The organism is Enterobacter sp. BNK-16 (assembly GCF_048684955.1).
GTDB lineage: Bacteria > Pseudomonadota > Gammaproteobacteria > Enterobacterales > Enterobacteriaceae > Enterobacter > Enterobacter bugandensis.
In genome coordinates, this window is the sequence record NZ_JBLQTQ010000001.1 from 4,447,023 (window position 1) to 4,503,474 (window position 56,452).

Annotated in this window: 56 protein-coding genes (2 of these 56 only partly in view); 11 read left to right on the forward strand and 45 right to left on the reverse strand. The window is 56.3% G+C overall.

Annotated features, from left to right (window positions below; all coding sequences use genetic code 11):
- The 4 genes from menD to ACMGGH_RS21370 form a co-directional block, all read right to left on the reverse strand.
- Nucleotides 1-1,443 carry the 5' portion of a 2-succinyl-5-enolpyruvyl-6-hydroxy-3-cyclohexene-1-carboxylic-acid synthase gene (gene menD / locus ACMGGH_RS21355; protein WP_232948405.1) on the reverse strand. 228 nt of this gene lie to the left of the window's left edge, so 1,443 of the gene's 1,671 nt are visible here — the first part of the coding sequence; its start codon is at nt 1,441-1,443; its stop codon lies beyond the left edge, outside the window.
- An 88-nt stretch (nt 1,444-1,531) separates the two neighbouring features.
- Nucleotides 1,532-2,827 (reverse strand): isochorismate synthase MenF, encoded by a 1,296-nt coding sequence (gene menF, locus ACMGGH_RS21360; RefSeq protein ID WP_232948404.1) that lies wholly within the window; start codon nt 2,825-2,827, stop codon nt 1,532-1,534.
- Between the two features lie 85 nt (nt 2,828-2,912).
- The gene (elaB, locus tag ACMGGH_RS21365) at nt 2,913-3,218 is read right to left on the reverse strand and encodes a stress response protein ElaB (protein WP_028013924.1); all 306 of its coding nucleotides are present in this window, start codon (nt 3,216-3,218) and stop codon (nt 2,913-2,915) included.
- A gap of 53 nt (nt 3,219-3,271) precedes the next feature.
- A complete protein-coding gene (locus ACMGGH_RS21370; protein ID WP_232948403.1) occupies nt 3,272-3,733 on the reverse strand; it encodes a GNAT family N-acetyltransferase in 462 nt (153 codons plus the stop codon).
- Between the two features lie 71 nt (nt 3,734-3,804).
- On the opposite strand from ACMGGH_RS21370, the gene rbn reads away from it, so the two are divergent.
- Together rbn and ACMGGH_RS21380 are read left to right on the forward strand one after the other, a co-directional pair.
- Nucleotides 3,805-4,722 (forward strand): ribonuclease BN, encoded by a 918-nt coding sequence (gene rbn / locus ACMGGH_RS21375; protein ID WP_232948402.1) that lies wholly within the window; start codon nt 3,805-3,807, stop codon nt 4,720-4,722.
- 64 nt (nt 4,723-4,786) lie between these two features.
- Nucleotides 4,787-5,791: a chemotaxis protein gene (locus ACMGGH_RS21380; protein WP_028013927.1), complete on the forward strand. Its 1,005-nt coding sequence runs from the start codon at nt 4,787-4,789 to the stop codon at nt 5,789-5,791.
- Between the two features lie 91 nt (nt 5,792-5,882).
- Here the strand turns inward: ACMGGH_RS21380 and nuoN are convergent, their stop codons facing one another.
- The 14 genes from nuoN to lrhA all read right to left on the reverse strand — a co-directional run bounded on the left by nuoN (nt 5,883) and on the right by lrhA (nt 22,392).
- Nucleotides 5,883-7,340 carry an NADH-quinone oxidoreductase subunit NuoN gene (gene nuoN, locus ACMGGH_RS21385; RefSeq protein WP_028013929.1) on the reverse strand — a complete coding sequence of 486 codons (1,458 nt, stop codon included), beginning with the start codon at nt 7,338-7,340 and terminating at the stop codon, nt 5,883-5,885.
- Between the two features lie 6 nt (nt 7,341-7,346).
- The gene (gene nuoM, locus ACMGGH_RS21390) at nt 7,347-8,876 is read right to left on the reverse strand and encodes an NADH-quinone oxidoreductase subunit M (protein WP_008500214.1); all 1,530 of its coding nucleotides are present in this window, start codon (nt 8,874-8,876) and stop codon (nt 7,347-7,349) included.
- Nucleotides 8,877-8,952: 76 nt separating this feature from the next.
- Complete coding sequence (gene nuoL / locus ACMGGH_RS21395; RefSeq protein WP_232948401.1) at nt 8,953-10,794, reverse strand: NADH-quinone oxidoreductase subunit L; 1,842 nt, start codon at nt 10,792-10,794, stop codon at nt 8,953-8,955.
- Nucleotides 10,791-11,093: an NADH-quinone oxidoreductase subunit NuoK gene (nuoK, locus tag ACMGGH_RS21400; protein ID WP_003861496.1), complete on the reverse strand. Its 303-nt coding sequence runs from the start codon at nt 11,091-11,093 to the stop codon at nt 10,791-10,793. The genes nuoL and nuoK overlap by 4 nt, the downstream gene beginning before the upstream one ends.
- Nucleotides 11,090-11,644: an NADH-quinone oxidoreductase subunit J gene (gene nuoJ, locus ACMGGH_RS21405; protein WP_008500212.1), complete on the reverse strand. Its 555-nt coding sequence runs from the start codon at nt 11,642-11,644 to the stop codon at nt 11,090-11,092. The genes nuoK and nuoJ overlap by 4 nt, the downstream gene beginning before the upstream one ends.
- Before the next feature lie 10 nt (nt 11,645-11,654).
- Nucleotides 11,655-12,197, reverse strand: coding sequence for an NADH-quinone oxidoreductase subunit NuoI (nuoI, locus tag ACMGGH_RS21410; protein WP_003861491.1), 543 nt, complete (start codon nt 12,195-12,197; stop codon nt 11,655-11,657).
- A 13-nt stretch (nt 12,198-12,210) separates the two neighbouring features.
- Nucleotides 12,211-13,188: an NADH-quinone oxidoreductase subunit NuoH gene (gene nuoH / locus ACMGGH_RS21415; protein WP_008500211.1), complete on the reverse strand. Its 978-nt coding sequence runs from the start codon at nt 13,186-13,188 to the stop codon at nt 12,211-12,213.
- Nucleotides 13,185-15,908 (reverse strand): NADH-quinone oxidoreductase subunit NuoG, encoded by a 2,724-nt coding sequence (gene nuoG / locus ACMGGH_RS21420; RefSeq protein ID WP_232948400.1) that lies wholly within the window; start codon nt 15,906-15,908, stop codon nt 13,185-13,187. Before nuoG ends, nuoH begins: the two co-directional genes overlap by 4 nt.
- A 55-nt stretch (nt 15,909-15,963) precedes the next feature.
- Nucleotides 15,964-17,301 (reverse strand): NADH-quinone oxidoreductase subunit NuoF, encoded by a 1,338-nt coding sequence (nuoF, locus tag ACMGGH_RS21425; protein WP_003861487.1) that lies wholly within the window; start codon nt 17,299-17,301, stop codon nt 15,964-15,966.
- Nucleotides 17,298-17,798, reverse strand: a complete 501-nt coding sequence (gene nuoE / locus ACMGGH_RS21430; RefSeq protein WP_006176513.1) for an NADH-quinone oxidoreductase subunit NuoE — start codon at nt 17,796-17,798, stop codon at nt 17,298-17,300. Before nuoE ends, nuoF begins: the two co-directional genes overlap by 4 nt.
- 2 nt (nt 17,799-17,800) lie before the next feature.
- On the reverse strand, nt 17,801-19,603 hold the full coding sequence (nuoC, locus tag ACMGGH_RS21435) for an NADH-quinone oxidoreductase subunit C/D (RefSeq protein WP_028013933.1): 1,803 nt from the start codon (nt 19,601-19,603) through the stop codon (nt 17,801-17,803).
- An 89-nt stretch (nt 19,604-19,692) separates the two neighbouring features.
- The gene (nuoB, locus tag ACMGGH_RS21440) at nt 19,693-20,367 is read right to left on the reverse strand and encodes an NADH-quinone oxidoreductase subunit NuoB (protein ID WP_003861482.1); all 675 of its coding nucleotides are present in this window, start codon (nt 20,365-20,367) and stop codon (nt 19,693-19,695) included.
- 15 nt (nt 20,368-20,382) lie between these two features.
- Complete coding sequence (nuoA, locus tag ACMGGH_RS21445) at nt 20,383-20,823, reverse strand: NADH-quinone oxidoreductase subunit NuoA (protein WP_014171000.1); 441 nt, start codon at nt 20,821-20,823, stop codon at nt 20,383-20,385.
- A 630-nt stretch (nt 20,824-21,453) separates the two neighbouring features.
- Entirely contained in the window at nt 21,454-22,392 is a 939-nt protein-coding gene (lrhA, locus tag ACMGGH_RS21450; RefSeq protein WP_028013934.1) for a transcriptional regulator LrhA, read from the reverse strand.
- Between the two features lie 938 nt (nt 22,393-23,330).
- On the opposite strand from lrhA, the gene alaA reads away from it, so the two are divergent.
- Entirely contained in the window at nt 23,331-24,545 is a 1,215-nt protein-coding gene (alaA, locus tag ACMGGH_RS21455) for an alanine transaminase AlaA (RefSeq protein ID WP_003861471.1), read from the forward strand.
- 94 nt (nt 24,546-24,639) lie between these two features.
- Nucleotides 24,640-25,239: a 5'-deoxynucleotidase gene (yfbR, locus tag ACMGGH_RS21460; RefSeq protein ID WP_032663158.1), complete on the forward strand. Its 600-nt coding sequence runs from the start codon at nt 24,640-24,642 to the stop codon at nt 25,237-25,239.
- Between the two features lie 52 nt (nt 25,240-25,291).
- Here yfbR and ACMGGH_RS21465 read toward each other — a convergent pair whose 3' ends face one another.
- The 4 genes from ACMGGH_RS21465 to yfbV all read right to left on the reverse strand — a co-directional run bounded on the left by ACMGGH_RS21465 (nt 25,292) and on the right by yfbV (nt 28,913).
- Complete coding sequence (locus tag ACMGGH_RS21465; protein WP_028013936.1) at nt 25,292-27,124, reverse strand: SLC13 family permease; 1,833 nt, start codon at nt 27,122-27,124, stop codon at nt 25,292-25,294.
- Between the two features lie 75 nt (nt 27,125-27,199).
- A complete protein-coding gene (locus tag ACMGGH_RS21470; RefSeq protein WP_232948399.1) occupies nt 27,200-27,859 on the reverse strand; it encodes a sugar phosphatase in 660 nt (219 codons plus the stop codon).
- 11 nt (nt 27,860-27,870) lie between these two features.
- Complete coding sequence (locus ACMGGH_RS21475) at nt 27,871-28,365, reverse strand: YfbU family protein (RefSeq protein ID WP_003861461.1); 495 nt, start codon at nt 28,363-28,365, stop codon at nt 27,871-27,873.
- 92 nt (nt 28,366-28,457) lie between these two features.
- Complete coding sequence (gene yfbV / locus ACMGGH_RS21480; protein WP_028013938.1) at nt 28,458-28,913, reverse strand: terminus macrodomain insulation protein YfbV; 456 nt, start codon at nt 28,911-28,913, stop codon at nt 28,458-28,460.
- Nucleotides 28,914-29,250: 337 nt separating this feature from the next.
- Between yfbV and ackA the strand changes: the two genes are divergently transcribed.
- Together ackA and pta are read left to right on the forward strand one after the other, a co-directional pair.
- Nucleotides 29,251-30,453: an acetate kinase gene (ackA, locus tag ACMGGH_RS21485; protein WP_028013939.1), complete on the forward strand. Its 1,203-nt coding sequence runs from the start codon at nt 29,251-29,253 to the stop codon at nt 30,451-30,453.
- Between the two features lie 75 nt (nt 30,454-30,528).
- Nucleotides 30,529-32,670, forward strand: coding sequence for a phosphate acetyltransferase (gene pta / locus ACMGGH_RS21490; RefSeq protein WP_041908921.1), 2,142 nt, complete (start codon nt 30,529-30,531; stop codon nt 32,668-32,670).
- A 107-nt stretch (nt 32,671-32,777) separates the two neighbouring features.
- Here the strand turns inward: pta and ACMGGH_RS21495 are convergent, their stop codons facing one another.
- The 5 genes from ACMGGH_RS21495 to ACMGGH_RS21515 all read right to left on the reverse strand — a co-directional run bounded on the left by ACMGGH_RS21495 (nt 32,778) and on the right by ACMGGH_RS21515 (nt 36,760).
- On the reverse strand, nt 32,778-33,731 hold the full coding sequence (locus ACMGGH_RS21495) for a transketolase family protein (RefSeq protein ID WP_045259691.1): 954 nt from the start codon (nt 33,729-33,731) through the stop codon (nt 32,778-32,780).
- Nucleotides 33,724-34,554, reverse strand: coding sequence for a transketolase (locus ACMGGH_RS21500; protein ID WP_232948398.1), 831 nt, complete (start codon nt 34,552-34,554; stop codon nt 33,724-33,726). The genes ACMGGH_RS21495 and ACMGGH_RS21500 overlap by 8 nt, the downstream gene beginning before the upstream one ends.
- Complete coding sequence (locus tag ACMGGH_RS21505; protein ID WP_045631476.1) at nt 34,551-35,942, reverse strand: PTS ascorbate transporter subunit IIC; 1,392 nt, start codon at nt 35,940-35,942, stop codon at nt 34,551-34,553. Before ACMGGH_RS21505 ends, ACMGGH_RS21500 begins: the two co-directional genes overlap by 4 nt.
- A 21-nt stretch (nt 35,943-35,963) precedes the next feature.
- Nucleotides 35,964-36,236, reverse strand: coding sequence for a PTS sugar transporter subunit IIB (locus ACMGGH_RS21510; RefSeq protein ID WP_100169933.1), 273 nt, complete (start codon nt 36,234-36,236; stop codon nt 35,964-35,966).
- Between the two features lie 80 nt (nt 36,237-36,316).
- Nucleotides 36,317-36,760, reverse strand: a complete 444-nt coding sequence (locus ACMGGH_RS21515; protein ID WP_232948397.1) for a PTS sugar transporter subunit IIA — start codon at nt 36,758-36,760, stop codon at nt 36,317-36,319.
- Nucleotides 36,761-36,991: 231 nt separating this feature from the next.
- Between ACMGGH_RS21515 and ACMGGH_RS21520 the strand changes: the two genes are divergently transcribed.
- The gene (locus ACMGGH_RS21520) at nt 36,992-38,011 is read left to right on the forward strand and encodes a LacI family DNA-binding transcriptional regulator (RefSeq protein WP_041908911.1); all 1,020 of its coding nucleotides are present in this window, start codon (nt 36,992-36,994) and stop codon (nt 38,009-38,011) included.
- A 3-nt stretch (nt 38,012-38,014) separates the two neighbouring features.
- On the opposite strand, the gene yfcD is transcribed toward ACMGGH_RS21520, so the two are convergent.
- Genes yfcD through yfcF form a run of 3 tightly spaced genes read right to left on the reverse strand, consistent with a single transcriptional unit; the run spans nt 38,015 to nt 39,888 of the window.
- Nucleotides 38,015-38,581: an NUDIX hydrolase YfcD gene (yfcD, locus tag ACMGGH_RS21525; protein WP_006811396.1), complete on the reverse strand. Its 567-nt coding sequence runs from the start codon at nt 38,579-38,581 to the stop codon at nt 38,015-38,017.
- Nucleotides 38,582-38,636: 55 nt separating this feature from the next.
- Nucleotides 38,637-39,188 (reverse strand): phosphodiesterase, encoded by a 552-nt coding sequence (gene yfcE, locus ACMGGH_RS21530; protein ID WP_232948396.1) that lies wholly within the window; start codon nt 39,186-39,188, stop codon nt 38,637-38,639.
- Between the two features lie 55 nt (nt 39,189-39,243).
- Nucleotides 39,244-39,888 (reverse strand): glutathione transferase, encoded by a 645-nt coding sequence (gene yfcF / locus ACMGGH_RS21535; RefSeq protein ID WP_047367994.1) that lies wholly within the window; start codon nt 39,886-39,888, stop codon nt 39,244-39,246.
- Nucleotides 39,889-40,028: 140 nt separating this feature from the next.
- On the opposite strand from yfcF, the gene yfcG reads away from it, so the two are divergent.
- The 4 genes from yfcG to ACMGGH_RS21555 all read left to right on the forward strand — a co-directional run bounded on the left by yfcG (nt 40,029) and on the right by ACMGGH_RS21555 (nt 42,563).
- On the forward strand, nt 40,029-40,658 hold the full coding sequence (gene yfcG, locus ACMGGH_RS21540; RefSeq protein WP_028013949.1) for a GSH-dependent disulfide bond oxidoreductase: 630 nt from the start codon (nt 40,029-40,031) through the stop codon (nt 40,656-40,658).
- 75 nt (nt 40,659-40,733) lie between these two features.
- Complete coding sequence (folX, locus tag ACMGGH_RS21545) at nt 40,734-41,102, forward strand: dihydroneopterin triphosphate 2'-epimerase (RefSeq protein ID WP_028013950.1); 369 nt, start codon at nt 40,734-40,736, stop codon at nt 41,100-41,102.
- A gap of 13 nt (nt 41,103-41,115) precedes the next feature.
- Nucleotides 41,116-42,009, forward strand: a complete 894-nt coding sequence (locus tag ACMGGH_RS21550; RefSeq protein WP_047367995.1) for a TIGR01777 family oxidoreductase — start codon at nt 41,116-41,118, stop codon at nt 42,007-42,009.
- A gap of 44 nt (nt 42,010-42,053) precedes the next feature.
- Nucleotides 42,054-42,563, forward strand: coding sequence for a GNAT family N-acetyltransferase (locus tag ACMGGH_RS21555; RefSeq protein WP_047367996.1), 510 nt, complete (start codon nt 42,054-42,056; stop codon nt 42,561-42,563).
- A gap of 99 nt (nt 42,564-42,662) precedes the next feature.
- On the opposite strand, the gene hisP is transcribed toward ACMGGH_RS21555, so the two are convergent.
- The 15 genes from hisP to pdxB all read right to left on the reverse strand — a co-directional run.
- Complete coding sequence (gene hisP, locus ACMGGH_RS21560) at nt 42,663-43,436, reverse strand: histidine ABC transporter ATP-binding protein HisP (protein ID WP_028016220.1); 774 nt, start codon at nt 43,434-43,436, stop codon at nt 42,663-42,665.
- Nucleotides 43,437-43,444: 8 nt separating this feature from the next.
- The gene (locus tag ACMGGH_RS21565) at nt 43,445-44,161 is read right to left on the reverse strand and encodes an ABC transporter permease (protein ID WP_028013953.1); all 717 of its coding nucleotides are present in this window, start codon (nt 44,159-44,161) and stop codon (nt 43,445-43,447) included.
- Nucleotides 44,158-44,844 carry a histidine ABC transporter permease HisQ gene (locus ACMGGH_RS21570; RefSeq protein ID WP_028013954.1) on the reverse strand — a complete coding sequence of 229 codons (687 nt, stop codon included), beginning with the start codon at nt 44,842-44,844 and terminating at the stop codon, nt 44,158-44,160. The genes ACMGGH_RS21565 and ACMGGH_RS21570 overlap by 4 nt, the downstream gene beginning before the upstream one ends.
- Nucleotides 44,845-44,931: 87 nt before the next feature.
- On the reverse strand, nt 44,932-45,714 hold the full coding sequence (gene hisJ / locus ACMGGH_RS21575) for a histidine ABC transporter substrate-binding protein HisJ (RefSeq protein WP_028013955.1): 783 nt from the start codon (nt 45,712-45,714) through the stop codon (nt 44,932-44,934).
- Nucleotides 45,715-45,927: 213 nt separating this feature from the next.
- The gene (gene argT / locus ACMGGH_RS21580) at nt 45,928-46,710 is read right to left on the reverse strand and encodes a lysine/arginine/ornithine ABC transporter substrate-binding protein ArgT (RefSeq protein ID WP_028013956.1); all 783 of its coding nucleotides are present in this window, start codon (nt 46,708-46,710) and stop codon (nt 45,928-45,930) included.
- 290 nt (nt 46,711-47,000) lie between these two features.
- A complete protein-coding gene (locus ACMGGH_RS21585; RefSeq protein WP_028013957.1) occupies nt 47,001-47,570 on the reverse strand; it encodes a UbiX family flavin prenyltransferase in 570 nt (189 codons plus the stop codon).
- A gap of 88 nt (nt 47,571-47,658) precedes the next feature.
- Nucleotides 47,659-49,176 (reverse strand): amidophosphoribosyltransferase, encoded by a 1,518-nt coding sequence (gene purF, locus ACMGGH_RS21590; RefSeq protein WP_014884664.1) that lies wholly within the window; start codon nt 49,174-49,176, stop codon nt 47,659-47,661.
- A gap of 33 nt (nt 49,177-49,209) precedes the next feature.
- Nucleotides 49,210-49,698 (reverse strand): colicin V production protein, encoded by a 489-nt coding sequence (gene cvpA / locus ACMGGH_RS21595; RefSeq protein WP_000262116.1) that lies wholly within the window; start codon nt 49,696-49,698, stop codon nt 49,210-49,212.
- A 164-nt stretch (nt 49,699-49,862) separates the two neighbouring features.
- On the reverse strand, nt 49,863-50,555 hold the full coding sequence (gene dedD, locus ACMGGH_RS21600; RefSeq protein WP_045259684.1) for a cell division protein DedD: 693 nt from the start codon (nt 50,553-50,555) through the stop codon (nt 49,863-49,865).
- The gene (folC, locus tag ACMGGH_RS21605; protein ID WP_028013959.1) at nt 50,545-51,813 is read right to left on the reverse strand and encodes a bifunctional tetrahydrofolate synthase/dihydrofolate synthase; all 1,269 of its coding nucleotides are present in this window, start codon (nt 51,811-51,813) and stop codon (nt 50,545-50,547) included. The genes dedD and folC overlap by 11 nt, the downstream gene beginning before the upstream one ends.
- 70 nt (nt 51,814-51,883) lie before the next feature.
- Nucleotides 51,884-52,789 carry an acetyl-CoA carboxylase, carboxyltransferase subunit beta gene (gene accD / locus ACMGGH_RS21610; RefSeq protein ID WP_003861408.1) on the reverse strand — a complete coding sequence of 302 codons (906 nt, stop codon included), beginning with the start codon at nt 52,787-52,789 and terminating at the stop codon, nt 51,884-51,886.
- Between the two features lie 154 nt (nt 52,790-52,943).
- Nucleotides 52,944-53,603, reverse strand: coding sequence for a DedA family protein (locus ACMGGH_RS21615; RefSeq protein WP_008502599.1), 660 nt, complete (start codon nt 53,601-53,603; stop codon nt 52,944-52,946).
- Between the two features lie 28 nt (nt 53,604-53,631).
- Nucleotides 53,632-54,444: a tRNA pseudouridine(38-40) synthase TruA gene (truA, locus tag ACMGGH_RS21620; protein ID WP_102750760.1), complete on the reverse strand. Its 813-nt coding sequence runs from the start codon at nt 54,442-54,444 to the stop codon at nt 53,632-53,634.
- The gene (locus ACMGGH_RS21625; protein WP_232948395.1) at nt 54,444-55,457 is read right to left on the reverse strand and encodes an aspartate-semialdehyde dehydrogenase; all 1,014 of its coding nucleotides are present in this window, start codon (nt 55,455-55,457) and stop codon (nt 54,444-54,446) included. Before ACMGGH_RS21625 ends, truA begins: the two co-directional genes overlap by 1 nt.
- Nucleotides 55,458-55,524: 67 nt before the next feature.
- Nucleotides 55,525-56,452, reverse strand: partial view of a 4-phosphoerythronate dehydrogenase PdxB gene (gene pdxB / locus ACMGGH_RS21630; protein WP_232948394.1) — the 3' portion only. 209 nt of this gene lie beyond the right edge of the window; the window shows 928 of its 1,137 coding nt (coding positions 210-1,137); its start codon lies beyond the right edge, outside the window — the gene reads right to left on this strand; the stop codon is at nt 55,525-55,527.

Here is a 56,452-nt window from a genome sequence, read left to right on the forward strand (position 1 = left end):
GGGCGTTGGCAACAGGGAGAAAATCTGCCCGCCGTTGTTGTTGACCACAATCAGCACAAACGGCGCGGACGCCTGACGCAGTAGCGCCAGCGCGTTGAGATCGTAGAGCGCGGAGAGATCGCCCACGATCGCCAGCGTTGATTTCGCGCTGGCGCGCTGCACCCCCGCCGCCGTCGAGATCAGCCCGTCGATGCCGCTGGCACCGCGGTTGCTGTACACCGGGTAGCCCACCGGCAGCTTCGAAAAGGCATCGATCAGCCGCACGACCAGGCTATTGCCGACAAACAGCTGCCCCTGTTCTGGCAGGTATTGGCGAATACGGTGCGCCAGCCCGGCCTCGCTGAATGTCTCACAGCGCGCTTTGGTGATTTCCCACGCCTGACGCGACAGCTCAGGGATCGCTACCGCCCAGGGCTGACGTTTTTCCGCCGGGTGCAGTTCCAGCCAGCTATCAATTTTGCTCACCAGACGACGGCCGCGATGGTGCGCCGGGTCGAGCCGCCCTTCCAGCGCGTCCACCACCCAGTACTCTTCCGGCGTGCAGGTCGCCTGCCACTGCAGCAGACGTTTTCCGGTCAGGCTTGCGCCGATCTGGACCACAATCTGCGCCTGCGAAAGCTCAGTAACCGCTTTCGCGTTACCCAGCCAGAGATCGGCGCACGGCAGCGGCTGGCCGGTCTGGGAAAGCACGTCGCCAATCAGCGGCCAGCCGAGGGTTTGCGCCCATTCAGCGACCAGCCTGCCTTCGGCGGCGCTCATGCGCCCGGCGATGACCACGCCTCGCTTCTGCCGCCAGAAGAACCAGTCGCGCTGTTTCGCGCTCTCAAGATGCGTCTGCTCGCGCAGCCACGGCTTTTCGCTCTGCCACCAGTTGCCGAGCGATCGCTGCCAATCAAGGCCGGTATCGTCCAGCTCGCCGTACAGCGGCTCGGCAAACGGGCAGTTGATATGCAGCGCCCCGCTGCGCAATGTCGCCATGGCGTGATCGACGGTGGAGACCAGCCAGCTTGCAGGAATATCCTGGGTGGGACGCGGTAACGAAACCGTCTGCGAAGGGTGCGTAGAAAAAAGTCCGGGCTGGCGAATGGCCTGATTGGCGCCGCAGTCGATTAGCTCAGGCGGACGGTCGGCCGTCAGCAGGATCAGTTTTTCACCTGTTAACCCGGCTTCAATCAGGGCCGGATAGAGGTTCGCCACGGCGGTACCGGAAGTGACAATCACCGCCACGGGTTCTTTGCTGACCTTCGCCAGCCCGAGCGCGAGATGTCCCAGACCTCGCTCGTCAAAGTGGGTGTGGTGAACAAACGCCCGGTTTTCAGCCGCCGCCAGCGTCAGCGGCGTTGAGCGAGAACCCGGTGCAATACACACGTGCCTGACGCCATGGCGCGTCAGGGCTTCAAGGATCACCGCCGCCCAGCGTCGGTTAAAAGAACTTACTGACATGAGATTGTCCGGTATCAAGAATGCGACACAGTATAAATAATAGAAAAAATTGGAATTTTGATATGAATCGGGATTGCGCGAATCAGTATTAATCCCTTAGGAGCAGAGAGCGCAATCCGGCGGCTTTGTTTTCGATCTCCTGCCACTCCTGCTCCGGGTCAGAGCCGCTGACAATGCCCGCTCCGGCGTAAAGCCGCAGAGCGTCTTCCTGTACGCGCGCCGAGCGCAGCGCCACGCAGAATTCGCTTTGTTCGGGGGATAAATACCCGGCCGAACCGGCGTACCACTCGCGGTTAAAGGGTTCAACGTGCTGAATAAACTCGCGCGCTGGCTGTCGCGGAAGCCCGGCAACCGCCGCCGTCGGCTGTAGCACGTGCAGGCACAGCTCATCGTCGGCCTGCTTGAGCTCGGTCCAGATACAGCGGCGTAAGTGCTGCACTTTGCGCAGGCGGACGACCTGAGCCGGCAACACCTCCAGCGTCTGCGTATGGTGTTGAAGACGCTGGCAGATATCTTCCACCACCAGCATATTTTCGCGCTGGTTTTTATCGTCATTCAGCAGCCACTCGCCCAGACGCTGCGCCTGTTTATCGTCAGTATGGCTGGCGACGGTGCCCGCCAGCGCTTCGGTGCGCAGCAGCTTGCCGCGCCGCCGCCAGAGACGCTCGGGCGTGGAGCCGAGAAACGCGTTGCTGGCGTCGAATATCATGCAGAAATGATAGCAGTTTAAATTCAGGGCGCGGCTGGCGGCCATCAGCGCGACGGGGTTAACGCGCTGTTTACACTGCAGGTCGGTGGCTCGGGCGAGAACGACCTTTTCGAAATCACCGCGTGCAATCGTCTCTGTCGCTTTGCCGATAAGGCTAAGCCATTGCGGTTTTTCCGGGTGATGGGTTTCGCGCTCAACCTGCACGGAGAGCGGACGGATCGGTCTGGCGGGAAGCAGTTGCTGTAAGAACGCCCGCGCGGTGTCGGCATCGTCCTCAAGCGAGCTGTCGCTCCACAGCTGCAGACGCAACGTGGCGTTGCCAGCGGTACGTCGCCACAGCAGACGCGGTAAAAAGAGGCTGCCCTGCTCCGGGTTAAACGCGTTAAGGCCGCAGATTCGGGTATCATCAGGGGCGTGTTGCGCACTTAAAAACTGCGATGCTAACGCCAGAGAGGAGAATTGGACCACCGCTCCCAGCGCGGCCAGCTCTTCATCGCCGTTACGCTGTTGCCAGTAAAACTGGGGATAGCACTGCTGCTCGCCCAGCCAGGCGAGGGGATCGAAGGCATCGTTTAACGGGAAAGAGACGTCGAAATGACGCAGGCCGGATGTGGCAGGTAACGCTTGCGAAAGATGGCTACGCAATTGTTCCAGCGCGAGGAAAATCGAATTCACGCGAACCTCTCCCTGTTAAAACCTCATATTATACGGGGTACCATAAGAAATATCAGTACCCACGTATAGGGAGTGGTTAAACGGCTTAACGACGGGCCAGCAGCAGACCCAGCACCAGCCCTACGGCTGCGCCCACCCCAATGCCCTGCCACGGTTTTTCATGGACGTAATCATCGGCACGATAAACCGCTTTTTTGGCGCGGTAGTAGTATGTATCAGACGCATGGCTGACGCGGTTTTTAACGTCGTGGAGCGCCTGCTCGGCACGGGCTTTCAGCTCGATATATTTCTGATCGGCAGGGTCGCCCGAGGAACGTAACACCTCTTCCAGCGTTTCGCTCAGTAAGGTCAGGTCGTCGTCGATACGGGTATCCCAGGATTGAAATGACATATTTTTCTCCATGTTAGTACACCAGTCCGCTAACTATAGACAACGACGCGCCATTACGCCTGTTTCGCTTCCCGCGCCATGCCGATGTGCGGAATACCGTCTTCGTCGTACACCTCGGTGACCGGCATAAAACCGAAATGACCATAGAAGGATTGCAGGTGCGCCTGCGCTCCCAGGTATAACGCCTTGTCCGGCCATTGTTTCTGGCATGACTCCAGCGTTTTTTCCATCAGCTGATAGCCCAGTTTCTCACCCCGCGCGTGACCGCTGATAATGACCCGGCCTATCACCACGGGCTCGACATCGTCCTCGCTTTTCAGAATCCTCGCATACGCCACCAGCTCGTTATCCTTCCAGCCGAGGATATGGCGGTTTTGGCCAACGAGGTCATCGCCGTCGATGTCCTGATACGGGCACGTCTGTTCAACCACAAACACTTCGCAGCGCAGTTTAAGCAGCGCGTAGAGCGAATGAACGGTGAGCTCACTATGATGTAAATCTTGCCACTGGATCATCTCTTTCTCCTTCCTGGGGTTCACCACGTTATACTAAACCCCTCCCCGTTCGGCAAAGGGCTGATTGCGTTATGGAACTGATTTTTCTGGGTACGTCCGCTGGCGTGCCAACCCGCTCACGAAACGTGACGGCAATTCTGCTGGATCTTAAGCACCCCACCCGCGGCGGGCTGTGGCTGTTTGACTGCGGTGAAGGGACGCAGCATCAGTTGCTGCACACCGCGTATCACCCCGGCAAGCTGGATAAAATTTTTATTACTCACCTGCACGGCGACCATCTGTTTGGCCTGCCGGGCCTGCTGTGCAGCCGCTCCATGGCCGGCAACGCCAATCCGCTGACGATTTACGGGCCTGCGGGTGTGCGTGAATTTGTTGAAACCGCGCTGCGCCTGAGCGGGTCATGGACGGATTATCCGCTGGAGATCGTTGAGATTAGCGAAGGACTGGTTTTCGATGACGGTGATTATAAGGTGAGCGCTCAGCCGCTGAATCATCCCGTTGAGTGCTATGGCTATCGCATTGAAGCGCATGACAAACCCGGCGCGCTGGACGCCGCCGCGCTGATGGCCGCTGGCGTAAAACCCGGACCGCTGTTCCAGCGCCTGAAGCACGGCGAGACCGTCACGCTGGAGGACGGTCGCGTCATCAACGGTCAGGATTATCTCGCCGCGCCCGAGCCGGGCAAGAAGCTGGCTATCTTTGGCGACACGGCCCCGTGCCCTGCCGCCCTTCAGCTTGCCCAGGGCGTGGACGTGATGGTGCACGAAGCGACGCTTGAAACGGCGATGGAAGAGAAAGCCAACAGCCGGGGGCATAGCTCCACGCGTCAGGCGGCACAGCTTGCCCGTGACGCGGGCGTCGGGAGGCTCATCGTTACCCACGTCAGCTCGCGCTACGACGCGCGGGGCTGTGCAAGCCTGCTGGCAGAGTGCCTGGCGGTGTTCCCGGCGTGCGAGCTGGCCGAAGATTTCGCTAAGGTCAGCGTTTAGCCCTTCATTTTTCTCTCAGAATGCCGATAACGATTAAAAGGTCAGCATTTCTCTCGAGGGTAGAATGGATAATTTCCAGAAAGATATTGATGACAGGGCGAATCTCACCCTGTCGAACCGTTTTGAACTGTTGCTGTTCCGTCTTGGCACCTCTCTGAACGAAAATAAATCCGAGCTGTTTGGCATTAACGTCTTTAAGCTGCGTGAGATTGTGCCGATGCCGGAATTCACAAAACCCGCCGGGATGAAATCACCGCTGATGGGGATGGTGAATATTCGCGATCAGGTGATCCCGGTGATCGATCTGGCCGCCGTGGCGGGCTGTAAGCCTACCACCGGGCTGAACATCCTGCTTATCACCGAATATGCCCGCAGCGTACAGGCCTTTGCCGTGGAGTCGGTTGAAAACATCATGCGTCTGGACTGGAAGCAGGTGCACGCCGCGGAGACCGCCGTCAGCGGCCGCTATATCACCAGCATTGCCTGCCTGGATGAGAAAACGGATACCAACGATCTGGCGATGGTGCTGGACGTTGAGCAGATCCTCTATGACATCACCCCGGCCAACCACGATCTGCACGCCACCAATCTGAAAACCACCAAGTTCAACATCAAGCCAGGCGCAGTCGCGATTGTGGCGGAAGATTCCAAAGTGGCGCGTTCGATGCTGGAGAAAGGTCTGCAGGCGATGGAGATCCCGGCGCAGCTGCACATCACCGGCAAAGACGCGTGGGAAAAAATTGGCGTGCTGGCCGCACAGGCACAGGCTGAGGGCGTGCCGATCACCGATAAGATCGCTCTGGTGCTGACCGACCTCGAAATGCCGGAGATGGACGGATTTACGCTGACGCGCAAAATCAAAACCGACCCGGTACTGAAGGATATTCCGGTAGTGATCCACTCCTCCCTTTCCGGCAACGCCAACGAAGATCATATTCGCAAGGTGAAGGCGGACGGGTACGTGGCGAAGTTTGAGCTGAACGAGCTGTCGTCGGTGATTGAGGAAGTGCTGGATCGTTCGATGAAGAAGATTGGCGGGCCGCTTATAAGCAGGAAGCAGCTGGCTTAAGTCCTGTGCGGGCTGGTGCCCTCACCCCATCCCTCTCCCACAGGGAGAGGGCGCAAACCATAAAAAACCCGCCGAGGCGGGTTTTTTGTTTTTACATTAATGGCATCGCTCGCTGCACGATATCAATCAGCGGCTGCGGATAAATACCGAAGATCAGCACCAGCAGCGCGGAGATAAGCACCACGATACCACCGGCGCTGTACTGCCAGTTGCCTGGAGCATCACGGTTGAGCTGCTGAGGCGCGCTCAGGTACAGGCTCACGGCCACACGCAGGTAGTAGTAGAGGCCAATCGCGGAGCCGATAACGACACCGGCAGTCAGCCACCACAGGTGCGCCTGCACACCGACGGCCAGCACGTAGAACTTACCGATAAAGCCCAGCGTCATCGGGATACCCGCCAGAGAGAGCATCATCACGGTCATTACCGCGGACAGAATTGGACGGTGCCAGAACAGACCACGGTAGGAGAACAGTGAATCGGCATCCGGACCACGGTACGGGCTGGACATCAGGCTCACCACGCCGAAGGCGCCGAGGCTGCTGAACAGGTAACCGGCCAGATACACGCCCACGGCTTCCATCGACATCTCACCGCTCTGCAGCGCAATCAGCGCCACCAGCAGGTAGCCCAGATGAGAGATGGACGAGTAGCCCAGCAGACGCTTGATGTTGGTCTGGCTCAGCGCCATCAGGTTACCGAAGATGATGGAGACGAACGCGATGATGCCCAGCACCACGCGAACGGCTTCACTATCACCCACCGGCGCGTACAGGAACAGACGCATGACCACACCGAAGATAGCGATTTTGCTCGCCGTCGCCAGGAAGGTCGACACCGGAGCAGGCGCCCCCTGGTATACGTCTGGCGTCCACAGGTGGAACGGAACCAGAGAGAGCTTGAAGCCGAGGCCAACGATCATCATGCCCAGACCCGCCAGCAGCAGCGGCTCATGGAGCATGCCGTCGCCGAGGCTCTTGCCAAGCGCCATGAAGGAGAGGTTACCGGACTGTGCGTACAGCAGCGCAATACCAAACAGCAGGAAGGACGACGCGGCAGCAGACAGAATGGTGTACTTGATGCTCGCTTCCAGAGAGCGCTTCTGACGGAAGGCGTAACCAATCAGGCCGAACAGCGGCAGAGAGATCAGCTCAATACCGAGGAACAGCGCGGCCAGATGGTTGGCATTCGCCAGCAGAATACCGCCCAGCGCGGCAATCAGAACCAGCAGGTAAAACTCTTCTTTGTTGTCGTTGTAGCCTTCAAGCCACGGGTAAGCAAAGGTACAGGTTGCCAGGCTCGCCAGCAGCACCAGCCCGGTATACAGCATGGCGTAACCGTCAACGCGCATCAGCGGGGTGACGTCCATCGCCCCGCCTTGGCCAACAAACCAGAGTGAGACTAACGCGGCATTCAGGCCGATGACCGACAGCGTGGCATTCAGGAAGTGATTGCGTCGCCACGCAATGGAGAGCATCACAACCACCACCGTCAATCCGACGATCAGCAGCGGTAGCAGCGCGATCAGTTGTTGTGGAGTTATTGTCATGGCGAATTACGGCCTTGTAGTAGAAACAGAATTAACAAACCACTGCTGGATATTGCCCATCGCGCTGTGCGAGGTATCCAGAATCGGCTGCGGGAAGAAGCCCAACAGCACCAGCAGTACGACCAGCAGCAGGATGATGAACAGCTCACGCAGCGACATCCCCGGCAGTTCTTGTGCAGCAATTTCGCTCTTCGCTTTACCGAAGTAAGCGCGGTGCAGCATCGCCAGCGAGTACACGGAAGCGAACACCAGACCAAAGGTGGAGATCACGGTAATCACCGGTACCACTTTGAAGCTGCCGAACAGAATCATGAATTCGCCGACGAAGTTACCGGTACCCGGCATCCCCAGGGTAGCCACCGCGAAGAACATGGAGAGCGCTGGCAGCCATTTAATTTTGCTCCACAGACCACCCATCATACGCATGTCGCGGGTGTGCAGACGTTCGTACAGTTGGCCGCACAGGATGAAGAGACCGGCTGCGGACAGACCGTGCGCAATCATCTGGATCACCGCGCCCTGGTACGCCAGCTGGCTGCCGGTGTAGATAGCAATCAGCACGAAGCCCATGTGGGAAACGGAGGTATAAGCAATCAGACGCTTGATGTCGTATTGCGTGAAGGCCATCCAGGCACCGTAGAAGATACCGATCACACCCAGCCACATGGCAATCGGTGCGAACTCCGCGGAGGCATTCGGGAACAGCGGCAGTGCGAAACGCAGCAGACCGTAGGCCGCCGTTTTCAGCAGGATGCCCGCCAGGTCAACGGAACCCGCCGTTGGTGCCTGGGAGTGCGCGTCTGGCAGCCAGCCGTGCAGAGGAACCACCGGCATTTTCACCGCGAAGGCAATGAAGAAGCCCAGCATCAGCAGGTATTCAACGCCGTGTGACATTGGCGTCTTCAGCAGGTCTTCGTAGTTGAAGGTCCAGGTGCCGGTTGCGTTGTGATGAACGAACACCAGCGCCAGAATGGCAATCAGCATTACCAGACCGCTCGCCTGGGTATAGATGAAGAACTTGGTTGCCGCCGTGATACGCGTTTTACCGTCGGACGCCTTGTGGCCCCACAGCGCGATCAGGAAGTACATCGGCACCAGCATCATCTCCCAGAAGAAGAAGAACAGGAACATGTCGATGGCAAGGAACACGCCGATCACGCCGCCCAGGATCCACATCAGGTTCAGGTGGAAGAAGCCCTGGTATTTTTCGATTTCTCGCCAGGAGCAGAGTACCGCCAGAACGCCAAGCAGACCGGTCAGCACCACCATCAGCAGCGACAGACCGTCAATCGCCAGGTGGATCGTAATGCCGAAACGCGGGATCCACGGCAGGATGAACTCAGACTGCCACTGCGGAATGCCCGCAGACTGGGTCAGTGAGTAACCGCCCTGCAACCACAGTTGCAGGCCAAGCGCGAGCGTCAATCCCATGGTGATCAGCGCGATCCAGCGCGGCATCTTCACGCCAAAGCGTTCGGTCTGCCAGCACAGGAAGCCGCCGATGAAGGGAATTAATATTAGCCAGGGTAGTAACATGGCGATTTACATTCCTTTTTAAGGCCCCCAGCAGGGGCCTGATTTTCAACGAATTCGAATAAAATTCACTTAACGATCAACGCAATACCATCAGCAGCGCCAGCACCACAACCGCACCGATGCTCATGGACGCCACATACCAGCGCAGGTAACCGTTCTCGCTGTACAGCAGGCCTTTACCTGCAAAGCGGGAAAGGATCGCCGGGATGTTCATCAGGCTGTTCAGCGGGTCGCGCTTCAGCAGCCACGCGATGCCCAGGAACGGCTTAACGAAGATCATGTCGTACAGCCAGTCGAAGCCCCACGCGTTGTACCACCAGGTGCCCATCAGGCGGCCCGGCGCACTGTTGGCCACGGCAGTGACCAGCGTACGTTTGCCCAGCCACAGCCATGCCGCAATCAGGATACCCGCGATAGCGACCACACCGGAGGTGATTTCAAGCGTCAGAACACGACCGTGCTCAAGCTCGGTTGTCGCCGGCAGTACGCCCTGCAGCGGAGGCACAATCATCGCGCCAACGAAGGTGGAGAGTACCAGCAGCACAATCAGCGGCAGGTGGTGGGTAATCCCCTTCCCTGCGTGAGCGTGAATTTGTTCTTTACCGTGGAATACGATGAAAATCATACGGAAGGTATACAGGGAGGTCATGAACGCACCGACCAGACCCGCAACCATCAGATTGATATGACCATTCGCCATGGCACCCGCAAGGATTTCGTCCTTACTGAAGAAGCCCGCGGTGATCAGCGGCAGTGCCGCCAGCGCCGCGCCGCCCACCAGGAAGCAGACGTAGACCAGCGGGATGGACTTACGCAGTCCGCCCATCTTGAAGATGTTCTGCTCGTGATGGCAGGCCAGAATCACGGAACCGGATGAGAGGAACAGCAGCGCTTTGAAGAACGCGTGCGTCATCAGGTGGAAAATGGCCGCGTCCCACGCCTGAACGCCCAGCGCCAGGAACATGTAGCCAATCTGGCTCATGGTGGAGTACGCGAGAACGCGCTTGATGTCGGTCTGAACCAGCGCGGCAAAGCCTGCCAGCACCAGCGTGACCGCACCGACGATACCCACCAGATGCAGAATTTCCGGGGTCATCAGGAACAGGCCATGAGTACGCGCAATCAGGTAAACACCGGCGGTGACCATGGTCGCGGCGTGGATCAGCGCGGAGACAGGGGTTGGACCCGCCATCGCGTCGGCCAGCCATGTCTGCAGCGGCAGCTGCGCGGATTTACCCACGGCACCACCCAGCAGCATCAGCGTTGCCCACCACAGCATGTTGTTGCCTGCGGCGAAGTGCGCTGGCGCCAGTTCCACCATTTCGCGGAAGTTCAGCGTGCCCAGTTCGTTGTAAAGAATGAACAGCGCGAAAGCGAGGAAGACGTCACCCACGCGGGTCACGACGAACGCTTTCATGGCCGCTGCGCCATTCTTCGGATCGGTATAGTAGAAACCGATCAGCAGGTAAGAGCACAGGCCCACGCCTTCCCAGCCCAGATACATCAGCAGCAGGTTATCGGCCAGCACCAGAACCACCATGCTGGCGATAAACAGGTTGGTGTAGGCGAAGAAGCGGGAGTAACCCTCTTCACCGCGCATATACCAGGAGGCGAACATGTGGATCAGGAAGCCGACGCCGGTGACCACGGAGAGCATGGTCAGGGAGAGACCGTCCAGCACCAGGTTGAAACCGATGTTGAAATCACCGACCGACATCCAGGTCCACAGCGGCACGCTGAAAGGCTGGCGTCCGTTGTTAAAGAAGTCGATACCCGCATACGCTGTGACCAGCGCGGCCAGGCCGACAGAGCCCATGCCAACGGTCGCGGACAGATTCTCAGACCAGCGGCCGCGAGAAAACGCCAGCAGCACGAAGCCAATCAGCGGAAAAATAATGGTTAAGGCAAGCATGTTCATCCACGCAACTCACTTACTGAATCGATGTTCAGATTCTGGCGGCGACGATGGAGCTGCAGCAACAGCGCCAGGCCAATACTCGCTTCAGCAGCCGCGAGGCTGATGGCGAGAATGTACATCACCTGACCATCGGTCTGGCCCCAGTAGCTTCCGGCGACCACGAAGGCCAGCGCGGAGGCGTTAATCATGATTTCCAGGCCGATCAGCATAAACAGCAGATTACGGCGGATAACCAGACCGGTCAGACCCAGAACGAATAAAATCGCAGCGAGGATCAGTCCATGTGTTAAGGGGATCATGCGCGCTCCTCCGTTTTTCTTTTCGCGCGGTCGTCAGTGCGGTTGCTCAGCACCTCGCCAGCACGCTCTTCGCGGCCAACGTGGAAAGCCACAACCAGGCCTGCCAGCAGCAGCATAGAGGCCAGTTCTACCGCCAGAACGTATGGGCCAAAGAGCGTGATACCCACCTCTTTCGCACCAATTGGCGTGCCGTCGATGCCCTGATCGTTCACGCCCAGAATGGCGTAAACGATCACCACCAGCATGATGGCCGACAAAATTGCCGGGCCAATCCACACCTGCGGTTTTAACCACTGACGTTCCTGCTCAATTTCAGAGCCGCCCAGGTTCAGCATCATCACTACGAACACGAACAGCACCATGATGGCCCCGGCGTAAACGATGATCTCCAGCGCACCGGCGAAGTGCGCGCCCAGCGCGAAAAACACCCCGGAAATAGCCAGCAGCGAAATGATTAAGTACAGCAGCGCATGCACCGGATTGGTGTGCGTAATCACTCGCAGCGTAGCCAGGATGGCGATAAGGCCACAGATATAAAAAGCGAATTCCATTGCCCTCTCCTTACGGTAACAGGCTCTTGACGTCGATAGGCTTAGCTTCGTTCTCTGCTTCGCCCTTATCTTTGCCGTCGATTGCCATACCCGCCATCCGGTAGAAGTTATATTCCGGGTATTTGCCCGGACCGGAAATCAGCAGATCCTCTTTCTCGTACACCAGGTCCTGACGCTTGTACTCACCCAGCTCGAAGTCTGGAGTCAGCTGAATCGCCGTGGTTGGGCACGCTTCTTCACACAGACCGCAGAAGATGCAGCGTGAGAAGTTGATGCGGAAGAACTCAGGGTACCAGCGGCCGTCTACCGTCTCTGCTTTCTGCAGAGAGATACAGCCGACCGGACACGCTACCGCACACAGGTTACAGGCAACGCAGCGCTCGGAACCGTCCGGGTCGCGCGTCAGCACGATACGGCCACGGTAGCGCGGCGGCAGATATACCGGCTCTTCCGGGTACATCCGGGTTTCGCGTTTAGCAAACGCGTGCAGGCCGATCATCCAGATACTGCGTACCTGGGTACCGAAACCTACCAGTAATTCTTTTAAGGTCATGGTCTATAGCCCCTTATGGCTGCTGCCAGAGAATGACAGCTGCCGTTACCAACAAGTTGACGAGCGTCAGCGGCAGGCACACTTTCCAGCCGAAGGACATTACCTGGTCATAACGTGGACGCGGTAACGCTGCGCGAATCAAAATGAACATCATCATGAAGAACGCGGTTTTCAGCGCGAACCAGATGAACGGCGGTAAGAACGGGCCATGCCAGCCACCAAAGAACAGCGTTACCATCAACGCGGAAATGGTGACGATACCGATGTACTCGCCCACAAAGAACAGACCGAACTTCATGCCGGAATATTCAATGTGGTAACCGTCGGCCAGTTCCTGTTCGGCTTCCGGCTGGTCAAACGGGTGACGGTGACACACGGCCACGCCCGCGATAGCAAAGGTAATAAACCCAAAGAACTGCGGGATAACGTTCCAGATGTCGGCCTGATTGTTGACGATGTCGGTCATGTTGAATGAACCGGCCTGCGCCACCACGCCCATCAGGGAGAGCCCCAGGAACACTTCGTAGCTCAGCGTCTGCGCGGAAGCACGCATCGCGCCCAGCAGCGAGTATTTGTTGTTACTGGACCAGCCTGCGAACAGGACCGCGTAAACCGCGAGACCAGCCATCATCAGGAAGAACAGAATGCCGATGTTCAGGTCAGCGACCACCCAGGTCGGGCTGACCGGAACGATAGCAAACGCCAGCAGCAGCGAGGTGAAGGCGATCATCGGTGCCAGAGTAAAGATCACGCGATCCGAGAAGCGCGGGATCCAGTCCTCTTTAAAGAACATCTTGATCATGTCCGCGACCAGCTGGAGTGAACCACCCCAGCCCACGCGGTTCGGTCCGTAACGGTTCTGGAACAGACCGAGCAGACGACGTTCACCAAAGCTCATGAACGCGCCGCAGGTGACCACCACCAGCAGGATAACAATCGCTTTCAGAATGCTCAGCAGGATGTCGATAAGATCCGGCGTTAACCAACTCATGCTTTTGCCTCCTGCAGATTATCAAGACGCGCACCCGCCAGAACCGGCGCGATGCCAGGCATACCCATCGGCAGACCGACCTGCCCTGCTGTCAGATTTTCAGAAATAATCAGCGGCAGGCTGATGGTCTGGCCGTCATAGCTAAAGGCGATGTTCGCGCCCGCGTTAACGCCAAGCTTCGCGGCATCCGCCGGGTTGAGCTTGATGTACGGCTGCGGCATACGGGTCTGGAAGACCGGTGAACGCTGGGACAGCTCGTCGCTACCGAACAGGTGGTAGTACGGGGCAATACGCCAGCTACCGTCCTGCGCCTGGAAGCTCGCCGGTACGGTGGTGAAGAAGTCCAGACCGGTTTCGGAAGCTTCAATCAGACGCACGCCCGGATCGCCGTGGCGCAGGGAGCCGCCCACTTCAGCCTGGAACTTGTTCCACGCCTGCGGGGAGTTCCAGCCCGGAGCCCATGCGAACGGGATTTGCGAACGCGGGGCAGACGGCTGGTTGTTCCCTTCCATGGAGAAGGCGAACATGGTGTCTTTATCCTGCGGCTGGCGCGGTTCGTGTACGCTGATGTTGGCACGCATCGCGGTACGGCCGCTGTAGCGGTGCGGTTCACGCGCCAGCTTCTGGCCGCGGATGCGGAAGCTTGCTTCAGGTGCGGCATCTTTAATGCCTGCCAGCTGAGGCAGTTTTTCCACCACCGCGTCGATAACGTGGTCGAGCTGCGTCCAGTCCACTTCACGGCTCTGCACGGTGCTGTGCAGGGAGTGCAGCCAGCGCCAGCTTTCCAGCATCACGGTGTTGCTGTCGTAGTACGCCGGGTCATAAACCTGGAAGAAACGCTGGGCGCGGCCTTCGTTGTTGATAACGGTACCGTCGCTTTCTGCGAAGCTTGCCGCAGAGAGCACCAGGTGCGCTTTGTCCATGATCGCGGTGCGCTGATGGTCAATCACCATCACCAGCGGCGCTTTGGAGAGCGCGGCGTCAACGCGAGCGGCAGACGCATGACGATGCAGATCGTTTTCCAACACCACCACGGCGTCAGCGGAACCGGATTCCAGTTCGCTTAACGCTTCTTCCAGCGAGCCGCCGCCAATCATGCCGAGACCGATGCTGTTTACCGCACGGGCAATCATGGTCACGCCGACGTCTGCACCGCGGCCTTTCAGGGCTTTGGCAACGTTCGCGGCGGCCTGAATGATTTCAGCGCTACCGGCGTTGGTTCCGGAGATAATCAGCGGTTTCTTCGCACCTGCCAGGGCCTGAACAATCACGTCGACCTTGTTTTGCAGGTCGCGACCCAGCTCAACGGCCGGTGAGCTGTTGTCCAGCGCGTGGGCAATGGCAAAGCCCAGGCGCGCCTGGTCTTCAACCGGCGCGCAGTAGGTCCACGCCGCGATATCGTCCAGACGGGTGTTGTCGACGTTGGTCACAAACAGAGGATGCTTCGCGCGCTGGCCGATGTTGAGGATCGCCGCAATCTGCCAGTCAGCCACTTTCTGCGCCGCTGCCATTTCACGTGCTTTACCCTTCACCGCCTGACGAACCGCCAGAGCCGCGCGGGCGCCGGTCTGCGTCAGGTCTTCACCCAGCACCAGGACCGCATCATAGGATTCAATTTCGCGCAGCGCAGGGGTATGGATACCGCCTTCACGCAGCACTTTCAGTACCAGCTGCAGACGTTCCTGTTCGCCCTGGGCGATACCGGTATAGAAGTTTTCCGCCCCGACCAGCTCGCGCAGCGCGAAGTTGCTTTCGATACTGGCGCGCGGGGAGCCGATGCCGATCACTTTCTTCGACTGGCGCAGAATATCTGCCGCGCCCTGCATCGCCTGTTCAGCGTTCAGGGTAATAACGTCGTCGCCACGGCGCTGAACCGGCTGACGCGGACGGTCTTTCAGGTTCACATAGCCATAGCCGAAACGACCGCGGTCGCACAGGAAGTAGTGGTTAACGGTACCGTTGTAACGGTTTTCGATACGACGCAGTTCGCCGTAGCGCTCACCCGGGCTGGTGTTACAGCCGAGGGAACACTGCTGGCAGATGCTTGGCGCAAACTGCATGTCCCATTTACGGTTGTAGCGCTCGGAGTGGGTTTTATCCGTGAAGACGCCGGTCGGGCAGATTTCTACCAGGTTACCGGAGAATTCGCTCTCCAGCACGCCGTCTTCCGGACGGCCGAAGTAGACGTTATCGTGTGCGCCATACACGCCCAGATCCTGACCGTCCGCGTAGTCTTTGTAGTAACGCACGCAGCGGTAGCAGGCGATGCAGCGGTTCATTTCGTGAGAGATGAACGGCCCCAGATCCTGGTTACGGTGGGTACGCTTGGTAAAGCGATAGCGACGGAAGCTGTGACCGGTCATCACGGTCATATCCTGAAGGTGGCAGTTACCGCCCTCTTCACAAACCGGACAGTCGTGCGGGTGGTTGGTCATCAACCACTCCACCACGCTTTCACGGAACTGTTTGGCTTCTTCGTCATCAATCGAAATAAAGGTGCCTTCGGTGGCTGGCGTCATACAGGACATTACCAGGCGACCACGCGTGTCTTCCGCGTTTTGATATTGCTTCACCGCACACTGGCGGCAAGCACCGACGCTGCCCAGCGCCGGATGCCAGCAAAAGTACGGAATATCGAGGCCAAGAGACAGACAAGCTTCCAGCAGGTTGTCCGCCCCGTTGACTTCGTATTCTTTGCCGTCTACATGAATCGTAGCCATTAGCATGCTTCCAGTTGGCTCAGTCGAAACCGAGCGTTAATCAAAATTCTTGTCGTTACCAGCGCGCTTTCAGCAGGTTCGGCTGAATACCATTGATCGAATGGGTATTGCTGAACGGCTGCTTGATGCCTGCTTCGAATTCGTCGCGGAAATATTTAATCGCGCTCTGCAGCGGCTCGACGGCACCCGGTGCGTGGGCGCAGAAGGTTTTACCTGGCCCTAAGAATCGACACAGTTGCTCAAGCGTCTCGATATCGCCAGGCTGGCCTTCGCCGCGCTCGATGGCGCGCAGGATCTTCACGCTCCACGGCAGACCATCACGGCACGGTGTACACCAGCCGCAGGACTCACGGGCGAAGAACTCTTCCAGGTTACGCACCAGCGATACCATGCCGATCTCGTGGTCGACGGCCATCGCCAGCGCCGTACCCAGACGGCTGCCTGCTTTACCAATGCTTTCGAATTCCATCGGCAGATCAAGGTGGGCTTCGGTCAGGAAGTCTGTCCCTGCCCCACCCGGCTGCCAGGCTTTGAATTTCAGGCCATCGCGCATGCCGCCAGCGTAGTCTTCAAGAATTTCGCGTGCGGTGGTACCGAACGGCAGTTCCCAGACTCCAGGGTTCTTCACGCGACCGGAGAAGCCCATCAGCTTGGTACCGGCATCTTTGCTTGAGGAGATGCCCTGATACCACTCCACGCCGTTGGCGAGGATAGCCGGAACGTTGCAAAGGGTCTCGACGTTGTTTACGCAGGTCGGTTTACCCCACACGCCGGAGCTTGCCGGGAACGGTGGCTTGGAACGCGGGTTCGCACGGCGGCCTTCCAGGGAGTTAATCAGCGCAGTTTCTTCACCGCAGATGTAACGCCCGGCACCGGTGTGCACGAACAGCTCGAAGTCAAACCCGGTGCCCAGAATATTTTTGCCCAGCAGTCCCGCTTCGGTGGCTTCGGCAATCGCACGACGCAGGTTTTCCGCTGCTTCGATGTACTCACCGCGCAGGAAGATGTAGCCACGGTACGCTTTCAGCGCGAACGCGGAGATCAGCATGCCTTCCACCAGCAGGTGCGGCAGCTGTTCCATCAGCAGGCGGTCTTTATAGGTGCCCGGTTCCATTTCATCGGCGTTACACAGCAGGTAACGGATGTTCATGGATTCGTCTTTTGGCATCAGGCTCCACTTCAAACCGGTGGAGAAGCCCGCGCCGCCGCGGCCTTTCAGGCCAGACTCTTTTACCGCGTTAACGATGTCGTCCGGCGCCATGCCGCCAAGGGCTTTACGCGCACCGGCATAGCCGTTTTTGCTCTGGTATTCGTCGAGCCATACCGGCTGTTTGTCATCACGCAGACGCCAGGTCAGCGGATGCGTCTCAGCAGTACGAATTACAGTTTTCATTTGTACTGCTCCAGCAGGTCAGGAATCGCTTCCGGCGTCAGATGGCTGTGAGTATCCTCATCAATCATCATGGTCGGCCCCTTGTCGCAGTTACCCAGGCAGCAGGTTGGCAGCAGAGTAAAGCGTCCATCGAACGTGGTCTGGCCCGGCTTGATATTGAGCTTCTTCTCAATCGCAGCCTGAATGCCCTGGTAACCGGTGATGTGGCAGACCACGCTGTCACAGTAGCGGATCACATGGCGGCCAACCGGCTGACGGAAGATCTGGCTGTAGAACGTGGCCACGCCTTCTACGTCGCTTGCCGGAATACCCAGCACTTTCGCGATCTCATAGATCGCCCCATCCGGCACCCAACCACGCTGTTTCTGTACGATTTTCAGCGCTTCAATGGACGCCGCACGCGGGTCTTCGTAGTGGTGCATCTCGTGCTCAATGGCGGCACGCTCTGCTTCACTCAGCTCAAAAGCCTCGGTTTGTGGTTGTTGATTCTCGTGCATAATTAGCGGTCCACATCTGACATAACAAAATCGATACTACCCAGATACACAATCAGGTCGGAGACCAGACTGCCGCGGATGGCGGACGGGATCTGCTGCAGGTGCGCAAAGCTCGGCGTACGCACGCGGGTACGGTAGCTCATGGTGCTGCCGTCACTGGTCAGGTAGTAACTGTTAATACCCTTGGTCGCTTCAATCATCTGGAAGGATTCTTGCGCCGGCATGACCGGGCCCCAGGAAACCTGCAGGAAGTGGGTGATCAGGGTTTCGATATGCTGCAGCGTGCGCTCTTTCGGCGGCGGCGTGGTCAGCGGGTGATCCGCCTTGAACGGGCCTTCCGGCATGTTGTTGAGGCACTGCTCAAGGATGCGCAGACTCTGGCGCAGCTCTTCCACTTTCAGCATCACGCGGGTGTAGCAGTCGGACACGCCGCCGCCCACCGGGACTTCAAAGTCGAAGTTCTCGTAGCCAGAGTAAGGACGGGCTTTACGCACGTCGAAATCAATACCGGTCGCACGCAGACCTGCACCTGTGGTACCCCACTCCAGCGCTTCTTTCGCGCCGTAGGCAGCAACGCCCTGGGAACGGCCTTTCAGGATGGTGTTGCGCAGCGCGGCTTTCTCGTAAGACGCCAGACGTTTCGGCATCCAGTCGAGGAATTCACGCAGCAGGCGGTCCCAGCCGCGCGGCAGATCGTGTGCCACACCGCCGATACGGAACCAGGCCGGGTGCATACGGAAGCCGGTAATCGCTTCCACCAGATCGTAGATTTTCTGACGATCGGTAAAGGCGAAGAAGACCGGCGTCATCGCGCCCACGTCCTGAATGAACGTGGAGATGTACAGCAGGTGGCTGTTGATGCGGAACAGTTCTGACAGCATAACGCGAATCACGTTAACGCGATCCGGTACGGTAATGCCTGCCAGTTTCTCAACGGCCAGCACGTATGGCATTTCGTTTACGCAGCCGCCGAGGTACTCGATACGGTCGGTATACGGAATGTAGCTGTGCCAGGACTGACGCTCGCCCATCTTCTCAGCACCGCGGTGGTGGTAGCCGATGTCAGGGACGCAGTCGACAATCTCTTCGCCATCAAGCTGAAGAATAATACGGAATGCACCGTGCGCAGACGGGTGGTTCGGACCGAGGTTGAGGAACATGAAGTCCTCGTTTTCAGTACCGCGCTTCATGCCCCAGTCTTCCGGCTTGAAGGTCAGCGCTTCCATCTCCAGATCCTGCTTGGCTTTGGTCAGCTCAAACGGATCGAATTCGGTCGCACGTGCCGGGTAGTCTTTACGCAGCGGGTGGCCGGTCCAGGTCTGCGGCATCATGATGCGCGTCAGGTGCGGGTGGCCGTCGAAGGTCATGCCGAACATTTCCCATGTTTCACGCTCATACCAGTTAGCGTTCGGGAAAAGTTTAGTGATCGTCGGCAGATGCATGTCGTTTTCAGACAATGCCACCTTGAGCATGATATCCGTGTTGCGGTCTATTGAGATCAGGTGGTAGAAAACGGAAAAATCCGCAGCAGGGAGACCCTGGCGGTGCGTTCTCAGACGTTCGTCCATGCCGTGTAAGTCAAACAGCATGACGTAAGGTTTTGGCAATTTCTTGAGGAAATCGACAACTTCCAGCAATTGTTCACGCTTCACCCAAACAACGGGTACCCCGGTGCGGGTCGCCTGAACGGTAAAGGCATCCGGCCCAAAACGGTTGCGCAGTTCGCCAATAACGGGGTCATCAAGATGATCCCTGGTCTGCCAGGCGGCTTCTTGCGCGGTTAAGTCGGTCATATTGTTCACCATTGCAAATGGTCCGTGGTGACTGTTAAGCCTGGCTTCGCGCTATTTGAGTAGTGATATGCGAAGGTTTTCTCCAGGCCTACAGGCGCAAATTAAATTTCGTCAGGCGTACGCAGGTTGGTGACGGCAATACGTTCACCACGTTTACGCTCGCGCTCAGACTGCATGTTCGCGCGATAGACACCCTGATCGCCAACAACCCATGAGAGTGGGCGACGTTCTTTACCGATAGACTCCTGCAGCAGCATCAGCGCCTGCATATAGGCTTCTGGGCGCGGCGGGCAGCCCGGGATGTAAACATCCACCGGAATGAACTTATCAACGCCCTGCACAACGGAATAAATGTCGTACATACCGCCGGAGTTTGCACATGCGCCCATGGAGATAACCCATTTTGGCTCCAGCATCTGGTCATACAGACGCTGAATAACAGGCGCCATTTTGGTAAAGCAGGTACCAGCCACCACCATCAGGTCAGCCTGACGCGGGGAAGCACGCAGTACCTCGGCCCCAAAACGCGCAACGTCATGCACCGCAGTGAATGACGTCACCATTTCAACGTAGCAGCAAGAAAGGCCAAAGTTGTATGGCCAGATGGAGTTCTTACGACCCCAGTTGACCATATCGTGCATGGCATGTTCGAGTTTGCCCATGTACACGCTTTTGTTGACTTCTTGCTCCAGGGGGTCGGTTACGATCTCCTGTTTTTGCAGGGGGTAACGGTCATTCTCACCGTTAGGATCTATGCGGGTGAGCGTATAATCCATCTTATTGCCTCGCTGTTACTGCTGACGATTAGAGATACTGTTTTCCGGGTTGATGTGTTCACGACGTGAACGCGCAGGCGTCCAGTCAAGCGCGCCAATACGCACCAGATAAACCAGACCGGCCAGTAGCACTAAAATGAAAATTGCGGCCTCGACAAAGCCCACCCAACCACTTTCGCGAATGGAGGTCGACCATGCGAACAGGTAGAGCGCTTCTACGTCGAAGATGACGAAGAACATCGCTACCAGATAGAACTTGGCAGACAGGCGTAAGCGAGCGGAACCTACTGAATCAATACCTGATTCGAAAGGTGTGTTTTTGTGCCTTGCACGGGCGCGACCGCCCAGGAACCAGCCGCCGACTAACATCAGGCAGCACAGGCCAATGGCTACAATAAGAAAGATTGCGAATGCCCAGTGATGAGCGATGACTTCTGTGGATGTTGACATACTCATTGCTTACTCATCAAAAGTGATACCGACGACACTGCTCTTGCTGGCAGATGGGCATCACATCGATTCATGGGGAGGAACAAATAACCTTACACTAACTGTCTGAAATGAGACGTAGACAGCAAAATGATGGGGTTTTTTACTCCTTTCTATAACCTATTGTCAACTTTAACAAAGGTTTCTTCACATTAAATTACATCGAGCGATTCTCATTAACATTTGGTGCCCTTTAACCCTGGTGGTTACCTGACTTTTCGTCAAATGCATGTTGTTGAATCGTGTCCGTTTTGGAAGTAAAAAAAATAACCCTCCTATTTTGACAGGATTTGCCAACGATTCCTCCCCCCAAATAGGAGTATTTTCTTGATCTGAGACACGCTTTTGTTAATTCACCCAAAAAACCGGCAACATATTTGCTGCTTTTTTAACATCAAGGGGTTATGGATGAAGTTAGAACGGAAAGCGAACAAAATTTAAGCAGAAGCATTTATTCCCTTGATATGTATGTTTTATTTATGAAAACCCTGTAACGAAAGAGGATAATAATGGCAAAAAAAAGCCACTGCGTGCGAAAACGGCACGAGTGGCTTTTTTTTACACTTACAATTTGTTACCAGAATTTTGAGCTTTTGATCACTCAAAGTCACCTTCAACGATCAGGGAATCATCCCCCCCTTCGGAGGTAACATGCTCGAACTGCCATGGGTTATGGTAATTTTCCATCGCCTCAAACACCACCTTCGCCAGCTCGTTATGACTGGACGCGTTATGGCAAAGCAGATACTCGGTATCCGGCAACGCTGGGAGACCATCAGATTTACCGAGAACGCGCAGATCGGGGCTCATCATCTCTACCGGACGGGCCGTTACGCCAAGACCCGCTTTCACGGCGGCACGCACCGCGGGCAGCGTGGACGCTACATAGGCCAGACGCCACGGAATGTTGGCTTCATTTAACGCCGTAAGCACCATATCCCGGAAAGGACTCGGATCGTCCAGTAATACCAGCGGTACGGGTTCCCCTTTTTGCAACACGTATTCCGCTGCGCAATACCAGTGCGTTGGCGATGTGCGCAAGGTCAGACAATCAAACTGTCCGGGACGATGCGTCGTGACCACCAGATCGACCTTGTTCTCATTTAACATCTCAACCATAAAGGCATTACGTTTTACGCTTACATCCAGCGCAAGCTTCGGATAAACCGAGCTAATTCGGTTGAGAAGAAACGGCAATATTGTATCCGCTGACTCATCAGATGCCCCTAAGGTTAACACCCCCTGAAGGTTGCTAAACATTAATGACATACATGCTTCATCATTAAAGCGAAGAATTTTCCTGGCATAACCCAGTAGCTGAATACCGTGTTCCGTTAAGAGCTTATTACGCCCGTGACGGGCAAAAAGCTCTTTCCCAACCAGTTGCTCCAGCCGCTGCATTTGCTGGCTAACGGCGGACTGAGTTCGGCAGACGGCGGCAGCAGCTGCTGCAAAAGTGTTGAGATCGGCGACCGCAACAAACGTTCTCAGCAGATCGAGGTCGAGATTCATTATCGGACGATTTGCATTTATCATATCTATTCACTTTCAGGTTGCTCGTGCGGAGCTGCCCGGGTTGAAGCTGTGTGTAACAGTTAAGCAATTCCTTCTGAAGGTTTTCCCTCGCATCCCGGCCCGGCAGACTGCCTGACAGATAGTTATTGTGCTGCTTTATATCAACAGTCAGAAAGCACGTTTCATGACGTTATTTTTATTCTCTTAAACGTTCAGGATATTTAGATGTTCGCAGGGTTATGTAAATTACATTAAAGGCGTAACACTTTTTCTGCCATCTTTTTCGCAGCGCTGTCAACGTAGCAGGAGATGTTTGACACATTCCAGCCAGAGATAACTCCAACAATAACAATCAATTAAATCGGAAAATCAGTTTCAAGAATGCAAAACCACTGCATCTTTCTACTGCTTTCCGTATAGACATCTTAACCCAAATCCACTTTATTTATAAGTCTTATTGCAATATTCAGGATTAAAGAGGTTTGTTAAGCTTCTAAACTAATTTTATTAGAATTAACTAAAGTTGCATTTTGTTGGTTAATAATAAATAAATTTTAATTTAGATTATGGTCATTCATTAATAACACTTAACATTAATTTCACATGATTAACTTTTAGCCGCTCCGGGCTATTACTGCAAGGTCCCTTCAACACTCAGGTTTTACGAAATGTCACCCGGCGTAACTTCTGCTTGTTGTCTGCGCGTCTTTTATTTTCCATCAGAACAATGTGCATAATTCACATAAATTCGCAGCATAATCAACCTTTATTTATGGTTTGTACATTACGTTAAGGCAGTGAAAGCGTCAGTCAATAGTTAAAAAGATTCATCACATTTTCGCTATGGGCACAAAATCTTCTTCTGCACACCCTTCAAAACAAAGCGTGGGGGGAGTACATTATTCCGTGCTGACTTCCACGGCAGGGAGTGGCAATAATAGCGAAAAGGTTAAAGGTTCATGTCCCCTATCGAAAAATCCAGCAAGCTAGATAACGTCTGTTATGACATCCGTGGCCCGGTTCTGAAAGAGGCAAAACGCCTTGAAGAAGAAGGCAACAAGGTTCTGAAGCTCAACATCGGCAACCCCGCGCCATTTGGTTTTGAAGCGCCGGATGAAATTCTGGTTGATGTGATCCGCAACCTGCCTACGGCACAAGGCTATTGTGACTCAAAGGGACTTTACTCCGCCCGTAAAGCCATTATGCAGCACTACCAGGCGCGCGGTATGCGTGACGTTACCGTCGAAGATATCTATATCGGCAACGGCGTCTCCGAACTTATCGTTCAGGCCATGCAGGCGCTGCTGAACAGCGGTGACGAAATGCTGGTTCCCGCGCCGGACTATCCGCTGTGGACCGCTGCCGTATCGCTCTCCAGCGGTAAAGCGGTACATTATCTTTGCGACGAATCCTCTGACTGGTTCCCGGATCTGGATGACATTCGTGCGAAAATCACGCCTCGCACGCGTGGGATTGTGATCATCAACCCGAACAACCCGACGGGCGCGGTCTATTCAAAAGAGCTGCTGATGGAGATCGTGGAGATCGCCCGCCAGCACAACCTGATCATCTTCGCTGATGAAATCTACGACAAGATCCTGTACGACGCGGCGCAGCACCACTCTATCGCCGCGCTGGCGCCCGACCTGCTGACCGTCACCTTTAACGGACTGTCTAAAACCTACCGCGTGGCCGGTTTCCGTCAGGGCTGGATGGTGCTGAACGGCCCGAAAAAGCACGCAAAAGGCTATATTGAAGGGCTTGAGATGCTGGCGTCGATGCGTCTTTGCGCCAACGTGCCTGCGCAGCACGCGATCCAGACGGCGCTGGGCGGCTACCAGAGCATCAGCGAGTTTATCGTCCCTGGCGGTCGCCTGTACGAACAGCGTAACCGCGCATGGGAACTGATCAACGATATCCCGGGCGTCTCCTGCGTGAAGCCGAACGGGGCGCTGTATATGTTCCCGAAAATTGACGCGAAGCGCTTCAATATCCACGACGACCAGAAAATGGTGCTCGATTTCCTGTTGCAGGAAAAAGTGCTGCTGGTTCAGGGGACGGCGTTTAACTGGCCGTGGCCGGACCACGTGCGTATCGTGACCCTGCCACGTGAAGACGATCTCGAAATGGCCATCAGCCGCTTCGGGCGATTCCTCTCTGGATACCATCAGTAATCTTAAAATCAGGCTACTTCGGTAGCCTGATTTGCATCTTCCCTCCCCTCCCCGCACAATGAAGTCCTGTCGCAGTGAAGACAAAAGGTAACCTATGAGTCAGAGCCATTTCTTTGCCCACCTCTCCCGCCTGAAACTGATCAACCGCTGGCCGCTGATGCGCAACGTGCGTACAGAGAACGTGTCTGAGCATAGCCTGCAGGTTGCTATGGTCGCTCATGCGCTGGCTGCCATTAAGAATCGCAAATTTAACGGGCAGGTGAATGCCGAGCGCATCGCTTTGCTGGCGATGTACCACGACGCATCAGAGGTGCTGACCGGCGACCTGCCTACGCCAGTGAAATATTTCAATTCTCAGATTGCTCAGGAATATAAGGCTATCGAGAAGATTGCCCAGCAAAAGCTTATCGAGATGGTGCCCGAAGAGCTGCGTGATATCTTCGAGCCGCTAATTAACGAGCATCAGTACACGGAAGATGAAAAATCGCTGGTCAAACAGGCCGACGCGCTGTGTGCCTATCTGAAGTGTCTGGAGGAGCTGTCTGCGGGCAATAATGAGTTTTTACTGGCGAAAACGCGTCTGGAAAAAACGCTGGAATCCCGCCGCAGCGAAGAGATGGACTACTTCATGCAGGTATTTGTGCCGAGCTTCCATCTATCGCTGGACGAGATTAGCCAGGATTCTCCGTTGTAATTTTAGCCGGGTGGCGGCTTCGCCTTACCCGGCCTACGTTTCTGCGCTCACGCTAAAACGGGAATAAAACCGGAATTAACACCACGCACACCACCATCACCAGCACGGTGAACGGCACGCCCAGCTTCACGAAATCGCTGAACTTATAATTCCCCGGCCCCAGCACCAGCGTGTTCACCGGCGATGAAACCGGCGTCATAAACGCCGCGGATGCCGCCATCGCGACCATCATCGCAAATGGGTACGGCGACACCCCCATGGATTTCGCCATCGCCAGCGCAATGGGCGCCATCAGCACCGCCGTCGCGGTATTCGAGATAAATAACCCTATCGTGGCGCACATGACAAACAGACAGACCATCATCATGTACGGTCCATACCCGCCACCCACGTCCATCAGGCCTTTTACGATCAGATCCACCCCGCCGGTTTTTTGCAGTGCCAGGGCAAAGGGCATCATTCCGACGATAAGAATAATGCTCGGCCAGTGAATGGCTTTATACGCGCTTTCGGCGTCAATGCAGCGGAATTTCCCCATCAGCAGGCAGGCGATAATGGCCGCGACCGGATTAGGGATTTCATCGGTCAGCATCAGCGCCACCATCAGCACCAGACAGAAAATCGCATGAGGCGCCTGGCTGTGCGCCGGGGAGGCATCGCTCTCCTCGACCGGCATGTTGAGCACCACAAAATCACGCCCTTTTTGCCCGAGCTGGCTTATCAGCTTCCAGTTGCCGACCACAAGAAAGATATCGCCCAGCAGGATCGGCTCATCGACGACGGCCCCTTCCATTGCCACGCCATCACGCTTCAGCCCCACTACGTTCAGACCATAGCGGGTACGGAACCCCATTTCACGCACGGTTTTACCCAGCAGTTCCGATTCCGGTATCAGCGACACTTCGGCCATCCCCACATCCAGCGCCTGGTCGGAGAAATACTCGCCGCGTAGCACCATCGGCTCCAGCAGCTGCTCGCTACAAAACTCGCGCAGATCTACGTCCGCCGTTGACATATCAATCAGCAGGACGTCACGCGCGCGGAACTCTGATACCCCGTTCACGTTAACGATCACCCGACGAAAACGACGCCAGCGCTCAACCCCGATCACGTTCGCGCCATAACGCTCGCGCAGCTTAAGGTCGTCGAGCCGCTGGCCGACCATCGGCGAGCCGGGGCGAATGGCCAGACGGCGCGCCCGCCCGGTGAGGCGGTACTCTTTGATCAGATCGCGGAAGGTACGTCGCTTCCACCCCTCTTTATTCTTATCCTGTTTGTCGCCTTTGAGAGCAAAACGGGTCAGCAGCATGTAGACCACGCCCATCGCCAAAATCACCAGCCCAAGCGGGGTGACGCTGAAAAAGCTGAAGCCCTGAAACCCTTCACGAATCAGCTCGCTGTTGACAACCAGGTTCGGCGGCGTCGCCACCAGCGTCATCATTCCGCTGATCAAACCGGCAAAGCTCAGAGGCATCATCAGGCGCGACGGCGAGCTCTGCATCCGCATTGAAACGCTCAGCACCACCGGGATAAAAATAGCGACCACGCCCGTTGAGCTCATAAACGCCCCCAGCCCGGCGACCGTCAGCATCAGGTAGATCAGCATTTTGGTTTCACTGCTGCCGGCCACCTTAACCAGCCACGCGCCCATGATGGTCGCCACGCCGGTGCGAACAAGGCCGTCGCCGATGATAAACAGGGCAGCTATAAGGATAACGTTGGGGTCGCTGAACCCGGAGAAGGCTTCCGGTAGCGTGAGCGTGCCGCTCAGCACAAACGCGACGATGACAAACAGGGCGACGGCATCCATGCGCACCTTGCCTGTGGCGAAGAGAATAATGGCGATTAAAAGCAGGCTCAGAACCCAGATCAGTTCACCGTTCACAACCTATCCTTGTCAGTGGAAGATGAGAAATTTTGCCATAAAAAAGCCCCAGCAGCGTGGGGCTATATCATGGGATTACATTTTTAGCGAGACGGTTACAACTCCGTCGGGCGCTTTTGACACCGCCAGCGCCGTCAGGGAATGAATCACAAAGTCCGCCTCGTCCAGGCGTGGAGATCCAGACGGAACGTTAACGGCAATGACGTGGCTCCCGGCGTTCAGCCCGGCCAGCACGCCAGCGGCCGCATCTTCCACCACCACACACTCTGCAGGCGCGAAGCCCAGCATTTCTGCACCAAGCAGAAACGCATCCGGCTCCGGCTTGCCGCGTTTAACGCGCTCAGCCGTAATGAACACCTCTGGCTTCGGTAAACCGGCCGCCTTATGGCGGGCATGCGCGACCGGAACAGAGCCGGAGGTGACGATAGCCCACGGGATCTGCGCTTCATTCAGATGCTCAAGCAGTTCGCGCGCCCCGGGCAGCGCGGTAATGCCCTCGGTGTCGGTGGCCTCAATCTGCTCCAGGTATTTGAACTCCGCCTGGATCTCTTCCTCAGAACGCCCCGCTAAAAAGTGCCGCAATGAGGTAATGGCCTGTTTGCCATGGATAAAATTCAGCACGTCCTGATGGTTGATGCCGTGCCGGTCGGCCCAGTGACACCACGAGCGTTCCACCACCGGCAGCGAATCCACCAGCGTACCGTCCAGATCAAACAGAAAACCTTTACACTGCACACGCACCTCCGTCAGGCATTAATGATTTGTTGAATTTCGTTGCTGCTTAAATGGTACTGACGCGGGCAGGCGTGCCACGCGCTCAGCATACGTTGATATTTATCCCACATGGGGGTTTGGGCGTTGAAGCCGTGCGTTCCCGCATCAAAATGGGTGTAGCGCCCTTCGGTGTTCACCATAAAGCGAACATAGCTCAGATAGCGCGCTTCCGTCGCGGCATCAAAGCCTAAGAAGGTCACGCGACGTTCGTCAATGGTCTGCTGGTCTTTGAGATTCGTCCAGGAGACGTGCAGAGCGTGATACATCTCCATAATGTCGATCACGATGCGGCAGGTTTCTTCTTTCAGCTCGCCAAACTCGCGGTCCAGTTCGCGCATTTGCAAACCAAAACCGCGTTCGACGATGGTTTGCAGGCGGCTGTAGCGCGCAGCGTTATCGGGATCAAGCATAGTCATCATCTTGTACTGGTTAGACAAAATCAGACGTTGAGCATGGGTCATTTCCATCTTTCGACTCCTGTAGCGCATTGCACTGTAAAAAAAAGACACGGTAACGGTGTGTTACTGTGCCTTCTTTTGTTAGTCGTTTCGATGATCAATCACAAGTCATCGAGGAATGTTTTATCCAGCTGCTTAAAAGCACGCTTTAACGTGTCCGCCAGCGCCTGGTAATCCGGCTTGCCTTCAACCGGGGCCAGCGCCTGCCCGGCCTCCTCCAGTTTTCCACGCACTTCATAAAACCAGTGTAAAATTGAAGGCGGAAGCGGCGTAATGGAGCGTTTGCCTAACCACCATAGCCCCTGCATCGGCAGACTTAACGCGAAGAGAGCCGTTGCGACGGCAGGACCAAGCTGCCCACCGAGGGCGATTTGCCAGCACAGAGTAAAGATAGCGACCGGAGGCATAAAGCGAATCGCATAGCGCGTGGCGCGGATCGTGCGATTCTCAATAAACATTGGCGCAAGGCGCTTTTCCATTGGCCATGTCTTTGCGTAATGCTGTCCCCGACGAAACAGACTGAAAAAGCTCACGGACGGGATTTCGGGTGTTGACATGGCTGTACCTCAACTTCACATATAAAAATTAAAATTTTTGTGCAAAACCACAACAGGCTATGACAACGTTCAAAATATTTTGTCATCGCTACCCCGTATCGGGTATTCTGTGCCAGCCTGATAGGGCCGTAGACGAGAAGCGTTAACTCGTCAAATTATCGCATATTATGCCATTGTCTGAAAAATGTTCAAAATGGCTTAAAATCATAGGTATTTCTTCCATCCTGCCAGAATGTTCGTTTGGCATGATGTTAATCATAAACGTCTGGGTCAGCTTGCGTTACGCTTTTAGGCTCATTGACGTTTTTTTAGCCACGTATCAATTATAGGTACTTCCATGTCGAGTAAGTTAGTACTGGTTCTGAACTGCGGTAGCTCTTCACTGAAATTCGCCATCATCGATGCGCTCAACGGTGACGAGTACCTCTCTGGTTTGGCCGAATGTTTCCATCTGCCTGAAGCACGTATCAAGTGGAAGATGGACGGCAGCAAACAAGAAGCGGCTTTAGGTGCAGGCGCCGCTCACAGTGAAGCGCTGAACTTTATCGTTAACACTATTCTGGCACAAAAACCAGAACTGTCTGCTCAGCTGACTGCGATTGGTCACCGTATCGTCCACGGCGGCGAAAAATACACCAGCTCCGTTGTCATCGACGACTCTGTTATCCAGGGCATCAAAGACTCTGCCTCTTTTGCTCCGCTGCATAACCCGGCGCACCTGATCGGTATCGCTGAAGCGCTGAAGTCCTTCCCGAATCTGAAAGACAAAAACGTGGCCGTGTTTGACACCGCGTTCCATCAGACCATGCCGGAAGAGTCTTACCTCTATGCCCTGCCGTACAGCCTGTACAAAGAGCACGGCGTACGTCGCTACGGCGCGCACGGCACCAGCCACTTCTATGTGACTCAGGAAGCCGCAAAAGTCCTGAACAAGCCGGTTGAAGAAGTCAACATCATCACCTGCCACCTGGGCAACGGTGGTTCTGTTTCTGCTATCCGCAACGGTAAATGTGTTGATACCTCTATGGGTCTGACCCCGCTGGAAGGTCTGGTGATGGGTACCCGTTCCGGTGATATCGACCCGGCGATCATCTTCCACCTGCACGACACTGTGGGCATGAGCGTTGACGACATCAACAAAATGCTGACCAAAGAGTCTGGCCTGCTGGGTCTGACCGAAGTCACCAGCGACTGCCGTTACGTTGAAGACAACTACGACAGCAAAGAAGACGCGAAGCGTGCAATGGACGTTTACTGCCACCGTCTGGCGAAGTACATCGGTTCTTACACCGCGCTGATGGACGGTCGTCTGGACGCGGTTATCTTCACCGGTGGCATCGGTGAGAACGCGGCAATGGTACGTGAACTGTCCCTGGGCAAACTGGGCGTTCTGGGCTTCGAAGTCGATCACGAGCGTAACCTGGCTGCCCGCTTCGGCAAGTCTGGCTTCATCAACAAAGAAGGCACCCGCCCGGCTATCGTTATCCCAACTAACGAAGAGCTGGTCATCGCGCAAGACGCGTGCCGCCTGACTGCCTGATTCCACACCGCCAGCAATGCTGGCGGTGCTGTTTTGTAACCCGCCCAACGCGGCGGTAACGAAAGAGGATAAACCGTGTCCCGTACTATTATGCTGATCCCTACCGGAACCAGCGTCGGCCTGACCAGCGTCAGCCTCGGCGTGATCCGCGCTATGGAACGCAAAGGCGTTCGTCTGAGCGTCTTTAAGCCTATTGCCCAGCCTCGTGCCGGTGGCGATGCGCCAGACCAGACCACCACCATCGTGCGTAAGAATTCCAATCTTCCTGCGGCTGAACCGCTGAAGATGAGCCACGTTGAGTCTCTGCTCTCCAGCAACCAGAAAGACGTGCTGATGGAAGAGATCATCGCCAACTACCACGCTAACGCGCAGGACGCGGAAGTGGTGCTGGTTGAAGGCCTGGTCCCGACCCGCAAACACCAGTTTGCCCAGTCCCTGAACTTTGAAATCGCGAAAACCCTGAACGCAGAGATCGTTTTCGTGATGTCTCAGGGTACTGATACCCCAGAGCAGCTGAAAGAGCGTATCGAACTGACGCGCAGCAGCTTCGGCGGCGCGAAAAACACCAGCATCACCGGCGTGATCGTTAACAAACTGAACGCACCGGTTGATGAACAGGGCCGTACGCGTCCTGACCTGTCCGAAATCTTCGACGACTCTTCCAAAGCGAAAGTCATCAAGGTTGATCCGGCAAAGCTGCAGGAATCCAGCCCGCTGCCTGTACTCGGCGCAGTGCCATGGAGCTTCGATCTGATTGCCACCCGTGCAATCGATATGGCGCGTCATCTGAACGCGACCATCGTTAACGAAGGCGATATCAACACCCGCCGCGTGAAGTCCGTGACCTTCTGCGCGCGCAGCATTCCGCACATGCTGGAGCACTTCCGCGCAGGTTCCCTGCTGGTGACCTCCGCAGACCGTCCGGACGTGCTGGTTGCTGCCTGCCTGGCGGCGATGAACGGCGTGGAAATCGGTGCAATTCTGCTGACCGGCGGCTACGAAATGGACGCGCGCATCAGCAAGCTGTGCGAACGTGCGTTCGCTACCGGCCTGCCAGTCTTCATGGTGAACACCAACACCTGGCAGACCTCTCTAAGCCTGCAAAGCTTCAACCTGGAAGTGCCGGTTGATGACCACGAGCGTATCGAGAAAGTTCAGGAATACGTTGCGGGCTACATCGACGCAGACTGGATTGAATCCCTGACCGCGACCTCCGAGCGCAGCCGCCGTCTGTCTCCTCCAGCCTTCCGCTACCAGCTGACCGAGCTGGCGCGTAAAGCGGGCAAACGCGTGGTTCTGCCAGAAGGCGACGAGCCACGTACCGTTAAAGCGGCGGCCATCTGTGCAGAGCGCGGCATCGCGACCTGCGTGCTGCTGGGTAACCCGGACGAGATCAACCGCGTTGCGGCGTCTCAGGGCGTTGAGCTGGGCACAGGCATCGAAATCGTTGACCCGGAAGTGGTTCGCGAAAGCTACGTTGCCCGTCTGGTTGAGCTGCGTAAGAACAAGGGCATGACCGAAGCCGTTGCGCGCGAGCAGCTGGAAGACAACGTCGTGCTGGGCACGCTGATGCTGGAGCAGGACGAAGTTGACGGTCTGGTTTCCGGTGCGGTTCACACCACCGCGAACACCATCCGTCCACCGTTGCAGCTGATCAAAACCGCACCGGGCAGCTCGCTGGTCTCCTCCGTGTTCTTCATGCTGCTGCCTGAACAGGTTTACGTTTACGGCGACTGCGCGATCAACCCGGATCCTACCGCAGAACAGCTGGCAGAAATCGCTATCCAGTCTGCGGACTCCGCGACTGCCTTCGGTATTGAACCACGCGTAGCAATGCTCTCCTACTCCACCGGCACCTCTGGTGCAGGTAGCGACGTAGAGAAAGTCCGTGAAGCGACCCGTATTGCGCAGGAAAAACGTCCCGATCTGATGATCGACGGCCCGCTGCAGTACGACGCCGCGGTAATGGCTGACGTGGCGAAATCCAAAGCGCCAAACTCTCCGGTTGCCGGTCGCGCTACCGTGTTCATCTTCCCGGATCTGAACACCGGTAACACCACTTATAAAGCGGTACAGCGTTCTGCCGACCTGATCTCCATCGGGCCAATGCTGCAGGGCATGCGCAAGCCTGTGAACGACCTGTCCCGTGGTGCGCTGGTTGACGATATCGTCTACACCATCGCGCTGACGGCGATTCAGTCTTCGCAGCAGCAGTAATGTTTTGCCGGATGGCGCTTCGCTTATCCGGCCTACAGAACCTTAGGCCCGGTAAGCGCCAGCGCCACCGGGCAACAAAAAGGCGACCACACGGTCGCCTTTTTTTATTACAGCAGCTCCCGCGCCGCCGACACAATGTCATGCGCCGTCAGGCCATACTCTTTTTGCAGGAAGTCCTGTGTGCCCACCTGGCCGTAACGCTCCTTCACGCCCACGCGACGCATCGGCACCGGGCAGGTCTCCACCAGCACTTCCGCCACCGCTGACCCGAGACCGTTGTGAATACTGTGGTTTTCGCAGGTGACGATGCGCCCGGTTTTCTCGGCATAGTTTTTCACCAGCATCCGATCGATAGGCTTCAGGGTAAACATGTCGATGACCGCCGCACTTACCCCCTCCTGTTCAAGCTGGCGCGCCGCCTCCAGCGCTTCCGCCACCATGATGCCGTTGGCAATGAGCGTGATATCGCTTCCCTCGCGCAACACGTTGCCTTTGCCAATGGTGAAGGTTGAGCCCGGCGCATAGACGCTCGGCGCCTGCTTGCGGATGGTGCGCACCCAGTAGAAGCCTTCGAGATCGATAAGCTGGCGCAGCACATCCTCGAACATCACCGCATCGGTAACTTCCAGCACCACCGAATGCGCCAGACCGCGCACGATGCCCATATCCTCGAAGGACATGTGCGTCCCGCCGTTGTGGCAGGCCGTCACGCCCGCATCCGAGGCAATCACCTTCACGTTGTTGCGCTGGTAGTCCAGGGACATAAACAGCTGGTCGAAGCAGCGACGGCTGGCAAACGCGGTGAAAGTGTGCACGAACGGCTTACGGCCGGTGAGCGACAGCCCCGCCGCAGTGCCGATGACGTTGGCCTCCATAATGCCGCAGTTAATCACGTGCTGCGGATAATCGCGCGCTACGCCGTCCATCGCCATTGAGCTCATCAGGTCCGCTTCCAGGGCGATAATCTCGCTGCCGGCCTCAATCTGCTTTGCCACAAAGCCCGCGTAGACTTTGCGCATCTCAACGGCGTCTTTCTGTCCTGCCGGTGCAACCTTAATCATGTGAAGCCTCCAGTTGGCGAATGGTCTCATTGAGGGCCGCTTTGCTCTCCGCGGTCAATCGCAGGTGGTGCGAGTTGCTAAGCTGTTCCAGGTACGGCACCCCCTGCCCTTTGATGCTGTCGAGGATCACCACCCGCGGACGCGCATCGGCCTCCGGTACCCTTGAAGTCACCTTCAGCAGTGCCGGAATGTCGTCCCCTTTGACCGTCACCACGTCAAAGCCAAAGGCGCGGAATTTGCCCTCCAGGTCGAAGGCACAGATGATTTCGTCCAGTTCGCCGTCGAGCTGCTGTTTGTTCCAGTCCACGAACACGGTCAGGTTGTTCAGACGATGGTGAGCGATAAACTGGAACGCTTCCCAGCACTGGCCTTCGTTCAGCTCGCCGTCGCCAACGATGCAGAAGACCCGATTCGGTCGCCCGGCCAGCCTGTGCGAGAGTGCCATACCGCCCGCAATGGAGATCCCCTGCCCCAACGAGCCGGTGGTGGCATCCACGCCGCACGTTTTCAGGCGGTCCGGGTGGCTGGGCAGACGCGTGCCGTTCTGGTTCAGCGTGCTCAGCTCTTCAACCGGGAAGTAGCCCTTAATCGCCAGGGTGCTGTAGAGCGCCGGGCCTGCATGACCTTTCGACAGCACAAAGTAATCGCGCTCAGGCCAGTCCGGATCCGCCGGGTCGATCTTCATCACGGCGCCGTACAGCACCGCCAGGGTTTCCACCACCGACATGCTGCCGCCGTAGTGCCCAAAGCCCAGCTGCGTCAGGGATTTGAGGGTTTCAAGACGGATCTGACGCGCCAGTTCGGTTATCTCGTTCTCATTCATGATTTGGCTCCGGTATTTTCCTGCGCGTTACTACCCGCAGGTTTGTTTTTCGCGAAGATGTTGTAGGCCACCAGCAGCGCGAACAGCGCCACAACCAGCCCGGTGATGGCAAGCGGTGACAGGAAGCGCGCCAGGTTGCCCAGCACAATCCCGACCGCGCCGAAGTCGGCGTCCGAGAAGGTGGTGTTAGCAAAGCCAATCGCACCCAGTACCGGCAGCAGCAGGACCGGGAGGAAGGTAATCAGCAGGCCGTTAGCAAAGGCGCCTATCATTGCCCCGCGGCGTCCACCGGTGGCGTTACCGAACACGCCCGCCGTTGCGCCGGTGAAGAAGTGCGGCACTACGCCCGGCAGGATCAGCACCCAGCTAAACTGACCGCAGATCAACAACCCCACAATTCCCCCGAGGAAGCTGAACAGGAAGCCAATCAGCACCGCGTTTGGCGCATAGGGGTAGACCACCGGGCAGTCCAGCGCCGGACGCGCGTTCGGCACCAGTTTTTCCGAGAAGCCGGTAAAGGCCGGGACGATTTCCGCCAGAATCAGGCGTACGCCCTGCAGGATGATGAACACGCCCGCCGCGAAGGTGATCGCCATGATGATGGCGTACACCAGGTAGTTTTGCCCGCCGCTGAAGGTGGACTCCACGTACTCACGCCCGGCGCTTACCGCCATGATCAGATAGATAATCATCATGGTCAGGGAGATGGAGATCGAACTGTCGCGCAGGAAGCTGAGGTTTTTCGGCAGGTTCATCTCTTCGGTGGAGCGCGAGCCTTTGCCGACCCTGCTGCCAATCCAGCCGGACAGCACGTAGCCCAGCGTACCGAAATGACCGAAGGCGATCTCATCGTTGCCGGTAATACGCTTCATATAGCGCTGCGCAATCGCCGGGAAAAAGGCCATAATCAGGCCGAGAATCAGTGAACCGGTAAAGACCAGCCCTACTCCCTCGAAGCCTGCGACCGTCAGGATCACGCCGATCATGCACGCCATGTAGAAGGTGTGGTGCCCGGTCAGGAAGATGTACTTCAGGCGGGTAAAGCGCGCGACGACAATGTTCGCCACCATGCCGAAGGCCATGATCAGCGCGGTCGAGGCACCGTATTTTTCCAGCGCGATCGACACAATCGCTTCATTGTTTGGAATAATGCCCTGGATATTAAAAGCGTGCTCAAACATGCCGCCTAACGGGTTTAACGACCCCACCAGCACCGTGGCGCCACCGCCCAGTACAATAAAGCCGAGAATCGTTTTAATTGTGCCTTTTACGACATCAGAAAACGCTTTTTTCTGCGCGACCAGACCAATTAACGCAATTAAACCCACCAGCACCGAAGGGACTTTTAAAATATCGACAACGAAATTCAGCGTTTCAAGGATAAACATATCCACCTCGCCTTATCAGGGTTATTGTCTGTCGAACCAGGCGCGCAGCTGCGCTTCGAGTTCGTTGATATCAATGATGTTGTTGATCACCACCAGCTGGCTTTCCGGCACGCTGGCGCTGGCCGCAATGTCTTTCGCCATCACGAACAGGTCCGCCGCGCCCGGCGTGGCGGAGGAGAGATCGGAGTGTTCAACCTCGGCCTCAATGCCCAGCTTTTTAAGCACCTTTTTAATGTTCATTTCGACCATAAAACTGCTGCCCAGGCCAGAACCGCAAATAGCCATGATTTTCATTGTTGTCCCCTTATTTTGAGTAGAGCACGCCCCATCACGCTGGCGCGTAATGTTGTGAATAATCGGATTAAAAAATTAAATCAGAAGCGGTCAATAATGGCTTTAATGTCCTCCAGGGTATTCGCCTGATGTAATTTCGCCATATCTTCGTCGCTAGAAAATAATTCAGCGAGCGCGGATATCATTTCGATATGGCTATGTTTATCTGGTGCCGCGAGCATAATAATCAGATCGACAGGGTCAAACTCTCCGGCACCAAAAGAGACGCCCTGTTTTAGTTTTAGTAATGACAAACCCAGTCCTTTGGCGCCTTCCTCCGGCCGCGCATGCGGCATGGCTAGCCCTGGTGCCAGCACATAATAGGGTCCTAACGTATGGTGCTGCTGAATGATTGCCGTCACGTATTCCGGTGCAATCACCTGCAGATCCAGCAGCGGTTTCGCGCATATCTCCAGCGCCTGTGGCCAGCTTTCCACGCTATCCTGCAGCGTGATGGTTGTATCATATATCCAATTTTTGAGCATTTTCCCTCCCGCCAAACGCTAAAGATGGGCAAACTTTATTCAACCCATCAATCATTGGCTGCGATCGCGATCACAAAGATAGCGCTACCAATTACCAACATGCAGAAATGTGATAGCGCTATCAAAATGTAATCATGGTGTGAAATCACAGCAAAAAAAGGGATTTAAGGCGTATACTGCCTGTCACCTGAAATGAAGGAAAAAGAACGCGTCTGGTCAGCAGGAAGGTGTATGTCTTTAACCCGAAAACGGCGCAGTACCGGAAAAGTCACGCTCGCTGATGTCGCGCAGCTTGCCGGAGTCGGCACGATGACCGTCTCCCGTGCGCTCCGCACGCCCGAACAGGTTTCCGATAAACTGCGTGAAAAAATTGAAGCTGCGGTGCAGGAGCTGGGCTATATGCCCAATCTCGCCGCCAGCGCACTGGCATCCGCGTCCTCATGGACGATTGCGATGGTTGTTCCCAACCTTTCCGAAGCCGGTTGCTCTGAAATGTTTGCGGGCCTACAGCAGGTGCTGCAGCCCGCCGGATACCAGATTATGCTGGCAGAGTCCCAGCATCGGCTTGAGCAGGAAGAGAAGCTGCTTGAGACCCTGCTGGCGTCAAATATCGCCGCCGCGATTTTGCTCAGCGTCGAGCACACCGACACCGTTCGCCACTGGCTGAAAAACGCCTCGATTCCGGTAATGGAGATGGGTGCGATGCGCGCCGATCCGATCGATATGAATATCGGGATCGATAACGTGGCGGCCATGTACGAGCTGACGGAAATGGTGATTAGGCGCGGCTACCAAAATATCGGCCTGCTGTGCGCCAACCAGGAGCAGTGGATTTTCCAGCAGCATTTGCAGGGCTGGTACAAGGCGATGCTGCGCCATCATCTGTCGCCGAACCGGGTGATTAACGCGGCGATGCCGCCGAGCTTCTCGACCGGCGCGGCACAGCTGCCAGAGTTCTTGCTGGCGTGGCCGGAGCTGGATGCGCTGGTGTGCGTATCAGACGAGCTGGCCTGCGGCGCGCTGTATGAGTGTCAGCGTCGACGCATTAAAGTGCCGGACGATCTGGCTGTCGTGGGCTTTGGCGATAGCGACGTGAGCCGCGTCTGCCAGCCGCCGCTGACGACGATGGCGGTACCGCATCGAAAGATTGGGATTGAGGCAGGTAAAGCGCTACTGGAACGTCTGAATGACGGAGACTGGCGCGACCAAAAACCCATCGCGTCCAGCCTGTGCCTGCGGGAAAGCTGTTAAGGCTTACTCAGCCTCTTCCTCTTTTTCCGCTTTGTTTTCCGGCTTAGCGGATTCGTTTTTGGCGTTGCGGGTCATCCACAGCGCCAGCGCTTTTAACGAATCCGGCGTGAACTCGTCGCAGCGGGCGGTAATCTCTTCCGGCGTCATCCAGCAGACTTCGCTCACTTCCTCTTCCTGCAGGGCGAAAGGCCCATGGGAAACGCAGCTAAACAGTCCACCCCAGACGCGGCAATGTTCGTCTTCGAAATAGAACTGCCCGTGCTCGGCAAACGGCACCCCGGCGATACCTAACTCTTCTTCCGCTTCACGACGTGCGGAATCCAGCAGCACTTCATCGGCCTGCACGACGCCGCCTGCGGTGGCATCAAGCATGCCCGGAAGAAAATCTTTGGTGTCCGTGCGGCGCTGGACCAGAATCTTGCCCATGCCGTCATGCACAACGATGTACGTTGCACGGTGACGCAGGCGCTCTGCACGCATTTGTTCGCGGCTCGCCTGCGCGATCACTTCATTTTCTTCGCTGACAATGTCAACCCATTCAGTACTTGCCAAATGATTCTGCTCCACCATCGGGAAACCTTCTCGTCTAAGCGCTCTTTCGGCGCGTTTGCAGTTGTGGTGTAACTTACGGATTAATCGCTACCTGCGCAATAACTTGCTGATCATTAAGTGCGATAACGCTCAGGGTATTTCCATCCAGCAGGCCATAGCTCGCAGGATATCCGCCTTTCGGGATGCTGACCGACCCCGGATTAAAGTGATAAATCTCACCGCGTTTTTCAGCCACCGGAATATGAGTATGGCCGTAAACCAGGACATCGCCAGCCGTGAGCGCCGGGAGATTATCCGGGCCGAAAAGGTGTCCGTGGGTCAGAAACAGGCGGTTGTTTTCCAGCAGAACTTGTTGCCATGGCGCGGTAAGGGGAAAATGCAGCAGCATCTGGTCGACTTCGCTGTCGCAATTACCGCGAACGGCGATAATGCGCGAGGCAAACGGGTTAAGCTTTTCCGCCACCTGCGCCGGGGCATAGCCTTCCGGCAGCGCATTACGCGGACCATGATTTAACACATCCCCCAGAATCACCAGCCATTGGGCCCCGCTTTGCGAAAACAGAGAAAGCACTCGCTCGGTCGCGGGCAGCGATCCATGGATATCTGACGCAAACATCAGTTTCATCCGTCACTCCCTGGTAAAAAAACTCCCCTTATCATACCTGAAGCGTCAGGGCTTATCAGCCCGCGCGCTTAGCGGAGAGTGCCACATAGCGCTGTACGGAGGCTCGCTGCCACTGGAACGCCGCATAGTCCACCAGCAGTTGAGGGACCTCATCGCCGTTGAGGATCAAACGGTTCAGCATCAGCGCCAGATCGGTATCGGCAATACACCATTCACCGAACAGGTTCGGGTTGCCGTGAGCGAGCAGCGAGGCTGCAGTTTCAATCAGCTTTTGCGCGCTGTCGACGCCTTCTGCGCTGAGCGCTGGCTTTTTCACACCGGCAAACACGACATCCGTGGAGCGCTCGACGCGAATCGGCACCAGGTCGCTACGCAGCCACGCCTGGATCTGCCGGGCGCGGGCGCGCTTTTGCAGATCGTGAGGATAGATGCGCTCCCATTCCGGCGGCGCAAAACGATCTTCCAGATATTCATCGATCGCCGAGGATTCGCTCAGTGCAAAACCATCCAGTTCCAGCACCGGCACGCGTCGCGTCAGGTCGTAACCCTGCCACTGGGGTTTGAGGTGTTCACCACCGTCGAGATCGACGGTCTTCAGCGTAAAAGAGAGCCCCTTTTCGGCCAGCGCGACGTAAACGCTCATAACATAGGGAGAAAAGAAATTTGCATCGGACCACAACGTAATTACGGGCTGGTTCATAACATCCTCATCGGCTGATCGGTTTTTACTCAACATATAATCTCTTTGCTTCGCTGTCACTTGATGAAAACTCACGATTTACAACAAGCACCTATACTCATTTGTCATGGCACCACTATTCGCATGGACAGGAGTTGAGAATGATTGACCTTTATTACGCCCCTACCCCAAATGGCCACAAGATCACCCTCTTTCTCGAAGAAGCCGAACTGGATTACAGAATCATCCGCGTGGATATCAGCAAAGGCGAACAGTTCAACCCTGTGTTTTTGGCTATCTCGCCCAACAATAAAATTCCGGCCATTATTGATAGCCAGCCGGCGGACGGAGGCAGGCCGTTAAGCCTGTTTGAATCCGGTGAAATTTTGCTTTATCTGGCAGAGAAAACCGGCAAGCTGCTGAGCGGTGAACTGCGCGAGCGTCACCACACTCTGCAGTGGCTTTTCTGGCAGTCAAGCGGCTTTGGGCCGATGCTGGGGCAGAACCACCACTTCACCGCCTTTGCGCCGCAGACCATTCCTTACGCCATTGAGCGATATCAGGTTGAAACCCAGCGTCTTTACGGCGTTCTGAACCAGCGGCTGGAGAAAACGCCGTGGCTCGGGGGCGACCATTACAGCATTGCCGATATCGCCTGCTGGCCGTGGGTAAATACGCATGATAAACACCGGATTGACTTAGCGTCTTACCCGGCGGTGAACAACTGGTTTGAGCGTATCCGGACCCGCCCGGCCACCGAACGCGCAATGCAAAAAATCCAGCAGGTTTAATCACCTATGAGGCTGGGGGGCTGAGAGGCTCTCATGTATTATGGGCGGGAAATACTGACACGGAGAAGACCTGCAATGTCACAGCCAGACGCTATTATTCGTATAAAAAATTTACGCTTGCGCACGTTCATTGGTATCAAAGAGGAAGAGATTGCCAACCGTCAGGATATTGTCATTAATGTGGTGATTCACTACCCGGCAGACAAAGCGCGGGCCAGTGAAGACATCAATGACGCGCTGAACTATCGCACAATCACTAAAAACATCATCCAGTACGTGGAAAACAACCGCTTCTCTCTGCTGGAAAAATTAACCCAGGATGTGCTCGATATCGCACGCGATCATCACTGGGTCACTTATGCTGAAGTAGAGATCGATAAACTTCACGCCCTGCGCTATGCCGACTCCGTCTCCATGACGTTAAGCTGGCGACGCCAGGCGTAAACCTGGAGGTTGTATGAAGATTCTGCTGACCGGCGGTACAGGCCTGATTGGGCGCCATCTCATTGCGCGTTTGCAGGCGCTGCATCACGACATTACCGTAGTGACCCGCAGCCCGGAGAAAGCGCGCCAGGTGCTGGGCGCGGGGGTCGATATCTGGAAAGGGCTGGCCGATCGGCAGAATCTGGACGGCTTCGACGCCGTCATCAACCTTGCGGGCGAACCCATCGCCGATAAGCGCTGGACCGAAGAGCAGAAACAGCGGTTGTGCAGCAGCCGCTGGAACATCACCGAGAAGCTGGTTGAGCTGATTCGCAACAGCCAGACCCCGCCGTCGGTGCTGATTTCAGGCTCTGCGACGGGCTATTACGGCGATCTCGGCGAAGTGGTGGTGACCGAGGAAGAGCCGCCCCACAACGAGTTCACCCATAAACTCTGCGCCCAGTGGGAGCGCATCGCCTGCGCGGCGCAAAGCGACAATACCCGCGTCTGCCTGCTGCGTACCGGCGTAGTGCTTGCGCCGAAAGGCGGCATTCTGGGTAAAATGCTTCCGCCCTTCAGGCTGGGGCTCGGCGGGCCGATCGGCAACGGGCGACAGTACCTGGCCTGGATCCATATCGACGATATGGTGAACGGCATTATCTGGCTGCTGGATAACGATCTGCGCGGGCCGTTTAACATGGTTGCGCCCTATCCGGTGCGAAATGAACAGTTTGCCCACGCGCTGGGGCATGCCCTGCATCGCCCGGCGATATTACGCGTGCCTGCGACGGCAATTCGGCTGTTGATGGGTGAAGCGTCCGTGCTGGTGCTGGGCGGTCAGCGCGCGCTGCCAAAACGGCTGGAAGCGGCCGGGTTTGCGTTTCGCTGGTATGACTTAGAAGAGGCGCTGGGGGATGTGGTACGCTGAATATGTTACAGTGATACGCCATGTTCCGATGAAATGGCGTAACAATGGCAACCATCACCACTCCCCGGCTTCATCTCACCCCTTTCGAACCCTCTGACTGGGCATTCTTCCGTTCGCTGCGCGAAAACCGCGATATTATGCGCTATATGGCCGCGATTGCGCCTGAGAAAGAGACCCGACGCGTGTTTGCCGCACGCCTGATGGCGGAGCATGTCTTCGTGATCCGCTTTCTGAATGAAGATACGCCACTCGGCGATATCGGCCTGCAAATCAGCCCTGAGAATCGTGAAGAGGCGGACATTGGCTACACGGTTGTGCCTGCCGCGCAGGGAAAAGGGATCGCCAGCGAAGCGCTGCGCGCGGTGTGTGATTATGCGTTCAACCAGACCGGCGTGAAGGCGATTAACGCGTACGTGCTGGCGGACAACGGCGGCTCTGTACGGGTGCTTGAGAAAGCCGGGTTTGTGCGCACGCAGGTGCTTGAAAAGGCGTATGAGATTGACGGCGTGCGGTATGACGACTGGGTGTATCGCCTGGAGTGTGGTGCGGCCTGAATGCCGAGCGGTACTGCGTTTGCCCGGCCTACGGTTTTGTAGGCCCGGTAAGCGAAGCGTCACCGGGCGATTGGGCTGCACTGCGGGCTGATGCCCTCTTTATTTCAGAGATCCTTTAAGGAACTGCTGCAAACGCGGGCTCTGCGGGTTTGCCAGCACCTCGTCAGGGTGCCCCTGCTCTTCAATTTTCCCCTGATGCAGGAAAATCACGTGGTTCGAGACGTTACGGGCGAAGCCCATCTCGTGCGTCACCACCACCATCGTTTTGCCCTCTTCGGCCAGCTTCTGCATGATGCGCAGCACTTCGCCGACGAGTTCCGGGTCCAGCGCGGAGGTCGGTTCGTCGAACAGCAGCACTTCAGGCTCCATCGCCAGCGCGCGGGCGATGGAGACACGCTGCTGCTGGCCGCCGGAAAGGTGTACCGGATACTTCATCTGCTGGCGCTCGTCGATACCCACTTTCGCCAGGTATTTCACCGCGCGTTCCCGGGCTTCCTGCTTGCTTAAGCCGAGCACCTGAACCGGCGCTTCCATCACGTTCTCCAGCACCGTCATGTGGCTCCAGAGGTTGAAATGCTGGAACACCATCGTCAGGCGCGTACGCAGCAGGCGCAGCTGATTCTTATCCGCCACCTTCAGCTGGCCGTCTTTGTCACGCACCAGGTTGATGTTCTGCCCGCTCACCACAATCGAGCCTTCGCTCGGCTTTTCGAGGAAGTTAATGCAGCGCAGGAAGGTACTTTTACCCGAGCCGGATGAACCGATGATACTGATCACGTCGCCCGCGTTAGCCTGCAGCGACACCCCTTTCAGCACTTCATGTTCGCCGTAGCGTTTGTGCAAATCAATAACGTTTAATTTGTTCTCAGCCATCATCTTTCTCAGTGCGTCGAAGAAGGTTTTATATGCTGCAACCAGCGTTTTTCAGCCTTACGGAACAGGCTAATCAGAACATAAGAGATAATTAAATAGAGCACCGCCGCAATGCCAAACGCGGTAAACGGCTGATAGGTCGCGGAGTTGATATCGCGCGCGATTTTGAGCAGGTCCGGCACCGTGGCGGTAAAGGCGAGCGCGGTGGAGTGCAGCATCAAAATCACTTCGTTGCTGTAGGCCGGTAGCGCAATGCGCAGCGCCGACGGCAGAATAATGCAGCGGTAAAGCTTCACCGACGAGAAGCCGTACGCGCGCGCCGCCTCGATCTCACCGTGCGGCACGGAACGAATGGCCCCGGCGAAAATCTCGGTGGTATAGGCGCAGGTGTTGAGCGTTAGCGCCAGCACCGTACAGTTCAGGCCGCTGCGGAAGAACGCATTCAGCATTTCCGTGCCTTTTACGATCTCCAGCGTATACATCCCCGAATAGAACACCAGCAGCTGCACGTACAGCGGCGTGCCGCGAAACACATAGGTAAACAGCCAAATCGGGAACTGAATAAATTTATTGTTCGACACGCGACCGATGGCGAGAAACACCGCCAGAATGCCGCCCATCACCACGGAAGAAATCAGCAGCCAGAGCGTGATCGCCACGCCGGTAAAGCGGTAGCCATCCGTCCACAGCAGGGATTTCCAGTATTCCTGAATAATCTCAATCACAGGTCAGCCCTCTTCACACCCACGGAGTAGCGACGCTCGAGCAGAAGCAGCACACCATTGGAGACGGTCGTAAAGACCAGATAGATCGCACCGCAGACCACCGCAAAGTAGAACGGCTCCCAGGTGCTCTTGCCCGCCAGCTGAGTCGCTTTCACGACGTCTTCCAGACCGAGCAGCGAGACCAGCGCCGTCGCTTTGAGGATAACCTGCCAGTTGTTGCCGATGCCCGGCAGCGCATAGCGCATCATGGCCGGGAACATAATCCGGCGAAACGTTTGTGAAGAGGTAAAACCAAATGCGGTTGCCGCTTCAATGTGTCCTCTGGGAACCGCCATATAAGCGCCACGGAAGGTTTCCGTGAAGTAGGCACCGTAGATAAAACCGAGGGTGATAATACCGGCCACCATCGGGTCGATATCAATTTGTCCCATGCCCATCGCATCCGTCACGCTGTTCAGGGCAATCTGCAGGCCGTAAAAAATAAGCAGCATCAGCACCAGATCGGGTACGCCGCGAATGAGCGTGGTATAGCCTTCGAAAATGAGCGCCAGCGGTTTGTTAGCCGAAAGCTTCGCCCCTGCGCCCGCCAGACCTATCAGCACCGCCAGCACCACGGAGCTGATAGCCAGCTCAAGGGTGACAAGCGCGCCCTGTAAAATAACGCCAGAAAATCCGTACAGCATACCGCGAGCCCTGTCGTATCGTGAGTGGTAAACCGTGTCTTATCCCCTCCCCCAGCGGGAGGGGCCGCACGTTATTTGACGGAGCGATTAGCCGCCGTACACATTGAAATCGAAGTACTTTTTCGCCAGCTTGTCGTAGGTACCGTCAGCGCGCATTTCAGCAAACGCTTTGTTCAGCGCCTCACGCAGTTCGTTGTCTTCCTTACGCAGGCCCATACCGGTACCCACGCCAAAGAGCTTCTCGTCCTTAATGGACGGACCGCCGAACTTATAATCTTTACCCACCGGCGTTTTCAGGAAACCTTCGCTTGCCGCGACTTCATCCTGGAATGCCGCATCAATACGGCCTGCCGTCAGGTCTGCGTAAATATTTTCCTGGCCCTGATAGGAGACGATTTCGATCCCCTTCGGCGCCCAATGTTCGTTACCGTAGGTTTCCTGCGTGGTGCCCTGCAGCACGCCTACGCGTTTCCCCTTCAGCGACTCGAGGGTCGGTTGAATGTCAGAAGACTTAGCCACTACCAGACGTGAATCGGCAGCATAGAGCTTGTCGGTGAAGGCAATCTCCTGCTGACGTTTCTCGGTGATGGAAAGCGAGGACATAATCACGTCTATTTTTTTAGCTTTCAGTGAAGGGATCAGCGCATCCAGCGGGTTCTCTACATAAGTACACTGTGCTTTGATGCGTTTGCACAGCTCATTGGCCAGATCGATGTCAAAACCCACCAGTTCACCCTTTGAATTCTTCGATTCAAACGGCGCGTAGGTGGGATCGGTGCCAATACGAATTTTCTGCGGAATGGCTGCGAAGGCCGCGGTGGCGCTGGAAAAGGCCAGTACCAGAGATAATGACAACACGAGTTTTTTCATATTTGTCCTCAACAAACTGTCTTCATACGGTTTTTTTACGACGACGGGGTGGGGTTAATGTGCCATTAATCCACGCTGTCAGGCAAAGAATAATGCCTTTCAGACGGGAATTTTTGCATTATAAATGCTTAAGTATGCACGTAGCGACCCAATATGGTGCACAAGTTGCACCATATTGAATCATCCACACCCGCGACGCACCACGCTGGTGCGTTAGTCACCGTAGACGTTGAAGTCGAAGTATTTCTTCGCCAGTTTGTCGTAGGTACCGTCTTTGCGCAGCTCCGTGAATGCTTTGTCAAAGGCGGCTTTCAGCTCTTTATCGTCCTTACGCAGGCCGATGCCGGTGCCGTCACCAAAGTATTTTTTGTCTTTCACGGACGGGCCCGCAAAGGCGTAATCTTTACCTGCTGGCTGCTTCAGGAAGCCTTCGCTCGCCGCGACTTCATCCTGGAATGCGGCATCCAGACGGCCTGCAGCCAGGTCAGAGTAGATCAGATCCTGGTTCTGGTAAGCCACCACGTCGACGCCCTTCTCGCGCCAGTTGGCATTCGCGTAACCTTCCTGAGTCGAGCCCTGGAGCACGCCCACATGCTTGCCTTTCAGCGAGTCGATGGTCGGCTGGATCGGGGAACCTTTCGCGGCAATCAGACGCGAATCCGCAGCGTAGAGCTTGTCAGAGAAGGCAATCTCCTGCTGGCGTTTTTCGGTGATGGAGAGAGAAGAGATAATGGCGTCGATTTTCTTTGCCTTCAGCGACGGGATTAACGCGTCGAAGTCGCTGCCCACCCATGTGCATTTCACTTCCATACGTTTGCACATTTCATTTCCCAAATCGATATCAAACCCCACGAAATCGCCTTTCGCATCCTTGGAAGAGAATGGCGCGTAGGTTGCGTCTGTACCGATACGAACCGTCTGTGGAAGCGCTGCGTAGCTACCTGCCGCCGCACTTAACCCCACCAGCAAAGACAGAGCCAGAACCGTCTTCTTCATACATTTACCCTCAAGTACCGTGATTTTATTATGTATTGTGTTGTGTGTTGTGTTGCAGGCTTCTCTTGCAGGTCTTATGCCACATTGCCGTCTGGTCAAAAGTTCGACGTTAAATATGTTAATAAAACGTTGCGATATTGCCTTAATGGTGAAAGATAGCAGGTCTGCCGAACGAACCGGAAAGAGAAAAAGGGAAAAAGCGAATTAAATGTCGAGGATATGATCGCCGTTGCATAATTGCCCTGAAACAGGGCAACGTCTCTTTTCATGCACAGCATTTGTGCACAGAATCAGGCTCCCTGCCAGCGGGTGAAGAGGTCTTCGGGCAGGTCGATGTCAAACTGATCCAGCACGCGATTGACGGTCTGATTAATCACATCGTCCAGCGACTGCGGCCGGTGATAGAACGCCGGCACCGGCGGCATGATCACCGCGCCCAGCTCGGCGGCCTGGGTCATGAGGCGCAGATGGCCCAGGTGCAGCGGCGTTTCCCGCACGCAGAGCACCAGCGGGCGGCGCTCCTTCAGCACCACGTCCGCCGCGCGCGTTACCAGCGTGTCGGTATAGCTGTTCACAATCCCGGAGAGCGTTTTGATTGAACAGGGCAGGATCACCATACCGGCGGTTTTAAACGAGCCTGAGGAGATGCTGGCGGCGATATCGCGGGCATCGTGAACCACGTCCGCCATCGCCTGGACATCGCGCAGGGAGAGATCCGTTTCAAGGGAGAGGGTTTGCCGCGCCGCCTGGCTCATCACCAGATGCGTTTCCACTTCTGCCACGTTACGCAAAACCTGTAGCAGGCGTACGCCGTAAATCGCGCCGCTGGCACCGCTGATGCCTATTATGAGTCGTTTCATGATTTCGCCCTTGCTGAATTCTGGGCTGACTGTGCAGGATTTTGCGGGGAGTTGCAAGTGAGGGCGAGCGCCCTCACCTGCGGAGAGATTAACCTTCGTTGTGCATCTCTAAGCTTTCGAGATCGTTTTGCAGCTGAACGGCTTTCGCATCGTCGTTGCGCAGCGAATCAAGGTAGTCGAGGTACTGCTGGTCAACGTCTTTCGTCACGTAGACGCCATTGAACACGGAGCATTCGAACTGCTGAATCTCCGGATTCTCGGCGCGCACCGCGTCGATGAGATCGTTCAGATCCTGGAAAATCAGGCCGTCGGCCCCGATGATCTGGCGAATCTCATCCACTTCACGGCCATGAGCAATCAGCTCGTTGGCGGTTGGCATATCAATGCCGTATACGTTCGGGAAGCGAATCTCCGGCGCGGCAGACGCCAGGTAGACTTTCTTCGCACCCGCTTCGCGCGCCATCTCGATAATCTGCTCAGAGGTGGTGCCGCGAACGATGGAGTCATCCACCAGCAGAACGTTCTTGTCGCGGAATTCCGCGCGGTTGGCGTTCAGCTTACGGCGAACGGACTTACGGCGCAGGTGCTGGCCCGGCATGATAAACGTGCGGCCAACGTAGCGGTTCTTCACGAAGCCCTGACGGTACGGCTTGTCCAGAATGCGGGCGATCTCCAGGGCGATATCGCAGGAGGTTTCCGGGATAGGAATCACCACGTCAATGTCGAGATCGTCCCACTCGCGGGCAATCTTCTCGCCGAGCTTCGTGCCCATATTGACGCGCGCGCTGTAGACGGAAATCTTGTCGATGAACGAATCCGGACGGGCAAAATAGACGTATTCAAACAGGCACGGGTTGCTGACCGGGTTGTCGGCACACTGACGGGTGAACAGCTGGCCCTTCTCGGTGATATACACCGCTTCGCCCGGCGCAACGTCGCGCAGGAATTCGAAGCCCAGGGTATCCAGCGCCACGCTCTCAGAGGCAACCATATATTCGGTACGGCCATCGCCGAGGTCGCGCTTGCCCAGCACCAGCGGACGAATGCCGTTTGGATCGCGGAAGGCGACCATGCCGTGACCGATGATCATCGCCACGCAGGCGTACGCACCGCGGATCTGGCGGTTGGTCGCGGCAATGGCAGCGAAGATATTGTCTGCTTCCAGCGGGTAGTGACGGAAGTTATCCAGCTCGCTGGCGAACACATTGAGCAGGATTTCTGAATCAGAGGTGGTGTTAATGTGGCGACGTTTCTCTTCGAACAGCTTCTTACGCAGCTCATGAGCGTTGGTCAGGTTGCCGTTATGGGCAAGCGTGATGCCATACGGTGAGTTGACGTAGAAAGGCTGTGCCTCAGAGGCGCTGGAACTGCCAGCAGTAGGATAACGAACGTGACCGATCCCCATATTACCTTGCAGACGCTGCATATGGCGGGCTTCAAACACATCGTTTACCAGGCCATTGGCCTTACGTAAACGGAAGCAGTTGTTTGCATCAATGGTGATGATACCCGCAGCATCCTGCCCACGGTGCTGAAGCACCGTTAACGCGTCATAAATCGACTGGTTTACCGGCATGAAACCGGCGATACCGACAATACCGCACATTCGTCTTTTCCTCGTTAAGCCACATCTCAGGGTTTATGCCCTGGGCAAAAAACTCGACGAGCTTTGCAGATAGTCAAAGAACCATCTGATGATGAAGCTGAACTCTGGAATGAGCTGCGATTTCTGCCAGTCTTCACTTTTGGAGAACCCGGTGAAGGTATCCAGGAAGAACAGGATCGCGGCCACAATCAGCACGCCTCGTAATGCCCCGAAACAGATCCCGAGTACCCTGTCCGTTCCTGACAGACCGGTTTTCTCGACCAGCTGACCTATCACGTAATTCACGATAGCGCCGACAATCAGCGTCGCGATAAACAGCACCGCGATGGCGATTCCATTTCGGACCAGTTCATCTTCAAAGCCCGTGAACCAGACAGACAGGTAAGTGTAGTAATGACTGGCAACAAAGAAAGCACAACCCCAGGTTACCAGCGATAACGCTTCACGAACAAAGCCACGGATCAGGCTAACCAGACAGGAAAAACCAATCACCGCAATGATGGCGTAATCAATCCAGACCATATGTGTCCCACGATTAAACGCCCTGTCATCCAGTTCGGGGCGAATTCTAACAGAAAAAGAAAACGTTTGCGTAGGGATTTCCTTCCCGCGCGTAAATAAAAAAGGCGCTGAAAAAATGTTCAACGCCGTGGCTTATCGCCTCTCTCTAAAGGAGCAGGTCGTACTTAGTTCGCGCTGTAGCTCATCACCACACCACTCAGCCCGGAGATCTGCTTCAGCTCGCCCAGCGACCCTTTCAGCTTGTCTTTCGACGCCTCCGGCCCCACGAGGATACGGGTAATTTTACCCTGTACCGGCGTGGAAGGTGAAGTGTAAACGCGATAGCCCGCGCTGCGCAGTTTACCGACAACCTCGTTGACTTTATCGGCGTTTTTCAGCGCCCCCAGCTGCACAACGTAGGCTTTGCCGGTCGGCGCTGCGTCTTGCTTCGCAGGTGGTGGAGTTTCAGACGCTGCAGCCAGCTGCTCTGCTGCTTTATCTCGCTGTTGCTGAGGCTTCGGCTGCGGTTTCTCTACCGGCTTCGGTTTTTCAACAGGCTTAGGCTTCTCTACCGGTACCGGATCGATCTCGATGTTGTTATTCGCCGCCAGACGCGACGGGTCGAGTGACGGTGCAGCGGCATCGCCCGCGCGAACTTCTTCCGCCGCCCCTTCAGGCGGCTGAGCAGGCAGCGCCTGGGTCGCCGCAGGCAGCATATCCGGCTCATCGCGGTCGCCCGGCTTCGGCACCAGCGGAATGGCTGCAAACTCGTCCTGATAATGTTTTTTCTGCCCGTCGAGCAGCCCGGGAAGAATAATCACCCCGAGCGCGACCAGCACAATGGTTCCTGTTAAACGGTTCTGAAACTTACTCGCCACCGGTTCTCCCCGCGTCCATCACTTCCATGACATGTGCCACCGTGTGGAAAGAGCCACACACCAGCACGGTATCTTCTGGTTTAGCATCCGCCATCGCGGCATGCCAGGCCTGCGCCACGCTACTGTAGATTGCACCTTTGCCGAGATGTTCCATCAACTGCTCAGCAGTCGCACCACGCGGCCCCTCCAGAGGAGCACAATACCAGCTATCGACCACACTCTCCATGCAGGCCAGCGTGCCGCCGATATCTTTATCATGAAGCATACCGATAACCGCCAGCACGCGCCCGGTTTTTGGTAACGATTTGAGACGTCCTGCTAGATACGCCGCCGCATGCGGGTTGTGCGCCACATCCAGAATCAGACGCGGTGACTCGCTGACTATCTGGAAACGCCCCGGCAGCAGCGCATTCTGAATGCCGTCACGGATCGCCTGCTCACTTACAGCTAATCCGCTGGCGCGCAGTGCCGCCAGCGCGGTTGCCGCGTTCGGCTGCGGTACCTGCGGCAGCGGCAGATTCTCCAGCACGCCCTGCGCATCGCTGAAGCGCCAGCCGTTGCCCTGCACCTCATACTGCCAGTCAACGCCTCGGCGCAACAGATGTGCGCCCTTCTCTTTCGCCACGTCGGCAATGGTATGCGGCATGTCCGGCTCGCCCACCACGGCAGGCTTATTCGCCCGGAAAATACCGGCCTTTTCGCGGCCAATGCTTTCACGGTCCGGGCCCAGCCAGTCGGTATGATCCAGCGCGATGCTGGTGACCACCGCCACGTCCGCATCCACCATATTGGTGGCATCCAGACGCCCGCCCAGCCCCACTTCCAGGATCACCACGTCCAGCTGCGCCTGTTTGAACAGCCACAGCGCCGACAGGGTGCCGTATTCAAAATAGGTTAATGAGGTTTCCCCGCGCGCCGCTTCGATAGCCGCGAACGACGCCGTATGGGCAGATTCCGCCAGCTCGGTGTTCTGCACCCGCACGCGCTCGGTATAGCGCACCAGATGCGGTGAGCTGTAAACGCCGACCTTGTACCCCGCCGCCATCAGGACTGACTCCAGCGTGCGGCAGGTCGTCCCTTTACCGTTAGTACCTGCAACGGTGAACACGAACGGAGCCGGTTTCAGCACGTCGAGACGCGCGGCAACCTGGCTTACGCGCTCAAGGCCCATATCGATGGTTTTACTGTGCAGGTTTTCCAGATAAGAAAGCCACGCGGCCAGGGGCGACGTGGCTTGGGGAATGCTTTTATTTTCCATAATGCCCGGTTGTCATTAACAGGTTATAAAGCAAAAGGGCAGCGCCATCTGGCCCTGCCCTTTTCAGTTATCAGGCCTCGGGTTCCTGATCCGGTACCACCACGCCTTCGCGCGGCTCATCCGGGTTAGGCGCTGGCAGATTCATCAGCTTCGCCAGAATGCTGGCCAGTTTCAGGCGCATTTCCGGACGGCGGACGATCATATCGATAGCGCCTTTCTCAATGAGGAACTCACTGCGCTGGAAGCCCGGCGGCAGTTTTTCACGAACGGTCTGCTCAATGACGCGAGGACCGGCAAAGCCGATCAGCGCTTTTGGCTCAGCGATGTTCAGGTCACCCAGCATCGCGAAGCTTGCGGAGACGCCACCCATGGTTGGGTCGGTCAGCACGGAGATGTACGGCAGACCGCGCTCCTGCATTTTCGCCAGCGCTGCAGAGGTTTTCGCCATCTGCATCAGAGACATCAGCGCTTCCTGCATACGCGCACCACCGGAGGCGGAGAAGCAGATCAGCGGGCAGTTGTCTTCCAGCGCCTGCTCTACGGCACGCACGAAACGCGCGCCGACCACGGAGCCCATTGAGCCGCCCATAAAGGAGAACTCAAACGCAGCGGCAACCACCGGCATCTCGTGCAGGGTGCCCTTCATGACGATCAGCGCGTCTTTCTCGCCGGTCTCTTTCTGTGCAGAGGCCAGACGATCTTTGTATTTTTTGGAATCGCGGAACTTCAGCACGTCTTTTGGCTCAAGCTCGCTGCCCAGTTCTACCAGAGAACCTTCGTCCAGCAGGCTATGCAGGCGGTTGCGCGCCGACATACGCATGTGGTGGTCACACTTCGGACACACCTCAAGATTGCGTTCCAGCTCTGCGCGATACAGAACCTGGCCGCAGCTATCACACTTCGTCCATACCCCTTCAGGAATGCTCGCTTTGCGCGTCGGGGTAATGTTGCTTTTAATTCGTTCAATCCAGCTCATTGATAACCTTTCTGCCTGAACCTGGTCGTATGCCAGTTTTGCTATAAGAGGCGAATAATGCCATTTTTGCCTCCAACAGACCATGAATGTTGCACATTAAAACATAACAGCCCGAAACTTTGGATAAAAAAGTGGTCGAACCGCCAGCGTGCATTTACTTCGCTTGCTTTGCTGCCGCGCGTTTGTGACGAATGATTTCGATAACACCCGGCAGAACGGAAAGCACAATAATCGCTACAATCAGTAACTTAAGGTTTTCCTGAACCACCGGCAAGTCGCCAAACAGGTAGCCTGCATAGGTAAAGAGCAACACCCAAAGCAGTGCGCCCACCACGTTATACATTGCAAAATGACGATAGGACATATGGCCCATTCCCGCCACAAACGGTGCAAATGTACGCACAATAGGCACAAAACGCGCAAGGATAATGGTTTTTCCACCATGACGTTCATAGAAGGCATGGGTCTTGTCTAAATAGCTGCGGCGGAAAATTTTCGAGTCCGGATTACTGAACAACCGCTCACCGAACACCCGGCCAATCGTATAGTTGACCGCATCCCCGACAATCGCGGCAATCACCATCAACACCACCATCAGATGCACGTTCAAATCATTGGTGGGCAGCGCCGACAACGCACCGGCCACAAACAGCAGCGAGTCTCCCGGCAGGAACGGGGTAACGACCAGACCGGTTTCACAGAACAGAATCAGGAACAGAATGGCGTAAACCCAGACGCCGTACTGTGCGACCAGCTCCGCCAGGTGAACATCAATATGCAGAATGAAATCAATCAGAAAACGTATTACGTCCATATTGTCTAAGCCTTAATTGCACCTTTGTTTAGTCCGCTAAAAACAGCGGGCCCATTGGCGGTTTTGGCAGGTCAAACCGATCCGGATAGTCTACCGAGACCAGATAAAGCCCTTCCGCTTTCGCCGTTGCTGCCGCAAGCGTTCTGTCCTTCGCTGCCAGCAGTTCTGCAATCCAGCTCTCCGGCTGGTGTCCGGCGCCCACTTCCATCAGGCTGCCTACAATATTCCGCACCATATGATGTACAAAGGCATTGGCTTTGATATCCACCACCACATACGCGCCATAACGACTGACGTTAATGTGCATGACGTTACGCCACGGCGTACGGGACTGACACTGCACCGCACGAAACGACGTAAAGTCATTTTCACCAATCAGACACTGCGCCGCGCGATGCATACGTTCTGCATCGAGCGGTTCATAAAAATGCGTCACGCCCTGGCTTAACACGGCCGGGCGCAGGCGCTGGTTGTAGATGACATAACGGTAGCGCCGCGCCGTCGCGCTGAAGCGCGCGTGAAAATCATCCGGCACAGCTTTCACCCAACGCACGGCAATGTCACCAGGTAAATTCGCATTTACACCCAGCGTCCAGGCCGCATCTTTGCGCACCGCAGAGGTTTCAAAGTGTACCACCTGCCCCGTGCCGTGAACCCCGGCATCGGTGCGGCCCGCGCAGAAGACGTTGATCGGTTCGTTCGCTACCTGAGAGAGCGCTTTTTCCAGTTTTTCCTGGACGCTGCGCACCTCATTCTGACGCTGCCAGCCATAGTATTTACTGCCATCGTACTCAATGCCGAGGGCAATTCTGTGGACCGGCTTTTGCTCCACGTCTGACATCAGTACAGATACTCCTGCACCAGTTTTTCCGCGATTTTGACCGCCATCAGCGCGCCGCCAAAACGCACGTTGTCGGCAACGGACCAGAACTGCACCTGCTCCGGCATACCGTAATCGTTACGCACGCAGGCCACGGAGAGATGCGCGCTGCCGGTGGCATCGCCCACCTGCGTCGGGAATTCGCTCTCTTCGGAAAGGACAATGTCCTCACCGCGGCCAAACGCGTCGCGCGCTTCTTCAGCCGCTAATGGGCGCAGGGCTTCAAAGCCGACCATCTGCGCATGGCCGTAAAAGACCGGAGACTGTACGACGTTCGCGGAGATCATCAGCCCGTCATCCTGCAAAATTTTGCGCGCTTCATCGACGATACGACGCTCTTCCCGCACCGAACCTTCACGATCCGGCAGCAGCGGCAGCATGTTGAACGCCAGCTGGCGGCCGAAGAAATCATCTTCGTCGATCGGGATACCGTTCAGCAGCTTCGCGCTCTGCCCTGCCAGCGCGTCTACGGCTTTTTTGCCATTTGCCGAAGCCGACAGCAGGCTGGTCACGGTAATGCGCGACAGGCCACCGTCGTCGATCAGCGGCTTCAGCGCGGTCAGCAGCTGGCTGGTGAGGCTGTTTGGTACCGCGATAACGTTACGGTTGCGGTAGTCAGCCAGCACAAACGGATTGACGTCCGGGACCACCAGCGGCACGTCCGGCTCCAGGGAGAACAGACCGCTCAGGTCGATCACCAGGCAGCCCGAATTGGTCGCCTCTTCAATGTAAGACGCCGTGGCTTCAGCACCTGCGGCAAAAAACGCAAGCTGCGCCTGGGTCCAGTCAAACGTGGCCGCATCCTGGACCATCACGGATTTACCGCCAAAACGCAGATGTTCGCCCGCGCTGTCGGTGCGCGCCAGCGCATAGATATCTCCCACCGGGAACTGACGCTCGGCAAGAGTTTCGAGCAGGGCTTCGCCCACGGCACCCGTGGCACCTAAAATGGCAATATTCCAGCCTTCAGACATGGTGGTTTACTCCAGAAATAAAAAAGCGTCCCTGTCGGCGTATCCGACAGGGAGCATTAAGAAGACATTAATGCGCCGGGTGATGAACGGCGTTAAAACCCAGTTTCTTGAGCAACGTCGCAGCCGCTGCGTCGTCGCACATCACATACAGGGAAGACCACTCGCGGCGCTCAACGTAGTTCTTGCGCAGCTTATCAAATTCACCCGGGATCCCCGCCACCTTACGCAGCAGCGCATCGTCGCGGCGCACATCATACACCAAATGCACCAGCCTTTTCAGCGTTGCCTGATCGAGCGGGCCATGCAGGGTAATGCGGCCAAATTCAGGCGCGGGGAGTAAAGTATCAAGCGCCACCTGCTGCGGATGGCCGATAAAGGCGCTGTAGGCTTCAAACACCTGCGTAGTGCCGCGCGCTTTGCCTTCAAGCGTATAGCCCGCGATATGCGCGGTGGCAACGTCAACCTTGTTCAGCAGCTCAACGTTGAGATCCGGCTCCGGCTCCCAGACGTCCAGCACCACGCTGAGATCGTGTCCTTCATTCAGACATTTCAGCAGCGCGGCATTATCCACCACCGGGCCACGGCAGGCATTAATCAGAATAGTGCCAGCCTTCAGACGGCGAATCAGCGCCTCGTCCGCCAGATGCAGGGACTTATACGGCCCCTCTTTAAACAGCGGCGTGTGGAACGTCAGCACATCGCACTGTTCAACCAGCTCATCCAGCGCGCGGAAATCCTCGTCGTCACCGTTGTCTTTACGCGGCGGATCGCACAGCAGCGTGCGGATACCTAACGCTTCAAGGCGCTTTTGCAGACGCCCGCCGACGTTACCCACGCCGACAATCCCCACGGTGCGGTCTTTCAGCGCAAAACCATCGCGCTCGGCCAGCATCAGCAGCGAGGAGAAAACGTATTCCACGACGGCAATGGCATTACAGCCCGGCGCGGCGGAAAAACCGATTCCGGCCTGCTTCAGCCACTGATCATCCACATGA

What these genes read in the sequence shown, in the direction of transcription:
- elaB (WP_028013924.1), bottom strand. Translation starts at nt 3,218, where the DNA reads ATGTCATTTCAATCCTGGGATACCCGTATCGACGACGACCTGACCTTA.
- ACMGGH_RS21370 (WP_232948403.1), bottom strand. Translation starts at nt 3,733, where the DNA reads ATGATCCAGTGGCAAGATTTACATCATAGTGAGCTCACCGTTCATTCG.
- rbn (WP_232948402.1), top strand. Translation starts at nt 3,805, where the DNA reads ATGGAACTGATTTTTCTGGGTACGTCCGCTGGCGTGCCAACCCGCTCA.
- ACMGGH_RS21380 (WP_028013927.1), top strand. Translation starts at nt 4,787, where the DNA reads ATGGATAATTTCCAGAAAGATATTGATGACAGGGCGAATCTCACCCTG.
- nuoN (WP_028013929.1), bottom strand. Translation starts at nt 7,340, where the DNA reads ATGACAATAACTCCACAACAACTGATCGCGCTGCTACCGCTGCTGATC.
- nuoM (WP_008500214.1), bottom strand. Translation starts at nt 8,876, where the DNA reads ATGTTACTACCCTGGCTAATATTAATTCCCTTCATCGGCGGCTTCCTG.
- nuoL (WP_232948401.1), bottom strand. Translation starts at nt 10,794, where the DNA reads ATGAACATGCTTGCCTTAACCATTATTTTTCCGCTGATTGGCTTCGTG.
- nuoK (WP_003861496.1), bottom strand. Translation starts at nt 11,093, where the DNA reads ATGATCCCCTTAACACATGGACTGATCCTCGCTGCGATTTTATTCGTT.
- nuoJ (WP_008500212.1), bottom strand. Translation starts at nt 11,644, where the DNA reads ATGGAATTCGCTTTTTATATCTGTGGCCTTATCGCCATCCTGGCTACG.
- nuoI (WP_003861491.1), bottom strand. Translation starts at nt 12,197, where the DNA reads ATGACCTTAAAAGAATTACTGGTAGGTTTCGGTACCCAGGTACGCAGT.
- nuoH (WP_008500211.1), bottom strand. Translation starts at nt 13,188, where the DNA reads ATGAGTTGGTTAACGCCGGATCTTATCGACATCCTGCTGAGCATTCTG.
- nuoG (WP_232948400.1), bottom strand. Translation starts at nt 15,908, where the DNA reads ATGGCTACGATTCATGTAGACGGCAAAGAATACGAAGTCAACGGGGCG.
- nuoF (WP_003861487.1), bottom strand. Translation starts at nt 17,301, where the DNA reads ATGAAAACTGTAATTCGTACTGCTGAGACGCATCCGCTGACCTGGCGT.
- nuoE (WP_006176513.1), bottom strand. Translation starts at nt 17,798, where the DNA reads ATGCACGAGAATCAACAACCACAAACCGAGGCTTTTGAGCTGAGTGAA.
- nuoC (WP_028013933.1), bottom strand. Translation starts at nt 19,603, where the DNA reads ATGGTGAACAATATGACCGACTTAACCGCGCAAGAAGCCGCCTGGCAG.
- nuoB (WP_003861482.1), bottom strand. Translation starts at nt 20,367, where the DNA reads ATGGATTATACGCTCACCCGCATAGATCCTAACGGTGAGAATGACCGT.
- nuoA (WP_014171000.1), bottom strand. Translation starts at nt 20,823, where the DNA reads ATGAGTATGTCAACATCCACAGAAGTCATCGCTCATCACTGGGCATTC.
- lrhA (WP_028013934.1), bottom strand. Translation starts at nt 22,392, where the DNA reads ATGATAAATGCAAATCGTCCGATAATGAATCTCGACCTCGATCTGCTG.
- alaA (WP_003861471.1), top strand. Translation starts at nt 23,331, where the DNA reads ATGTCCCCTATCGAAAAATCCAGCAAGCTAGATAACGTCTGTTATGAC.
- yfbR (WP_032663158.1), top strand. Translation starts at nt 24,640, where the DNA reads ATGAGTCAGAGCCATTTCTTTGCCCACCTCTCCCGCCTGAAACTGATC.
- ACMGGH_RS21475 (WP_003861461.1), bottom strand. Translation starts at nt 28,365, where the DNA reads ATGGAAATGACCCATGCTCAACGTCTGATTTTGTCTAACCAGTACAAG.
- yfbV (WP_028013938.1), bottom strand. Translation starts at nt 28,913, where the DNA reads ATGTCAACACCCGAAATCCCGTCCGTGAGCTTTTTCAGTCTGTTTCGT.
- ackA (WP_028013939.1), top strand. Translation starts at nt 29,251, where the DNA reads ATGTCGAGTAAGTTAGTACTGGTTCTGAACTGCGGTAGCTCTTCACTG.
- ACMGGH_RS21495 (WP_045259691.1), bottom strand. Translation starts at nt 33,731, where the DNA reads ATGATTAAGGTTGCACCGGCAGGACAGAAAGACGCCGTTGAGATGCGC.
- ACMGGH_RS21500 (WP_232948398.1), bottom strand. Translation starts at nt 34,554, where the DNA reads ATGAATGAGAACGAGATAACCGAACTGGCGCGTCAGATCCGTCTTGAA.
- ACMGGH_RS21505 (WP_045631476.1), bottom strand. Translation starts at nt 35,942, where the DNA reads ATGTTTATCCTTGAAACGCTGAATTTCGTTGTCGATATTTTAAAAGTC.
- ACMGGH_RS21510 (WP_100169933.1), bottom strand. Translation starts at nt 36,236, where the DNA reads ATGAAAATCATGGCTATTTGCGGTTCTGGCCTGGGCAGCAGTTTTATG.
- ACMGGH_RS21515 (WP_232948397.1), bottom strand. Translation starts at nt 36,760, where the DNA reads ATGCTCAAAAATTGGATATATGATACAACCATCACGCTGCAGGATAGC.
- ACMGGH_RS21520 (WP_041908911.1), top strand. Translation starts at nt 36,992, where the DNA reads ATGTCTTTAACCCGAAAACGGCGCAGTACCGGAAAAGTCACGCTCGCT.
- yfcD (WP_006811396.1), bottom strand. Translation starts at nt 38,581, where the DNA reads ATGGTGGAGCAGAATCATTTGGCAAGTACTGAATGGGTTGACATTGTC.
- yfcE (WP_232948396.1), bottom strand. Translation starts at nt 39,188, where the DNA reads ATGAAACTGATGTTTGCGTCAGATATCCATGGATCGCTGCCCGCGACC.
- yfcF (WP_047367994.1), bottom strand. Translation starts at nt 39,888, where the DNA reads ATGAACCAGCCCGTAATTACGTTGTGGTCCGATGCAAATTTCTTTTCT.
- yfcG (WP_028013949.1), top strand. Translation starts at nt 40,029, where the DNA reads ATGATTGACCTTTATTACGCCCCTACCCCAAATGGCCACAAGATCACC.
- folX (WP_028013950.1), top strand. Translation starts at nt 40,734, where the DNA reads ATGTCACAGCCAGACGCTATTATTCGTATAAAAAATTTACGCTTGCGC.
- ACMGGH_RS21550 (WP_047367995.1), top strand. Translation starts at nt 41,116, where the DNA reads ATGAAGATTCTGCTGACCGGCGGTACAGGCCTGATTGGGCGCCATCTC.
- ACMGGH_RS21555 (WP_047367996.1), top strand. Translation starts at nt 42,054, where the DNA reads ATGGCAACCATCACCACTCCCCGGCTTCATCTCACCCCTTTCGAACCC.
- hisP (WP_028016220.1), bottom strand. Translation starts at nt 43,436, where the DNA reads ATGGCTGAGAACAAATTAAACGTTATTGATTTGCACAAACGCTACGGC.
- ACMGGH_RS21570 (WP_028013954.1), bottom strand. Translation starts at nt 44,844, where the DNA reads ATGCTGTACGGATTTTCTGGCGTTATTTTACAGGGCGCGCTTGTCACC.
- hisJ (WP_028013955.1), bottom strand. Translation starts at nt 45,714, where the DNA reads ATGAAAAAACTCGTGTTGTCATTATCTCTGGTACTGGCCTTTTCCAGC.
- argT (WP_028013956.1), bottom strand. Translation starts at nt 46,710, where the DNA reads ATGAAGAAGACGGTTCTGGCTCTGTCTTTGCTGGTGGGGTTAAGTGCG.
- ACMGGH_RS21585 (WP_028013957.1), bottom strand. Translation starts at nt 47,570, where the DNA reads ATGAAACGACTCATAATAGGCATCAGCGGTGCCAGCGGCGCGATTTAC.
- purF (WP_014884664.1), bottom strand. Translation starts at nt 49,176, where the DNA reads ATGTGCGGTATTGTCGGTATCGCCGGTTTCATGCCGGTAAACCAGTCG.
- cvpA (WP_000262116.1), bottom strand. Translation starts at nt 49,698, where the DNA reads ATGGTCTGGATTGATTACGCCATCATTGCGGTGATTGGTTTTTCCTGT.
- folC (WP_028013959.1), bottom strand. Translation starts at nt 51,813, where the DNA reads ATGGAAAATAAAAGCATTCCCCAAGCCACGTCGCCCCTGGCCGCGTGG.
- accD (WP_003861408.1), bottom strand. Translation starts at nt 52,789, where the DNA reads ATGAGCTGGATTGAACGAATTAAAAGCAACATTACCCCGACGCGCAAA.
- ACMGGH_RS21615 (WP_008502599.1), bottom strand. Translation starts at nt 53,603, where the DNA reads ATGGACGTAATACGTTTTCTGATTGATTTCATTCTGCATATTGATGTT.
- truA (WP_102750760.1), bottom strand. Translation starts at nt 54,444, where the DNA reads ATGTCAGACGTGGAGCAAAAGCCGGTCCACAGAATTGCCCTCGGCATT.
- ACMGGH_RS21625 (WP_232948395.1), bottom strand. Translation starts at nt 55,457, where the DNA reads ATGTCTGAAGGCTGGAATATTGCCATTTTAGGTGCCACGGGTGCCGTG.